Source organism: Mycetocola sp. Y791, assembly GCF_059445325.1.
This window is the reverse complement of record NZ_JCAIUC010000002.1, coordinates 509,252-564,549: the sequence shown is the minus strand read 5'-3', so window position 1 is coordinate 564,549 and position 55,298 is coordinate 509,252. Positions and strand designations below refer to the sequence as shown.

At 65.5% G+C, this 55,298-nt stretch carries 55 protein-coding genes (1 of these 55 cut by a window edge); 18 read left to right on the top strand and 37 right to left on the bottom strand.

Annotation, left to right across the window (positions count from 1 at the left end; genetic code table 11):
- Positions 1–525, top strand: the 3' portion of a protein-coding gene (locus AC1C2N_RS07570; RefSeq protein ID WP_495433517.1) for a hypothetical protein. It extends 108 nt beyond the left edge of the window; the window shows 525 of its 633 coding nt (coding positions 109–633); its start codon lies beyond the left edge, outside the window; its stop codon occupies positions 523–525.
- A 70-nt stretch (positions 526–595) separates the two neighbouring features.
- Here the strand turns inward: AC1C2N_RS07570 and AC1C2N_RS07565 are convergent, their stop codons facing one another.
- From AC1C2N_RS07565 to AC1C2N_RS07550, 4 genes are read right to left on the bottom strand one after another with little or no spacing between them, the layout of a single operon-like run.
- Entirely contained in the window at positions 596–1,912 is a 1,317-nt protein-coding gene (locus tag AC1C2N_RS07565) for a dihydrolipoamide acetyltransferase family protein (protein ID WP_483406189.1), read from the bottom strand.
- A 25-nt stretch (positions 1,913–1,937) separates the two neighbouring features.
- Positions 1,938–2,936 (bottom strand): alpha-ketoacid dehydrogenase subunit beta, encoded by a 999-nt coding sequence (locus AC1C2N_RS07560; RefSeq protein WP_483406190.1) that lies wholly within the window; start codon positions 2,934–2,936, stop codon positions 1,938–1,940.
- Positions 2,933–4,072: a thiamine pyrophosphate-dependent dehydrogenase E1 component subunit alpha gene (locus tag AC1C2N_RS07555; RefSeq protein ID WP_495433516.1), complete on the bottom strand. Its 1,140-nt coding sequence runs from the start codon at positions 4,070–4,072 to the stop codon at positions 2,933–2,935. The genes AC1C2N_RS07560 and AC1C2N_RS07555 overlap by 4 nt, the downstream gene beginning before the upstream one ends.
- A 4-nt stretch (positions 4,073–4,076) precedes the next feature.
- A complete protein-coding gene (locus AC1C2N_RS07550; protein ID WP_495433515.1) occupies positions 4,077–5,207 on the bottom strand; it encodes a histidinol-phosphate transaminase in 1,131 nt (376 codons plus the stop codon).
- Positions 5,208–5,370: 163 nt separating this feature from the next.
- On the opposite strand from AC1C2N_RS07550, the gene AC1C2N_RS07545 reads away from it, so the two are divergent.
- Positions 5,371–5,772 carry a phage holin family protein gene (locus AC1C2N_RS07545; RefSeq protein ID WP_495433514.1) on the top strand — a complete coding sequence of 134 codons (402 nt, stop codon included), beginning with the start codon at positions 5,371–5,373 and terminating at the stop codon, positions 5,770–5,772.
- A 14-nt stretch (positions 5,773–5,786) separates the two neighbouring features.
- On the opposite strand, the gene AC1C2N_RS07540 is transcribed toward AC1C2N_RS07545, so the two are convergent.
- A complete protein-coding gene (locus AC1C2N_RS07540; protein ID WP_495433513.1) occupies positions 5,787–7,205 on the bottom strand; it encodes an alpha/beta hydrolase in 1,419 nt (472 codons plus the stop codon).
- A complete protein-coding gene (locus AC1C2N_RS07535; protein ID WP_495433512.1) occupies positions 7,205–7,642 on the bottom strand; it encodes a hypothetical protein in 438 nt (145 codons plus the stop codon). The genes AC1C2N_RS07540 and AC1C2N_RS07535 overlap by 1 nt, the downstream gene beginning before the upstream one ends.
- Before the next feature lie 203 nt (positions 7,643–7,845).
- Between AC1C2N_RS07535 and AC1C2N_RS07530 the strand changes: the two genes are divergently transcribed.
- The 3 genes from AC1C2N_RS07530 to AC1C2N_RS07520 all read left to right on the top strand — a co-directional run bounded on the left by AC1C2N_RS07530 (position 7,846) and on the right by AC1C2N_RS07520 (position 10,095).
- Positions 7,846–8,373 (top strand): low molecular weight protein-tyrosine-phosphatase, encoded by a 528-nt coding sequence (locus AC1C2N_RS07530; protein WP_483406195.1) that lies wholly within the window; start codon positions 7,846–7,848, stop codon positions 8,371–8,373.
- Positions 8,370–9,752, top strand: coding sequence for an adenylosuccinate lyase (gene purB, locus AC1C2N_RS07525; protein WP_495433511.1), 1,383 nt, complete (start codon positions 8,370–8,372; stop codon positions 9,750–9,752). Before AC1C2N_RS07530 ends, purB begins: the two co-directional genes overlap by 4 nt.
- A 160-nt stretch (positions 9,753–9,912) precedes the next feature.
- Positions 9,913–10,095 (top strand): DUF1918 domain-containing protein, encoded by a 183-nt coding sequence (locus AC1C2N_RS07520; RefSeq protein ID WP_483406197.1) that lies wholly within the window; start codon positions 9,913–9,915, stop codon positions 10,093–10,095.
- A gap of 126 nt (positions 10,096–10,221) precedes the next feature.
- Here the strand turns inward: AC1C2N_RS07520 and AC1C2N_RS07515 are convergent, their stop codons facing one another.
- The 7 genes from AC1C2N_RS07515 to rpsF all read right to left on the bottom strand — a co-directional run bounded on the left by AC1C2N_RS07515 (position 10,222) and on the right by rpsF (position 14,876).
- Positions 10,222–10,470, bottom strand: coding sequence for a hypothetical protein (locus tag AC1C2N_RS07515; RefSeq protein WP_483406198.1), 249 nt, complete (start codon positions 10,468–10,470; stop codon positions 10,222–10,224).
- Entirely contained in the window at positions 10,467–11,141 is a 675-nt protein-coding gene (locus AC1C2N_RS07510; RefSeq protein WP_495433510.1) for a DUF308 domain-containing protein, read from the bottom strand. The genes AC1C2N_RS07515 and AC1C2N_RS07510 overlap by 4 nt, the downstream gene beginning before the upstream one ends.
- A gap of 83 nt (positions 11,142–11,224) precedes the next feature.
- Entirely contained in the window at positions 11,225–12,604 is a 1,380-nt protein-coding gene (dnaB, locus tag AC1C2N_RS07505; protein ID WP_483406200.1) for a replicative DNA helicase, read from the bottom strand.
- A gap of 531 nt (positions 12,605–13,135) precedes the next feature.
- On the bottom strand, positions 13,136–13,588 hold the full coding sequence (gene rplI / locus AC1C2N_RS07500) for a 50S ribosomal protein L9 (protein WP_108392324.1): 453 nt from the start codon (positions 13,586–13,588) through the stop codon (positions 13,136–13,138).
- Positions 13,589–13,599: 11 nt separating this feature from the next.
- On the bottom strand, positions 13,600–13,863 hold the full coding sequence (gene rpsR / locus AC1C2N_RS07495; RefSeq protein WP_108392326.1) for a 30S ribosomal protein S18: 264 nt from the start codon (positions 13,861–13,863) through the stop codon (positions 13,600–13,602).
- A gap of 57 nt (positions 13,864–13,920) precedes the next feature.
- Positions 13,921–14,460, bottom strand: a complete 540-nt coding sequence (locus tag AC1C2N_RS07490; RefSeq protein WP_483406202.1) for a single-stranded DNA-binding protein — start codon at positions 14,458–14,460, stop codon at positions 13,921–13,923.
- A 5-nt stretch (positions 14,461–14,465) separates the two neighbouring features.
- Positions 14,466–14,876 (bottom strand): 30S ribosomal protein S6, encoded by a 411-nt coding sequence (gene rpsF, locus AC1C2N_RS07485; RefSeq protein WP_121659358.1) that lies wholly within the window; start codon positions 14,874–14,876, stop codon positions 14,466–14,468.
- A gap of 377 nt (positions 14,877–15,253) precedes the next feature.
- Here rpsF and AC1C2N_RS07480 point away from each other — a divergent pair, with 377 nt between their 5' ends.
- Positions 15,254–16,216, top strand: a complete 963-nt coding sequence (locus tag AC1C2N_RS07480; RefSeq protein WP_495433509.1) for a hypothetical protein — start codon at positions 15,254–15,256, stop codon at positions 16,214–16,216.
- Between the two features lie 117 nt (positions 16,217–16,333).
- Here the strand turns inward: AC1C2N_RS07480 and AC1C2N_RS07475 are convergent, their stop codons facing one another.
- From AC1C2N_RS07475 to AC1C2N_RS07435, 9 genes are all read right to left on the bottom strand, one after another.
- The gene (locus tag AC1C2N_RS07475; protein WP_495433508.1) at positions 16,334–17,653 is read right to left on the bottom strand and encodes an ABC transporter substrate-binding protein; all 1,320 of its coding nucleotides are present in this window, start codon (positions 17,651–17,653) and stop codon (positions 16,334–16,336) included.
- Between the two features lie 17 nt (positions 17,654–17,670).
- Positions 17,671–18,504: a carbohydrate ABC transporter permease gene (locus tag AC1C2N_RS07470; protein ID WP_483406205.1), complete on the bottom strand. Its 834-nt coding sequence runs from the start codon at positions 18,502–18,504 to the stop codon at positions 17,671–17,673.
- Complete coding sequence (locus AC1C2N_RS07465; RefSeq protein WP_495433507.1) at positions 18,491–19,462, bottom strand: carbohydrate ABC transporter permease; 972 nt, start codon at positions 19,460–19,462, stop codon at positions 18,491–18,493. The genes AC1C2N_RS07470 and AC1C2N_RS07465 overlap by 14 nt, the downstream gene beginning before the upstream one ends.
- Positions 19,463–19,522: 60 nt before the next feature.
- Positions 19,523–19,858: a hypothetical protein gene (locus tag AC1C2N_RS07460; protein ID WP_495433506.1), complete on the bottom strand. Its 336-nt coding sequence runs from the start codon at positions 19,856–19,858 to the stop codon at positions 19,523–19,525.
- 51 nt (positions 19,859–19,909) lie between these two features.
- A complete protein-coding gene (locus AC1C2N_RS07455) occupies positions 19,910–20,239 on the bottom strand; it encodes a hypothetical protein (protein ID WP_483406208.1) in 330 nt (109 codons plus the stop codon).
- 132 nt (positions 20,240–20,371) lie between these two features.
- Positions 20,372–21,463, bottom strand: a complete 1,092-nt coding sequence (locus AC1C2N_RS07450) for a hypothetical protein (protein WP_495433505.1) — start codon at positions 21,461–21,463, stop codon at positions 20,372–20,374.
- A complete protein-coding gene (locus tag AC1C2N_RS07445; protein WP_495433504.1) occupies positions 21,433–22,881 on the bottom strand; it encodes a CCA tRNA nucleotidyltransferase in 1,449 nt (482 codons plus the stop codon). Before AC1C2N_RS07445 ends, AC1C2N_RS07450 begins: the two co-directional genes overlap by 31 nt.
- A gap of 200 nt (positions 22,882–23,081) precedes the next feature.
- Positions 23,082–25,613, bottom strand: coding sequence for a LuxR C-terminal-related transcriptional regulator (locus AC1C2N_RS07440; protein ID WP_495433503.1), 2,532 nt, complete (start codon positions 25,611–25,613; stop codon positions 23,082–23,084).
- A gap of 96 nt (positions 25,614–25,709) precedes the next feature.
- Positions 25,710–26,000, bottom strand: coding sequence for a hypothetical protein (locus AC1C2N_RS07435; RefSeq protein WP_495433502.1), 291 nt, complete (start codon positions 25,998–26,000; stop codon positions 25,710–25,712).
- A 119-nt stretch (positions 26,001–26,119) separates the two neighbouring features.
- On the opposite strand from AC1C2N_RS07435, the gene AC1C2N_RS07430 reads away from it, so the two are divergent.
- Both AC1C2N_RS07430 and AC1C2N_RS07425 read left to right on the top strand, forming a co-directional pair.
- Positions 26,120–27,553, top strand: coding sequence for a SulP family inorganic anion transporter (locus tag AC1C2N_RS07430; RefSeq protein WP_495433738.1), 1,434 nt, complete (start codon positions 26,120–26,122; stop codon positions 27,551–27,553).
- A 121-nt stretch (positions 27,554–27,674) separates the two neighbouring features.
- Complete coding sequence (locus AC1C2N_RS07425; protein ID WP_495433500.1) at positions 27,675–27,971, top strand: hypothetical protein; 297 nt, start codon at positions 27,675–27,677, stop codon at positions 27,969–27,971.
- A 50-nt stretch (positions 27,972–28,021) separates the two neighbouring features.
- Here the strand turns inward: AC1C2N_RS07425 and AC1C2N_RS07420 are convergent, their stop codons facing one another.
- From AC1C2N_RS07420 to AC1C2N_RS07390, 7 genes are all read right to left on the bottom strand, one after another.
- Positions 28,022–28,513: a hypothetical protein gene (locus tag AC1C2N_RS07420; protein ID WP_495433499.1), complete on the bottom strand. Its 492-nt coding sequence runs from the start codon at positions 28,511–28,513 to the stop codon at positions 28,022–28,024.
- A 209-nt stretch (positions 28,514–28,722) separates the two neighbouring features.
- Positions 28,723–29,466: a response regulator gene (locus tag AC1C2N_RS07415; RefSeq protein WP_495433498.1), complete on the bottom strand. Its 744-nt coding sequence runs from the start codon at positions 29,464–29,466 to the stop codon at positions 28,723–28,725.
- Positions 29,467–29,471: 5 nt separating this feature from the next.
- Positions 29,472–32,006: a sensor histidine kinase gene (locus AC1C2N_RS07410; protein ID WP_495433497.1), complete on the bottom strand. Its 2,535-nt coding sequence runs from the start codon at positions 32,004–32,006 to the stop codon at positions 29,472–29,474.
- A gap of 2 nt (positions 32,007–32,008) precedes the next feature.
- Positions 32,009–32,617 carry a potassium-transporting ATPase subunit KdpC gene (gene kdpC / locus AC1C2N_RS07405; protein ID WP_495433496.1) on the bottom strand — a complete coding sequence of 203 codons (609 nt, stop codon included), beginning with the start codon at positions 32,615–32,617 and terminating at the stop codon, positions 32,009–32,011.
- A 28-nt stretch (positions 32,618–32,645) separates the two neighbouring features.
- Positions 32,646–34,805 carry a potassium-transporting ATPase subunit KdpB gene (kdpB, locus tag AC1C2N_RS07400; RefSeq protein WP_495433495.1) on the bottom strand — a complete coding sequence of 720 codons (2,160 nt, stop codon included), beginning with the start codon at positions 34,803–34,805 and terminating at the stop codon, positions 32,646–32,648.
- 3 nt (positions 34,806–34,808) lie between these two features.
- Positions 34,809–36,482 (bottom strand): potassium-transporting ATPase subunit KdpA, encoded by a 1,674-nt coding sequence (kdpA, locus tag AC1C2N_RS07395; protein WP_495433494.1) that lies wholly within the window; start codon positions 36,480–36,482, stop codon positions 34,809–34,811.
- 1 nt (position 36,483) lies between these two features.
- Positions 36,484–36,570, bottom strand: a complete 87-nt coding sequence (locus AC1C2N_RS07390) for a potassium-transporting ATPase subunit F (protein WP_033373121.1) — start codon at positions 36,568–36,570, stop codon at positions 36,484–36,486.
- Between the two features lie 357 nt (positions 36,571–36,927).
- Between AC1C2N_RS07390 and AC1C2N_RS07385 the strand changes: the two genes are divergently transcribed.
- Together AC1C2N_RS07385 and AC1C2N_RS07380 are read left to right on the top strand one after the other, a co-directional pair.
- Complete coding sequence (locus AC1C2N_RS07385) at positions 36,928–37,194, top strand: acylphosphatase (RefSeq protein ID WP_483406221.1); 267 nt, start codon at positions 36,928–36,930, stop codon at positions 37,192–37,194.
- Positions 37,195–37,225: 31 nt separating this feature from the next.
- Positions 37,226–37,711 (top strand): 2'-5' RNA ligase family protein, encoded by a 486-nt coding sequence (locus AC1C2N_RS07380; protein ID WP_495433493.1) that lies wholly within the window; start codon positions 37,226–37,228, stop codon positions 37,709–37,711.
- Positions 37,712–37,778: 67 nt separating this feature from the next.
- Here the strand turns inward: AC1C2N_RS07380 and AC1C2N_RS07375 are convergent, their stop codons facing one another.
- Positions 37,779–38,288, bottom strand: a complete 510-nt coding sequence (locus tag AC1C2N_RS07375) for a hypothetical protein (RefSeq protein WP_483406223.1) — start codon at positions 38,286–38,288, stop codon at positions 37,779–37,781.
- Between the two features lie 123 nt (positions 38,289–38,411).
- Between AC1C2N_RS07375 and AC1C2N_RS07370 the strand changes: the two genes are divergently transcribed.
- Both AC1C2N_RS07370 and AC1C2N_RS07365 read left to right on the top strand, forming a co-directional pair.
- Positions 38,412–38,624, top strand: coding sequence for a hypothetical protein (locus tag AC1C2N_RS07370; protein ID WP_483406224.1), 213 nt, complete (start codon positions 38,412–38,414; stop codon positions 38,622–38,624).
- A gap of 57 nt (positions 38,625–38,681) precedes the next feature.
- Positions 38,682–39,458 (top strand): hypothetical protein, encoded by a 777-nt coding sequence (locus AC1C2N_RS07365; RefSeq protein ID WP_483406225.1) that lies wholly within the window; start codon positions 38,682–38,684, stop codon positions 39,456–39,458.
- A 71-nt stretch (positions 39,459–39,529) separates the two neighbouring features.
- Here the strand turns inward: AC1C2N_RS07365 and AC1C2N_RS07360 are convergent, their stop codons facing one another.
- From AC1C2N_RS07360 to AC1C2N_RS07345, 4 genes are all read right to left on the bottom strand, one after another.
- Entirely contained in the window at positions 39,530–40,372 is an 843-nt protein-coding gene (locus tag AC1C2N_RS07360) for an SMP-30/gluconolactonase/LRE family protein (RefSeq protein ID WP_495433492.1), read from the bottom strand.
- Positions 40,373–40,376: 4 nt separating this feature from the next.
- Positions 40,377–40,556, bottom strand: a complete 180-nt coding sequence (locus AC1C2N_RS07355) for a PspC domain-containing protein (protein ID WP_483406227.1) — start codon at positions 40,554–40,556, stop codon at positions 40,377–40,379.
- Positions 40,557–40,661: 105 nt separating this feature from the next.
- Complete coding sequence (locus tag AC1C2N_RS07350) at positions 40,662–43,673, bottom strand: AAA family ATPase (protein ID WP_495433491.1); 3,012 nt, start codon at positions 43,671–43,673, stop codon at positions 40,662–40,664.
- Positions 43,670–44,917, bottom strand: coding sequence for an exonuclease SbcCD subunit D (locus AC1C2N_RS07345; protein WP_483406229.1), 1,248 nt, complete (start codon positions 44,915–44,917; stop codon positions 43,670–43,672). The genes AC1C2N_RS07350 and AC1C2N_RS07345 overlap by 4 nt, the downstream gene beginning before the upstream one ends.
- 148 nt (positions 44,918–45,065) lie before the next feature.
- Here AC1C2N_RS07345 and AC1C2N_RS07340 point away from each other — a divergent pair, with 148 nt between their 5' ends.
- The 3 genes from AC1C2N_RS07340 to AC1C2N_RS07330 all read left to right on the top strand — a co-directional run bounded on the left by AC1C2N_RS07340 (position 45,066) and on the right by AC1C2N_RS07330 (position 48,364).
- Positions 45,066–45,800 (top strand): histidine phosphatase family protein, encoded by a 735-nt coding sequence (locus AC1C2N_RS07340; RefSeq protein WP_483406230.1) that lies wholly within the window; start codon positions 45,066–45,068, stop codon positions 45,798–45,800.
- On the top strand, positions 45,784–46,683 hold the full coding sequence (locus AC1C2N_RS07335; RefSeq protein WP_495433489.1) for an NAD(P)H-hydrate dehydratase: 900 nt from the start codon (positions 45,784–45,786) through the stop codon (positions 46,681–46,683). Before AC1C2N_RS07340 ends, AC1C2N_RS07335 begins: the two co-directional genes overlap by 17 nt.
- A gap of 169 nt (positions 46,684–46,852) precedes the next feature.
- Positions 46,853–48,364, top strand: coding sequence for a DHA2 family efflux MFS transporter permease subunit (locus AC1C2N_RS07330; RefSeq protein ID WP_495433488.1), 1,512 nt, complete (start codon positions 46,853–46,855; stop codon positions 48,362–48,364).
- Positions 48,365–48,479: 115 nt separating this feature from the next.
- On the opposite strand, the gene AC1C2N_RS07325 is transcribed toward AC1C2N_RS07330, so the two are convergent.
- A complete protein-coding gene (locus tag AC1C2N_RS07325; RefSeq protein ID WP_495433487.1) occupies positions 48,480–49,046 on the bottom strand; it encodes a dihydrofolate reductase family protein in 567 nt (188 codons plus the stop codon).
- 84 nt (positions 49,047–49,130) lie between these two features.
- Between AC1C2N_RS07325 and AC1C2N_RS07320 the strand changes: the two genes are divergently transcribed.
- Complete coding sequence (locus AC1C2N_RS07320; protein ID WP_495433486.1) at positions 49,131–49,415, top strand: GNAT family N-acetyltransferase; 285 nt, start codon at positions 49,131–49,133, stop codon at positions 49,413–49,415.
- A gap of 182 nt (positions 49,416–49,597) precedes the next feature.
- Here AC1C2N_RS07320 and AC1C2N_RS07315 read toward each other — a convergent pair whose 3' ends face one another.
- Positions 49,598–53,179 (bottom strand): TM0106 family RecB-like putative nuclease, encoded by a 3,582-nt coding sequence (locus AC1C2N_RS07315; protein ID WP_495433485.1) that lies wholly within the window; start codon positions 53,177–53,179, stop codon positions 49,598–49,600.
- A 24-nt stretch (positions 53,180–53,203) separates the two neighbouring features.
- Positions 53,204–54,151, bottom strand: coding sequence for a Ppx/GppA phosphatase family protein (locus AC1C2N_RS07310; RefSeq protein WP_495433484.1), 948 nt, complete (start codon positions 54,149–54,151; stop codon positions 53,204–53,206).
- Positions 54,152–54,412: 261 nt separating this feature from the next.
- On the opposite strand from AC1C2N_RS07310, the gene AC1C2N_RS07305 reads away from it, so the two are divergent.
- Together AC1C2N_RS07305 and AC1C2N_RS07300 are read left to right on the top strand one after the other, a co-directional pair.
- Positions 54,413–55,033, top strand: a complete 621-nt coding sequence (locus tag AC1C2N_RS07305; protein WP_495433483.1) for a class I SAM-dependent methyltransferase — start codon at positions 54,413–54,415, stop codon at positions 55,031–55,033.
- Between the two features lie 62 nt (positions 55,034–55,095).
- On the top strand, positions 55,096–55,257 hold the full coding sequence (locus AC1C2N_RS07300; protein ID WP_483406238.1) for a hypothetical protein: 162 nt from the start codon (positions 55,096–55,098) through the stop codon (positions 55,255–55,257).
- Positions 55,258–55,298 lie beyond the last annotated feature (41 nt).

Below are 55,298 nucleotides of genomic sequence, written 5' to 3'. Positions count from 1 at the left end.
ATCGCCGTGGAGCGTTACCGCTACCTGCTGCGCACGGCTCCCCCCGAGGCAATTGAGCAGGCTCACGAAGAGGCGTTCGCAAAGCTGACGCCCGAGCAGAGGCAGCTCCTGTTCACGCAGCTCAGCGCTGACGCTGCACCGGGTGATGCGCCACGCGGCGACGACCCCCGGTCGCTCGCGCAATCGGCGACGCGTTCCGAGTTGCGCCAGCCCGGCACGATGGAGCGCACCATGAACGGCCCTGGCTTCGGCAGCATGGTCGGCGCGTCACTCCTCGGCACCGTCGCCGGGTATGTCATCGCTTCGGCTGTCGTCGGAACGTTCATGCCTGACCCGTCAACCGAGGCCGGCGCAGAGGGGGCCGGCGCGGATGAGTCAGGTTCAGATGGCGGATCGGATGCCGGTTCAGACGCTGGCGCGGATGCCGGCGGCGGAGACGGCGGCGGTTGGGGCGACTTCGGAGGCGGCGGGGGCTTCGGTGGCGGAGACTTCGGCGGCGGCGGAGACTTCGGCGGCGGCTTTTAGGCCCGCTGCCGAACCGGCAGCCACCGCTCCTCGGGTCGCGCGCTGAGCGCCACCCGAGGAGCGTGCACTTCTACTCGAGCAGCAGCGCCGGTTCCTCGATGATCGAGGCGACATCGGCGAGGAATCGCGACGCGACATCACCATCGACGACCCTGTGGTCGAACGACGCACCGAGGGTCGTGACGAAGCGAGGTCGCACCTCACCGTCGACAACCCACGGCTTCTGCTTGATCGTGCCGAGCGCAACGATCCCGACCTCACCCGGGTTGAGGATCGGTGTTCCGGTGTCCATCCCGAACACACCGATGTTCGTGATGGTGATGGTGCCGTTCTGCTGGTCGGCGGGGGGCGTCTTTCCCTCACGCGCGGTGAGGGTGAGCTGCTCAAGCGACTGAGCCAGCTCGAGCAGCGTCATCGACTGCGCTTCCTTGACGTTCGGAACAATGAGCCCGCGCGGGGTGGCGGCGGCGACACCGAGGTTGACGTAGTGCCGGACGATGATCTCCTCATCGGTCCAGGTTGCGTTCACCGTCGGGTTCCGGCGCACGGCCCAGATCATCGCCTTTGCCATGATCAGCAGCGGCGAAACCTTGACCCCGGCAAAGTCGGTCGAATTCTTGAGCCGTTTGATGAACTCCATGGTGCGGGTCGCATCGACGTCGACGAACAGCGACACGTGCGGGGCCTTGAACGCAGCCTCGACCATCGCTTTCGCGATCTGCTTACGAACACCCTTGACCGGAATCCGTTCCTCGCGGGTGTCGCCCCACTCGGGTGTTTCGATGTTGCGGAACACACTCGCCTGGCCGGCCTCGCGCACCACGTCGTCCCGGGTGACCTCTCCCCCGACACCGGTGCCGGTGACCTGGGCGAGGTCGACGCCGAGGTCCTTCGCGAGCTTGCGGATCGGCGGTTTCGCGATCACCGGGCCCTTCGCGGGTGGGACGGATGCCGGTCGAGCGGCGGGCGGGACGGGCCGCGTCCGCGCGCGGCGGCGAGAAGACACATGCCCGGCATCGCCGTAGCCCACGAGAACCGCGCCGGGCTTCTCGTCGTCAACGGTGCCCCTGGTGTCGGCAACCGCTTCTGCGAACTCCGTTGAGACGGCGGGCGGGGCGACTTCTGCAGCTGCCTGGCCACCGGCATCCGCTGCACTGATCGTGATGATCGGGGTGCCGACATCGACGGTTGTGCCCTCGGTGACGAGGATGGATGCGACGGTGCCCGCGAAGGGCGATGGCAGCTCGACGAGGGACTTGGCGGTCTCGATCTCGACGATCACCTGGTTGAGCTCGACGGCGTCGCCTGGCGCGACCTTCCACGAGACCACTTCGGCCTCGGTGAGCCCTTCACCGGCATCCGGCATCAAAAACTGGAACTCACTCATGGTTCTCCATTCGGTCGACGGGCGACTAGTAGGCGAGCGCGCGATCGACGGCCTCGAGGATGCGGTCGGCGTCGGGCAGGTACAGCGCCTCGAGCTTGGCCGGCGGGAAGGGGACATCGAAGCCGGAAACCCGCAGTACCGGGGCTTCGAGCGAATAGAAGGCGCGCTCGGCAACCGTCGCCGCAATCTCAGAACCGACGGAGACGTTGCCCGGTGCTTCCTGGGCGACGACGAGGCGGCCGGTCTTGCGCACGCTCTCGAGGATCGGGCCATAGTCGATCGGCGAGATCGACCTGAGGTCGATCACTTCGAGGCTGATGCCCTCCGCAGCCGCCAGCTCTGCGGCCTGGATCAGCATGCTGACCATCGCGCCGTGTGCAACGACCGTGACGTCAGTTCCCGTCCGCACGATCCGGCTCGCGTGCAGCGGTGCTGCTGATCCGGAGAGGTCGACCTCGCCCTTGGGCCAGTACCGGCTCTTGGGCTCGAAGAACATGACGGGGTCGTTCGACGCGATCGCTTCCTGGATCATCCAGTACGCGTCGTTCGGTGTCGATGGGCTGACCGAGCGAAGGCCAGCGGTGTGGGCGAAATACGCCTCGGGGCTTTCCTGGTGGTGCTCGATCGCACCGATATGTCCGCCGTACGGCACCCGGATGACAACGGGCATCTCGAGGGCGCCCTCGTTGCGATTGGTCAGTTTGGCGAGCTGCGACGTGATCTGGTTGAAGCCGGGGTAGATGAAGCCGTCGAACTGGATCTCGCACACCGGGCGGTAGCCGCGCATGGCGAGGCCGATCGCTGTCCCGATAATGCCCGACTCCGCGAGCGGGGTGTCGAGCACCCGGCTCTCTCCGAACTCGGCCTGCAATCCCTCGGTGATGCGGAAGACGCCACCGAGCTTGCCGATGTCCTCGCCCATCAGGAGGACCTTGTCGTTCTCGACCATCGCCTGCCGGAGTCCGGCGTTGATGGCCTTCGCCATGGGCATGGTCGCGACCTGCGCGTCGATGCTCAGCGTCATGCTGCACCTCCGGCCATGGTGCGCTCGTAGGCCGACAGCCACTCCCGCTCCTCGGTGACGAGCGGGTGGTCTTCGCTGTAGACGTTGTCGAACATGCTGGTCAGGTCCGGGTCCTTAATGGCGTGTGTGCGCGCACGGATGTCTGCGGTGTAATCGCGTGCCTGCTCGGCGACACCGGCGAAGAACTCGTCCGAGGCGCCCTGACCGCGGAGGAACGCCTCGAACCGCACGATCGGATCCTTGAGGATCCACGAGTCGGTCATTTCCTGGGTGCGGTACTTCGTCGGGTCGTCACTCGTGGTGTGTGCGCCGACGCGATAGGTGAGCGCTTCGATGAGCTGCGGGCCACCGCCTGACCTGGCATCCGACAGGTGTTTGGCCGAGACCGCGTAGCTCGCGAGCACGTCGTTGCCGTCAACCTGCACGGCGGGAAGGCCGAAGCCTTTGGCCCGTTCGAAGAGCGGTGTCCGCGACTGGGTGGTCACAGGAACGCTGATCGCCCAGTGATTGTTCTGCAGGAAGAACACCTGCGGGGTCTGGTAGCTGGCAGCGAAGATCATGGCCTCGTTGACGTCGCCCTGGCTGGTCGCTCCGTCGCCGAAGTAGACCATCACTGCCTCGTCGGTTTCGGGATTTCCCGTTGCCGTCGCGCCGTCGAACTTCACGCCCATCGCATAGCCCGTCGCGTGCAGCGCCTGCGCTCCGATGACGAGTGTGTACGGGCGGAAATTGCCGTTGGCCGGGTCGGAGATGTCCCAGCCCGAGTGGGTGGTTCCGCGCATGACCTCGATGATGCCGAGGAGGTCGACCCCGCGAATCAAGCCGACGGCGTGCTCCCGATACGACGGGAAGATGTGGTCCTGGGCGCGCGCGGCGCGACCGGATCCAACCTGGGCACCCTCCTGGCCGTGGCACGGCGGCCACAGGGCGAGCTGGCCCTGACGCTGCAGGTTCGCCGCCTCGGTGTCGAACGCCCGAGCGATGACCATGTCCCGGTAGAACTGTTCGTGGTCCTGATCGGTCAGCGCGTCGAGATACGGCAGATACGGCTCGGCCGACGCGGTCGGTGAATAGCTTCCGTCAGTGGCCAGAACCTGGACCGGGGGCGTGAGAGACGTCGTTTCGGTTTCCGCCATTGTCCTAACCTAACTGCCGGGCCGGATGCCCAGCTGGTAGAGATCCCACAACGTCCGCGCTCGCCTGTAGGAGCTTCTCCATAGCTTCTTCCTCGCCAATCGTGATTCTGATGCCCGATCCGGGGAAGGCCCGCGCCACGATCCCGTGGCTGAGGAACACCTCATTCACGTGGAGCGTCTCGTCACCCGTTGCGAGCCAGATGAAGTTGCCCTGGGCATCCGGCACTCTCCAGCCCTGGTCGAGAAGCGCCGAACGGATGCTGTCGCGCAGCACGCTGAGACGGTCCACCCGTTCGAGCAACTCGTCTTCGAGCCCGAGCGAGGCGATGGCCGCTGACTGGGCGGGCTGGGTGACCGAAAGCGGGATGGCAGACGCGCGCGCTGCGTCGAGAATGCCTGCGGGCCCGAGAGCCCAGCCGACGCGGAGGCCGGCGAGCCCGTATGCCTTGGAGAAGGTGCGCAGGACGACGAGGTTCGGGTAGCGGCCGGTCAGGGTGAGTCCATTGACGGCATCCGGGTTCGTGACGAACTCGGCGTACGCCTCATCGAGGAGGACGAGGACGTCGGCGGGAACCCGCTCCATGAATGCCTCGAACTCAGCGGCGGTGACAATCGCGGAGGTGGGGTTGTTCGGCGTGCACACGATGACGACGCGGGTTCGCTCGTCGATCGCCGCGGCAATAGCGTCGAGGTCGTGAGTCCCGTCGTCCCGGTTGGGGACCTGCACGCTCTCGGCGCCCGCGACGGTGACGAGCCCCGGGTAGGCCTCGAAGGAACGCCACGCGTAGACGACGGTGTCGCCTGGGCCCGCGGCAGCGGTGATGAACTGGCTGAGCAACGCAACGGAACCCGATCCGATGTGGATCTCCTCGGGGCTGACGCCGTGTTTCTCAGCGAGCACCTCCCGCAGCGCGGCAGCGCTCGCGTCCGGGTATCGATTGAACGCCCCCGCAGCGACGACAGCCTCGACGACCCCGGGCAGTGGGGGGAAAGGGTTCTCGTTGCTGGACAACTTGAACGCATCATCCGTCGCCGCTTTGCCCTGCCGGTAGGGGGGCGTTGCGAGTATCTCCGGCCGAAGCTTCACCGCGGGCCGGGAAAGCGGGTGATCTGCGTTTGCCGGGGTGAAAGTCACACGTCGAGTCTAGACAGGGGCCATTCCGCTGATCGCATACGTACGGGCGCGGATACGTACGTTCCGCTCGGCGTTGGCCGCCCCGGCCGGGGGTTCGAGACGGGTGTCGCCGCACGGGCTCACAGGGGAATGCACTGATTCCGACGCGGTGCCATAGTAGAGCATGGCCAAATTCCTCCTGAACATCGTCATCAACGCTGTGGCGATCTGGTTGACCACGCTCGTTGTCGCCGGCGTGCAGGTCACCCCGTACGCACCGAACAACGGTGTGGCAACGGCGCTGACCTACCTGTTCGTCGCCCTCATTTTCGCGATCGTGAACAGCATCATCGGCACGGTGATCAAAATCGTGGCCTTCCCGCTCTATATTCTGACGCTCGGCCTGATCTCGTTCATCATCAACGGCCTGCTCCTTCTCATGGCTGGCTGGGTCAGCGGATGGTTCGGCTTCGGTCTCACGGTCGACGGTTTCTGGTGGGCGGTTCTCGGTGCTCTCGTGATCAGCGTCATCAACTGGATCTTCCAGATCATCCTGCGGCCGCAGCGCCGATCCTCGGCCCGCTGACTCCAAGCGGGGCGTCACCCCGGTCGAACCCGCTCCGAACGAAACGCCTGGGCGACCCCGGCGCCTGAGCCGATTCCGGCCAGCGCCTCGGTGAGGTCAGTGAGTCGCGGGTCGGTGGACTCATCGATGAGCGCTGCCGTCGTCTCATACCCGTTCATGGAGTGGGACGCCCCACCGTCGTCGGCGCCCGGCGGGGTTTCATCGAAGAGGGAGCGGGAAACGACGAGACGGTCGCGTCCTTCGGCCCCGTCGACCGGTTCGCCTCCGAGCGCTGGCACGAGGTCCTCCGCGTGCTCGACCGCAACCTGGGTGACCGAGTCCGGCACGGCGACCTGCCCGCTCGGCGCACCAAAGGTGACGAGAGACTGGGTATCGAAGCTCCCTGACTCGGCGATGCGGGCGGCGACAAGCCCGCCCTGGGAATGGCCGAAGAGGTTGACCCGGTCGCCGGGCTGGATCCCGGCCTGCTCCATGGCATCGAGCGTGGCCCTGTACGCCCCCGCGTCGCTGTCAGCGACCGCGGCCAGGTTGCTCGCCATGTCGAACGGCTCGGCGCTGTTGCCGCCGAAGTCCGTCGTGCCCGCGATGTACACCGCGTAGGAGGCGGTGCCAGAGGGGTGCGTGTACTTCTCGACAGTAATCTGGGGTCTTCCCACGCCGGTCGGAGGAATCCGTCGCGCGGCATCCGCGAGGGAGGCCGGGGGCCGTACATCCCGCGCGACCCCGTAGCTGACGGTCCGCACCGGCGTCTCGGTGAATACGTGTCGTCCGCCGAGGACGATTGCGGCGCTGGCGACAGTGTCGAGTCCGACGAGGCCGGTCCCTTCATCGCCGAGGATCCGCGCCGCGGGCAGACTCGTTCCGCTGAATCCCATCAGGATGTCGTCTGCCGCTGACACCACATCGCGCACCATCCCCACGAACGCCGGATTCGCGGTGAGGCCCGGGTTTTGCGCCAGTCCACCGGCGAGGCCGACCCCGAGAAGCGCGGCAGCGCGGCGCAGCGCCGGCTGCTTCATGACCGTCGCGGTGAGAATCAGGCCTGGCAGAAGAGGGAGTGCTCCGATGACGAGGTTGCGCAGATACGTGCCGACCAGGAACCCGGCGAACGCCTGCATGGCACCGAGAGCCTCCCGGCTTCGTGCCTCTCCGTCCGCGTAGGCATTCGCGGCATCCTGAACCACTTTGCCGAGCCGCTCGGCGCAGTCCGACGCGTCGGTGAACAACCGGCTGGCCTTCATCAGCGGGGGTTCCGCGAATCCGTATGGTGCGGCATCCGTCGACCACTCCGTCAGGCACCGCGCGATCGATGCCCCGTGTGCCCAGTCGGTTGCGTCGACGGCGAGAACATCGAGAGCGCTCGAGAATGCGAAAAGCTCCTCGGTTGAGACGCTCGTCAGCCCGCCCGTCGACAGGGTGAGCGAGTCGGACATCAGAGAGCGCCTGTCGCGCCAGGGCCGCCGCTCGCTGCTGGGTAGTCGGGGTAGCCACGGGAACCGGGCGCCGCTCCGCCCCCGGAATAGCTGGCGAGGGCCGCCCTTCTCGCGTGCTCACACTGCTCGAGCGCCTCGGTGAGATGAATCGCAGCGAGGGTGAGCCGGTCTGCGAGTTCGGAAACCCTCGCCTCGAACTCGGCCCGGCTGGAGGACCGCCAGGTCAGGTCGCCCGCTGCATCGAGAATGCGCCGTCGGCCGGGCGTGACATTCTGCTGGAGCGCATCGATCCGACGGCGCTGTTCGGAGATGACGTCCAGAGCCCGCAATTGCGCCGCGCGAAATTCCGCGTCCCCCGCTGCGCCGACCCCGCCAATCATCGCCGTATCCAGTGCCGCGGTGATCGCTGTCGTGATGGGCGTATTGACCCTCGTCATCGTGATTCTCTCCTTCACTTTTCACTGCACTCGCGGGGTGAGCTGTGCTCCAGAGAAGCGCTCGGCCGTCGGATCCAGTGTGGCCGGGCGACCCCGAGAGATCCGCGATGCGCACAGGCCGTGGACAGCCCACCCCGATTCGGGGGTTTGTGAAGGGGTTTGGGGGACTCCCGCCTGAGCCTCGAGCGGTACAGAATAGGGGAATGATTTCCGACCCGGACCCGACCGAGGTGCAACCTTTCCGGGTGTGCTTCGTGTGCGCAGGCAATATCTGCCGATCGCCGATGGCCGAAATCGTCTTCCAGCACCTCGTGCGCCAGGCCGGGCTGAGCCGATACGTGGAGACGGTGTCCGCCGGAACCGGAGACTGGCATGTCGGCGAACAGGCAGATGCCCGCACCATCGCCGCGCTCCGTAAGTACGGCTACGACGGCGCACGGCACCGGGCGAAGCAGTTCAACCCGGACTGGTTCGAGAAGCTCGACCTGGTCGTTGCCCTCGACCGCACCCACGATCGGGTCCTTCGGGCGTGGGCGCCGACCGAGACGGACCGCGGAAAGATCGCGCTTTTGCTCAGTTTCGACGCAGAACGCAGCGAATTGACCGACGTTCCCGACCCCTACTACGCGGATGACGAAATGTTCGATCGGGTATTGGGCATGATTGAGGGGGCGATCCGTCAACTTTTTCGCCAGATCGAACCCGCAATCCGACAGGGAGCCACCCGATGACCTCACTACCCGCCCAGCCACTCAGCCCGCTCGATGGCCGTTATTCCTCTGTGGTGAGCCCGCTGGGTGAGTACCTGTCCGAGGCCGGCCTCAACCGGGCGCGGGTGCAGGTCGAGGTCGAATGGCTCATTTACCTGACCGGTGCAGGAATGTTCGGATCCGCACCGCTCAGCGAAGAGCAGATCTTTTCGCTCCGTTCGCTGTACCTCTACTTCGGCCAGGCCGAGATCGACTGGCTCGCCGAGAAAGAAGCGGTCACACGCCACGATGTGAAGGCCGTCGAGTACCTCGTGCGCGACCGGCTCGCGTCCCTCGGCCTCGACTCCATCGCCGAGCTGACGCACTTCGCCTGCACGAGCGAAGACATCAACAACCTCGCGTACGCGCTCACCGTATCGAACGCCGTTCAGGCGGTGTGGCTCCCGAAGCTGCGGGTCACCATCGACACGCTGCAGGCGCTGGCCGTGAAGCACAGGGCGGATGCCATGCTGGCGCGCACACACGGACAGCCGGCGACGCCAACCACCATGGGGCACGAGCTCGCGGTCTTCGTCTTCAGGCTCGAACGCATCGCCAAGCAGATCGACGGCACCGAATACCTCGGCAAGTTCTCGGGCGCGACAGGCAACTTCGCCGCTCACACCGTCGCTGATCCGACAGCGGACTGGCCGGCTCTGTCCCGGGCTTTCGTCGAATCGCTCGGACTGGTCTGGAACCCGCTGACCACCCAGATCGAATCGCACGACTGGCAGGCGGAGCTCTACGGTCGCGTCTCGCACGCCAACCGGGTGTTGCACAACCTCGCAACCGACACCTGGACCTACATTTCGATGGGCTACTTCCGGCAGATCCCGCAGGCCGGTGCCACGGGTTCGTCGACGATGCCACACAAGATCAACCCAATCCGGTTCGAGAACGCCGAAGCCAACCTTGAACTCTCCAGCGCCCTGCTCGACTCGCTCGCCGCAACCCTCGTCACCTCCAGGCTGCAGCGCGACCTCACCGACTCGACGACCCAGCGCAACATCGGTGTCGGGCTCGGGCACTCGCTGCTCGCCCTCGACAACCTCGCCCGCGGTCTCGGTGAGATCGACCTCGACCGCGAGGTGCTGGCTGCGGACCTCAACGCCAACTGGGAGGTTCTCGGCGAGGCGATCCAGACGGTCATCCGCGCCGAGGTTGTCGCCGGTCGCTCGACGATCACCGACCCGTACGCCCTGCTCAAGGACCTCACCAGGGGCAAGCGCATCGGCCGTGACGACCTGATCGAGTTCGTATCGACGCTCGACATCGGCGTCGACGCGAAGGAGCGCCTGCTCGCTCTCACCCCCGCGCACTACACGGGCCTCGCCGACGAGCTCGTCGACTACCTGGCGTAGCGCCCGCGTAACCGCGAGAAAATCAGAAGCGGTCGAGAACATCACGCGCAACCGATGTTCTCGACCGGAACTGATGTTCTCGGCGCGTGCTCGACAAGTGCCACGCGTCGACCCTTCCGCGTTTCGCACACCGCGCGTACCCTGAAATCGGGAGGCGATCATGCAGACAACAGCCGGACAGCGGATTGTCATTCGGGGCCAGAGCGTCGGAGCGCCGGAACGGCACGGACAGATCCTCGAGGTGCGTGGCCCGGACGGCGCACCGCCCTATTACATCCGGTTTGACGATGGCCACGAGAGCCTCGTCTATCCGGGGCCGGACTGCGTCCTGGAACACGCCTGACCTGGCATCCGCGGACCGTGCCAGCAAGCTAGCGGGCGCGGGTCAGGAGCCGACCGGCAGAACCCGGCTGCCAGAGCCCTGGCATCAGTTCCCGAGAGTCAGAGCCCGGGCATTACCGCCCGAGAGTCAGTGCCCGGTGTCCTGGTCGTGAATGTCTTTCTTCTCCATGTCGTCGGGCTTGACCGTGAGGGCGAACATGGCGATGAAGACGAGCGTCACGATGAACGCGATACCGAACCCGATCAGCGCAAAGGAGATGTCGCGGGTCACCATGAGGGTCACGAGGCCGGTGAAGATTCCAGCGACCGCAGCGAAGACAAGCAACTCGACCGGTTTGAGAATCTCGCGACGGCTTGGTGGCTGTGGTGTGCTCATGATTGTGACTCCGTAGTGCCTGTTGTGGACGAACGCCCCGCGCCGTCCGTTCCCCATTTGAGCGACAAACCGCCAATGATGAGGAGTACGGCGACGATCGCGGCGTAAGCGCCGAAGACCCCCACCGTAACGATGGATGCTGTGAGGCTGCGGTCGACGCCGTCAGGCCCGGTGTAGTGCTGGTCGAGTCCCGGCGGCACGAGCAGGTAGACGATGCCGAGGAGCACTGTGGCCCCGCCGACGGTCATCCAGTCTCGCGCGAACGGCGATCGCCCGCGCAGGCGGAAGCCGCTGTAGAGCTCGAGAACGCCGGTGAGCAGCGCCCAGATGATCACCGTGAGGAAGAGACCGGGCAGCGCGGATGTGCCGGTTCCGGCGAGGAACAGAGCGGCCGCGCCGGCGAAGAGGCTGACAACTCCGCTCAGGAGGAAGTTGAGGCGCGAGCCCCGATCGTCAGCGAGGACCCGTGGCACGAACACCACGGCCATCAGGCCGGTGACCACGGCGAATGCGCCAAAGACCGTCAGACCGAGGGGAGCCGAGTGGTCGACGCTGAACGTGATGACTGCGGCCGCGACCGCCGCTGGTACCGCCCTCAGCACCTGGAAGATCCAGTACCGCGACGTCGAGTCGACGGAGCCGCGTGGTGCAGCAGCGGCGGAACTGGCCAAGGAGAACGCCTCTTTCGTGGTGGAGCGTGAGGGGGATACCTCTAGTCTACGCGGCGTAGAAGAACGCGGGACTCGGCCGGGGCTTAGGCCGGCGCGAGGTCGGCGAACCGCGAGAAGTGGCCGTGGAAGGCGACGGTTACCGTGCGCGTCGGTCCGTTACGGTGCTTGGCGACGATGAGGTCCGCTTCACCGGCTCGCGGGTTGTCTTTCTCGTAGGCGCTCTCTCGGTGCAACAGGATGACCATATCGGCATCCTGCTCGAGCGAACCGGACTCACGGAGGTCGGAGATCGCCGGCATCTTGTCAGCACGCTGCTCGGGTCCACGGTTCAGCTGCGAAAGCGCGATGACGGGAACCTTGAGCTCCTTCGCGAGAAGCTTCAGTGCACGCGAGAACTCCGAAACCTCCTGCTGGCGGCTTTCGACACGCTTTCCGGACGTCATGAGCTGCAGGTAGTCGATCACCACGAGCTTGAGTCCGACGCGCTGCTTGAGCCTGCGGCACTTGGCGCGAATCTCGACGAGCGTCATATTGGGGCTGTCGTCGATGTAGAGCGGGGCGTCGTTGATCCGCCCACGCACAGCCGCGAGTTTGTTCCAGTCGCGCTGGTCGACGTTTCCTTTACGCATGCTCTGAAGTGGCACGGATGCCTCGGCTGAGAGGAGTCGCATGGCGATTTCGCTCCGCCCCATTTCCAGCGAGAAGAAGATCGACGGCTGGTCGTTTCCGATCGATGCAGCGCGCGCGAAGTCGAGCGCGAGGGTCGACTTACCGAGCGCAGGTCGGGCCGCCACGATGATGAGTTGGCCACCGTGGAAGCCGTTGGTGAGGTCGTCGAGTTCGGCGAACCCGGTCGGCGTGCCGACCATCTTGCCATCTGAGCCGTTGTTCGCTTCGATCTCTTCGAACGCGGTTCCGACGGCTTCGTTGAGCGGCACGTAGTCTTCGGCCGTCGTCGACCCGGTCACGCCGTAGATCTCGGCCTGGGCGGTGTTGACGAGGTCGAGGACCTCACCCTCGCCCGCGTAACCCATCTGCACGATGCGGGTTCCCGCCTCGACGAGGCGACGGAGCAGCGCCCGTTCTGCGACGATCGAGGCATAGAAGCCTGCGTTGGCTGCCGTCGGCACGAGGCTCGTCAGCGTGTGCAGGTAATCAGCGCCGCCCGCACGGGACAGCTCACCGGTCTTGATCAGTTCATCGGTGACGGCGATGACATCCGTCGGTTCGCCGTGGGAATACAGCGACAGAATCGCGTCGAAGATGATTTCGTGCTTGGGGATGTAGAAGTCAACACCGCGCACCGACTCGACGACGTCAGCCACTGCGTCTTTCGAGAGGAGCATTCCACCGAGAGCGGACTGCTCAGCGAGCAGGTCGTGAGGTGGGGTCCGCTCAGCGCGCTGCTCCGGTCGTTCGCCCGACGACTGATGGTCGTTGAGCCCGAGATGAGCGATCGACACTCGTTCCTCCTCTGGCTTTTCAGCCCGTCCGGCGGGGACAGCTCATGACTTTCATGCTCAGTTACAGCAGATCATCGACCACCGACATTGGTGGGATGAACCGCCTGGCGCGCCCCGATAAAAACCTGCGCTGCTACACACTAGGAGCGCCACTCCCCCGGCACAAATGCGCCTGTGGATAACTCTGTGAATAAAGTGGGCGAAACGCCGGGCGGTGTGTGCACAAGGTGTGGATAGATCTGTGGAAAGGGAAATACTTTTTCCCGATAAATAGCTCCTGACCGGGCAAATCCTGTTTCCACATGTGTGCACTTCGGCCTGTTTAGAGTTTGTGTTGAACGTTGGCGCGCCGCCGAACACCTGTGCACAAATAACTTGACATTTCGGCTAACAGGGCTAGAGGCATCCATACAGAAGTCGAATAGATCCTCATGTTTACGGCGCGAAAAAGCGGCTAAGCCCGTGAGGGCTCAGCCGCTTATTCGAGAGGGGATGACGGGCTTTTGACCCGTCACCCCGCATCGCGTTGTACTACTTGGCAGCAACCACCTGGAGGGTGATGACGGCGCTGAGGTCTTCGCGCAGGCGGACCCGAGCTTCGTGCGTACCGACGGACTTGATCGGAGACGGGATCTCGATCTTGCGCTTGTCGATCTGGCCGAGGCCAGCTGCGGCGACAGCGTCAGCGACAGTGCCTGTCTTGACGGAACCGAAGAGACGGCCTTCAGCGCCAGCCTTGACGGCGAGCTTGACCTTGGTGCCTTCGAGGGCAGCCTTGAGGGACTGAGCGTCTTCGAGGGTGGCAAGTTCGCGCGCTGCGCGTGCGGCCTTGATCTGCTCGACCTGCTTCTCAGCACCGCGGCTCCACGCAATGCCGAAGCCCTGCGGGATCAGGTAGTTACGTGCGTAACCGTTCTTGACCTCGATGATGTCACCAGGAGTGCCGAGACCGGTCACTTCGTGCGTGAGGATGAGTTTTGACATGTGAGTGTTCCTTACCTGCCTGAGCCGGCGTAGGGAAGAAGAGCCATCTCGCGTGCGTTCTTGACTGCACGGGCGATGAGGCGCTGCTCCTGGACGGAAACACCGGTGATGCGGCGGGCGCGGATCTTTCCACGCTCGGAGATGAACTTGCGAAGGGTCGGGACATCCTTGTAGTCGATGACCCCAACGCGGATTGCCTTCGCGGGAGCGAGCGGCTTGCCGCCCTTGCCACCGCGGGCAGGCTTGCGGCTTGCGCCGCTAGACTTTCCAGCCATTTGGTTTCCTTAGTGTGAATGTGTCCGCCGGGACCTGGGCCCCAGCGGACGAAGTGTTTAGAAAGGGGTGTCGTCGCCGTAGGATCCGGGCGTGTTCCAGCTGTCGCCGGAATTGCCCGCATTGCCTGCGTTCGAGTTGCCGCCACCGAACGCCTGTGGGGCGGCCGGTGCACTTGCTGCCCACGGCTCGTCCTGGACTGCAGCGGGGCCGCGGCCACCACCACCGCCGGAGGACTGTGCGCGGCTGACCTGTGCGGTTGCGTACCGAAGCGAAGGGCCGATCTCGTCAACCTCGAGTTCCATCGAGGTGCGCTTTTCGCCTTCCTTCGTTTCGTACGAACGCTGCTTCAGACGCCCGGTAGCGATGACACGGCTACCCTTGGTGAGCGATCCGGCGACGTGCTCGGCGAATTCACGCCAAACGCTCGCTCGCAGGAACAGTGCTTCGCCGTCTTTCCACTCGTTAGCCGCGCGATCGAAATTGCGCGGAGTGGATGCGATGGTGAAGTTGGCAACCGCCAGCCCGTTCTGCGTGTAACGCAGCTCAGGGTCAGACGTGAGGTTGCCCACCACGGTGATTACGGTCTCGCCAGCCATCGGGACTAAGCGCCTTCGACCGTTGCCGGCTCGGCAGGCTTGGCGTCAACCTTGGCCTTGGTGGCAGCAGCCTTGCGGGCAGCCTTCTCCTCGGCGCGCTTGCCTTCGGACTCAACGAGAGCGATTGCTTCTTCGGCACGCAGCACCTTGGTGCGCATGACTGCCTCGGAGAGCTTCAGCTGACGGTCGAGCTCGACCGTTGCTTCGCTCGTCGCGGTGAAGTCGACGACGGCGTAGATGCCTTCGGTCTTCTTGTTGATTTCGTAAGCCAGGCGACGACGGCCCCAGATGTCAACCTTGTCGATGGTTCCACCATCGTTGCGGATGACATTAAGGAACTTATCGAGACTGGGAGCAACTGTGCGCTCGTCAATCTCGGGGTCGAGGATAACCATGAGTTCATACTGATGCGTCACTAACCCACCTCCTTCGGACTCGAACGGCTGCAGACGATCTGCAGCAGGAGGGTTCTAGCATCGTTGGACCGCACGGGAACAGAGTGTTCACATACGGGCAACCTGAGTAGCTTACCGGATCTCGCCGGGTTTTACCTATTGGGGCCGGCATCCGCTGACCCTGTCCGTGGCTGCTTCGAGTGCAGGACATCGCGAGAGCATCACTTCCGGTCGAGAACATCCGGCGCAACTGATGTTCTCGACCGCAGCTGATGTTCTCGCTCCGGGCTCGGTCGCGCCGAGAGAGGTCCCCCACAGCGCCGCCACCCCCGCCACCTTTCCCACCGCTTACCCGGGAACCTCGCTACACGCCGCCGAGCCGCGCCATCCTCGAGACCATGGCGACCGATCTGATTCGCGACGACGACCCCCTGCAACTCACCCGCTCCCTCGAACTGATCGGGGGCGACGGGAGGGCGCTTCGGCGCGGCCTCGCGTCCGGCACTGTCGTCGGCCTCCGCCGCGGCGCCTATGTCGCGAGTGATACCTGGGCAGCACTCACCGACCGGGACAGGTACCTGCTCCGCATGCGGGCGGCCACAGCCACCCGTGCGGGCGACGCGGTGTTTGGCTACGAGTCGGCGGCTGCCCTGTGGGGGCTTCCGGTGATCGGCAGCTGGCCCGACACCGTTCACCTCTATTCGGCCGACGGCAGTCGGCGCGCGTCCCGCAACGGTGTTCTGTGGCATCAGGCGCCGCTCGGCGACACTGATGTCGTGGAGCTCAACGGCACTCTCGTGACGAGTCTGGCTCGGACGATGCTCGACCTCGCTCGATCGGCGACCTTCCTCTCAGCCGTTGCCACGCTCGACGCCGCACTCGCTCGCGCTGCGCGCGGCCGCGACGACACGACAGCGGCCGAGCTCGTGCGGAGCGATCTTCTGGAGCGACTCGCCGCGCTGGGGCCGGCCAGAGGCACCCGCCGGGCCCTGCGGGCAATCACCTTCGCGTCGCCGAACGCGGAGTCACCCGGCGAGTCGGCGAGCAGGGTGACCATGCACCGGTGCGGATTTCCGGCACCTGTTCTCCAGTTCCCGGTGACCGACAGGAACGGCACCACCTGGTTCGCTGACTTCGGCTGGCCAGCGTTTCGACTGCTCGGCGAGTTCGACGGTTACGTCAAGTACTCGCGGGCATCCATGACCGGCGGCACCAGCATCGAAGAGATCGTGTGGGCTGAGAAACGGCGCGAGGATCTGATGCGCGGCACCGGCAACGGGATGGTCAGGTGGTTGTGGGATGCCGCGCTGAGCCCGCGGCTTCTCACCGCGGCGCTGCGCGAGGCTGGCCTGCCCCAGTAGGCACGCCGGTAAGCACGAGAACATCAGTTCCGGTCGAGAACACCCCGCGGAACTGATGGCCTCGGCCGGAAGTGATGTTCTCGGGGTGGGGCAACGCGCGGGGCGGGCTCGGGAGAGCTAGCCCGCGATCGCCGCGTTCGCCGCGTCCTCGGCCCGCTTCAGACCGGCCTTCACGTCGAGCGTTCCCTTGAAGATCTCCTGGAAGATCGGGTCGAACGCCTCGAATCCCTTGCCGTAGTTGGGTCCGGTCGGAGCGGGAATCGGACCGGCCTCGTCGATCACGTCGAAGAACGGGTCCACCGAGACGTTCTCGCCGTCCCAGAAGTCGAAGTAACCAGCCTGCGCGCTCTTCACAGCGGGCACGGCTGCACCCGAGGTACCGAGATACCCGTTACCTTCCTCCGAGCCAAGCCAGGCGAGGACCTCCGCGATGGCATCCTGTTTCTCGGATGCCGCGTTGCCAGCGACGACGACGCCGTTCGTCACCGAGACACGGCCAGCAGGCCCGGCGGGAATCGGCGCGACGCCCCACTCGAATTCCGCGCCGTCGGCGATGTTCTTGAGGTTGTAGAGGCCCGACTGGAACATGGCGACCTTGCCCTGCAGGAACGCGTCACGGCTGAAGTCGCTGTTGGTGTTGGTGTCAGCGGCTGACGGCGCGACCTTCGCAACGTTGATGGCGTTCACGAGGTAACTGACAGCTTCGACCGTCCTGGGATCCGTGAAGGCGAACTCGTCGCCCTCCTGGTAGACACCGCCGTTCGATCCGATGAACGGGAGCGTGATCGCCTGGGTGTCGTAACCGACGTTTGTGCCGTACTGCGCGATCGCCCCGTTGAACGCGGGGTCAGCGGCCGAGACTCCGGCTGTGTCGAGGGTCAGCGCCTTCGCGACAGGCAGGTAGGTGTCCGCGGCCGGGTCCGGGGACCAGGTGAGGTCGGCGAGGGACTCAGGGGTCACTCCCGCAGCGTCAAGAAGCGCCTTGTTGTAGTAGACACCCACTCCGGCGTCGTACAGCTGCGGAACTCCCCACAGCTTGCCGTCGCGGGTGAACTGGTTGACAACACTTTGTTCCCACTCGGCGCTGGCGTCGTCGCCGAGGACGTCGTCGACGTTCACGAGCTTTCCCGAATCGGCGTATGCGCCGAAGTAGGAGTTGTTGACCCAGAAGATGTCATCCATCGTCTTGCCGGCGATGTCGGTGCGGAGCTTGGTCCAGTAGTCGCCCCAGCCGACGATGTTGATCTCGACGTCGATCTCGGGATTCTGCTTCTCGAACGCCGCGAAGGATTCCTCATAGGCCTCGGCCACGGTGTCGTCCCAGAGCCGGAACGACACTGTCGTCTTTTCGTCGTCAGGGCTGCCTGCCGCACAACCGGTGAGTGCGAGGGCGGACGCGGCGACGACTGCCGCAAACTGAAGAAAACGCTGAGCCATTTCGGGTGGTCTTTCTTTTACTTGAATCCGGAGATCGTGATGGAGCGGACGACCTGCTTCTGGAAGGCCAAAAACAGCACGACCAGCGGGACCAGGGCGAGCGTCGTCGCGGCCATCACGAGGGTCCAATTGCCGTTGTACTGAGACTGGAGGCTAGCAGTTGCGACTGTGATGACCCTCCAGTCCGGTCCCGTCGTGATGACGAGGGGCCAGAGGAAACTGTTCCACTGGCTGACGATGGTGATGAGGGTAAGTGTCGCGAGAATCGGTTTCGAGAGGGGAACGATGATGCTGCGGAGGATGCGCCAGTGCCCGGCCCCGTCGATCCTCGCGGCATCGACGAGGTCATTGGGAATGCCGCGGAAATACTCGCGGAGCAGGAAGATCGCATACGGGCTACCGAACATGAACGGCAGAACCAGTCCCCAGAACGTGTTGCGAAGTCCCAGTTCGACCATCATCAGGTACAGCGGAATGACGAGCACAATATTTGGGACCATCAGGCCGGAGAGATAGACCCAGAACAGCACACGGCGGCCAACGAAGTCGATGCGGGCGAAGGCATATGCAGCGAGCACCGAGAACCCCAGCTGGAATATGACGATGACGGATGTCACGGCGACCGTCACGAGGATCGCATTCCCGAATTCGGCTGGCCCGGTGAGCAGCGTCACAAAGTTCTCGAACGCGAACGGAGCCGGCACGGTGAGTGAATCCTCACTCGCGAACTGGCGCGGCGATTTGAATGCGGTCATCACGCTGAGCACAAATGGCCCGAGCGTGACGATGGCGGCCGCGATGAGGATCAGGTAGGCGCCGATGGTGGTGATGATGCGGCTAGGAGAGGTCATAGGTCGTCCTCTTGCCGAAGTAGAGCTGCTGGCCAAGCGTGATGACGACGAGCACGGACAGAAGCACAACGGCCATGACGGCGGCGTGCCCGAGATCAAAGGTCGAGAAAGCCTCGCTGTAGATGCGGGACGCGACGACGTCGGTCCTGCCGTACGTACCGGCATCCGTCACGACGAACGGACCACCGCCGGTGAGCGCGTAGATCTGGTCGAACAACTGGAAGACGCTGATCACGCTCGTGACGAGCACGAAGAAGGTGGTCGGCCTGAGTAGCGGCAGCTTGATTCGGAAGAACGTGGCGATCGGACCCGCCCCGTCCATGCGCGCAGCGTCGAGGATCTGAGTGGGGATATTGAGCAGTCCCGCCATGAAGAACAGGGTGATGTAGCCGACGTTTGACCAGATCACCACGGCGGCAACGGATGGGAGCGCAAGCGCGGGATCGCTGAGCCACTCGATGCGTGTGCCGATCAGGTCATTGAGCAGGCCATCGGTGGGCGCCAGGATCCAGCGCCAGACGATGCCGAGAGCGAGCGGGGCACATACCCACGGGAGAATGTAAATGGTTCGGAAGAACAGTGACCCGGGGAGCCCGCGGGTGAGCAGCGAAGCGGCGACGACGCCGAGCACCGTCTGCACCGGAATCACGATCACGACGAAGAACAGCGTCACGGCGAGCGAGTTGTAAAACGTGGGGTCACTGAACACGTCACCGTAGTTCGCAAAACCGACCGGCGTTATCGGGGAGAGCAGATCCCAGCTCTGGAAGCTCAACCAGAACACCACGAGGATCGGCAGCACAAGGAACGCGGCGAGGCCGAAGAGGCTCGGTGCGAGCATCGAGTACGCGGCGACGTTGCTCCTGCCGCGATGAGTCCTGCGGCTGGGCATGGGAGGCCTGCCGTGGTCTGTCCTGCGGCTGGGCGCGGACACGCCTTGCTGCAGTATTTCGGGCATCCGTCAATCGTAAATGCTGCATCGGGGTCACCCCGACCGCGCACGACGGATGCTGCGGCGTCAGTCCTCGGGGATCACCGGGTTATTACCCGGCGTCGCGTGAGGCAGATCTTCCTCGACGTCGTGTTCCACCGACGAGATCGGATTTCCCGGCGTCGTCCGGTCAACGTCGTCGTCGACCTCATCAGTGCCCGAAAGCGGATTTCCCACCGTGGCGTGAAGTTGGTTTTCTTCGGCGAGGTGTTCCGGATCCTCGATGGGGTCACCGGTCGTTGTGTAATCCGCACCGTTCGCTGCCTGAGATTTGTCGGCGGTCCTGAATTTCTCGTCCGAGCCGTATTCCTCCGTTGGAATAGCTGGCTTCACCCGGTCGTCCGGGTCGTGTGAGTGAGTCATTCTGCAGACACTACGCGCGCGATGAGGCCAGCAACAGGGGCTTTCTGCGGGTCAGTGCGCGCCGAGCTTCTCCGGTGACACTGTGTTGAGGAGCGAACGGATGCTCCCGTCGAGAGTGAGCTTTTGGGAAACCTCGACGGCCCGCGCGAGGTCGGGACCCGTCAGCGCGACGTACACCGGTTCGACATGGTGGACGAATCCGATAGTCATGCCGTTAAGGAGCACTTTCTCAACGTCCTGCCCGGCGTGCTTGAGGTGAAGTTCAACATCCCGCTCCACCTTGTCGCTCTCGAGCTGGATATGAACAAGCCAGGTTGCCGTCTTCGGTTTGCGACCGAATGTGGTCGCTGTGTCGATTCGCTCGGCGGTGGTGATGCGCATGAGATCCTCCTGACATGCGTACGCTGCGTTGAGTACGCTCTCGACACTCAAAATAGGCGCGGAACACCCGAGTAAAAAGGGCTTGACAGCCGGACGCTGTGCGCTGCATGGAGCCTGAGCGCTGCAGGGCCCTCAGCCGCCGAGAATACCCGCGACGACAGCGGCGATGACACAGACCGCGTACGTGACGAGGACAATCGCCGTGAGGTTCGGCGTCGGCAGCCGTCTCCCGCCATCGGCGACGATGTCCGTCCTGACGTCCCCGACGCGCTCGTCCCGATAATTCACGGTTCGCTTGTACGCGCCCTCGGCAATAGTGCCGATGATCCGCTGGATGCGCTCCCACTCCGCGGGCTCAGCGAGGGCGAACGGCCGTGGCCGGTAGAGGAAAAGCCTGTCGTCAACGACTTCGATGTCGAAGTCCCGGCCTTCATCGATGAGGACGGCCATCAGGTCCGGGGTGAGCAGGTAGAGCGCGTCACGCTCGTATCCGGGCGGACAGGTCATCCGGAAGTGACGGCTGAAGTCACCCTCGAGTGCGATGGCGCCCTGTCCCGAGTACGGGTTCTCGAGTTCGCGTCCGCGCAGACCGTGGTTGGACAGCGAGTCAAGGACGATATGGGGGAACCGTCGGGGCAGGTCGACCTCGACGTAACCCCACACGTGCTGTTCAGCACCACCCTTCGGAAGGCTCCTCAGATAGGAGAGATTACCGACGCTCCACCGTGACTGCTCACCAAAGTCGACGACGTCGGACGCGCGCCTCCGGTCGCCGCGCGAAAAGAGCATCCCGGCCAGCTGCGGCGCTGGCATGACCACTGTGTACCTGGCGCCGTTCTGCTCGGCGAAGCGGGCGATCCGGACCCGGTCCCGCCACAACCGTGATCCCCATCGCGGCCAGCGAAATCGCCCGACGATGAGCGTTGAACCGAAGACCATCAGCGCTGAGACGAGGGCGACCACGACACTTTCGACGCTCACGCCCTCGACGAGGACCAGCAGGCCGACAAGGGCACTGGCAACGCCGAACACGGCCATGCCGATGACGGTCACCCATCCCCGGAGGCTCGGCGCTGTGGGGTCCAGCCTCGGCACCCCGGCAGCGATGGACGTGTGACGAAATGAGCGCAGGTCGGGGCCGGTCACCGGCTCAGCGAGGGCTCTCAGGTCGAGTGCCGTCGCCGCCCCGCCGCTCACGAACTCGCGTCCCGCTGAGCCCACCACTCACGAAGACGACGTTCGGCTTCTTCCGCGCCAAGCGGTCCCTCATCGAGGCGCAGCTCGAGCAACCACTTGTAGGCCTCGCCCACCTCGCGGCCCGGCTTGATTCCCAGAACCCGCTGGATATCGTTGCCGTCGAGATCCGGACGAACGGATTCCATCTCCTCGCGTTCGCGCAGGTCGGCGATGCGGGCTTCGAGGTCGTCGTAAGCGAATCCGAGGCGGTCTGCCTTGCGGCGGTTTCGGGTGGTGACATCGGCCCTGGTGAGGATGTGCAGTCGTTCGAGCAAGTGGCCGGCATCCCGCACGTAACGGCGCACCGCCGAGTCGGTCCAGGCCCCGTCGGTGTAGCCGAAGAACCGGAGGTGAAGCTCGATGAGCCGGGAAACGTCCTTCACCGTGTCGTTGTCGTACCGGAGCGCGGTCAATCGCTTCTTCGCCAGTTTCGAGCCCACCATGTCGTGGTGGTAGAAGCTCACGGCTCCGCCGGGCTCGAGCCGACGGGTTGCGGGCTTCCCGATGTCGTGCAGGATGGCCGCGAGTCGCAACGTGAGGTCCGGCGCCTCGCCCGGATGCCGCGCCTTTTCGTAATCGATGGCCTGTTCGAGCACAGTCAGCGAGTGCTGGTAGACATCTTTGTGGTGGTGGTGCTCGTCGATCTCCAGCCGCAGCGCGGGAATCTCCGGGATCACGATCTCCGCGATGCCGGTGTCGACGAGGAGCTCGATCCCCGCCCTCGGCTTGTCGGTGAGCAACAGCTTCGACAGTTCCCCCTGCACCCGTTCGGGAGACACGATCCGGATGCTGTCAGCCATATCGCTCATCGCCGCGGCTGCCGCCGGTTCAACGGAGAACCCCAGCTGTGCGGCGAAACGTGCGGCACGGAGCATCCGCAGTGGGTCGTCTCCGAAGCTGACCTCTGGGGCACTCGGGGTCCGCAGGGTTTCAGCGAGCAGATCCTCAACACCGCCGTGCGGGTCGACGAGGATCTTCTCGGGCACCCGGAACGCCATGGCGTTGACCGTGAAGTCGCGCCGGTGAAGATCGTCTTCGAGATTGGTGCCGAACGCGACGACCGGCTTGCGGGTTACACCGTCGTAGGCGTCAGCGCGATAGGTGGTGATCTCCACGGTCTCGGTCACACCGTTCGCCGTCACTCGCGCGCCGATGGTGCCGAAGTCGCGGCCGATGTCCCACTGCGCGTCTGCAACGGGTTTGGTAACCGCGAGGATCTCATCCGGCGACGCGTTCGTGGTGAAGTCGAGGTCGGTGACCGGGCGGCTCAGCATGGCATCCCGCACCGGACCGCCGACGAGCGCGAGTTCGAATCCCGCTGCGGAGAACGCGGATGCCACCTTCATCACGACCGGCGACGCGGCAAGTTCCGACAGGCGTTCCAACGATTCAGCCATGCTCACCATGGGTTCAATGGTAAGGGGGCCGCTGGTGCCCGGGCGACGGCGTCTTCTCGACAACCGACCTCAACAACCAACCGTGATCGACCAAAACTCGATCGACCAAAAGTTTGAGCCACGCGCCATCGGTGTTCAAGCTGCCCCACGAGAACACCGACGGACGCGAAGCTACAGAGATAGTGTGTCCGAGCTGACTACGCCGCACACTAGGGGGCATCCCTAGTCAGGGATCTCTCAGGTTGGGCGGACGGAGGTAACTCCTCCCCGTCGATCAGGTGCCGGATGCCGCGCCGCGAGGTGAGATGGAGCTTCGCGAGAACATTGCCCATGTGGTACTCGACACCCTTGACGGTGACGAAGAGGCGCTGGGCCACCTCTCGGTTCGTGAGTCCCTGGGCAGCAAGGCGTGCGACTTCGCGCTCCCGCCCGCTGAGCACGCTCAGGGGGTCCTTCGTCGCCGCCGATGGACGCGAGGGAAGCGCCGATTCGTCGCGGAGCTCGAGCCACCAGCCACGCTCAACCTGAGCGCGGGGGTGCTCGGTCGCGAGCGCCTGCCTGGCGATGCGCACGACAGCGGCGCGGTCACCCTTTGCCCGCGCGGCGACAGCCCTAACCAGCATGGTGAGGGACGTGTCGACCGCGGATCGCGACAGGTCGGCGTCGGGGAGGAGGATCTCCGCTGCTTCGAGTTCACCGCGCGCCGCTGGCACGAGCGCGGCAACGACCTGGCAACTCCCGTATGTCCAGGAACCACCGAAGTCGTCGGCAAGTGACACAGCGACAGCGGCGGCGGTCGACGCGTCGTCCCAGTTCCCGCGTCTGAACTGGGCAAGGGCGAGCTCGATGCGCCCGAAGGGAGCGAGTGCGGGGTTTATCGCGTCCGTCAGTTCGATCCCCAGCTCGAGGTCGCGGATCGCGTCATCGAGGCGACCCTGCTGGCGGCGAACTCCGCCGCGAACGACCAGCATCAGCGCGTGGCGCGGCTCAAAACCCGATTGCTCCCCCCGGCTGATGTGCTCGGAGATCTCCTCATCGACGGGTTCCGCGGCACCCGACCGCCACCTCGCGAGCGTCCGCCAGGTGAGCGCGATGCCTTCCAGCTCGTCAAGGTCGACGCCGCCGATTGACTCCGGAGTGTTCAGCAGGGCAGAACGGGTTCTCCCGACCTCGGAGAGGACAGCGTCGCACGCCTGGCAGACGGCCTCGAACCTGCGGGCTTCGATCTCCAGGTATGCCATCGAGCCATTGGCGAGAGCCACGATGGCTCTCTCTCGCAGGGTTGCCGGGCGACACAGCGCTGCACGGGAGAGCATCGTCCTCGCGGGCGCGATGTCTCCCATCGCGTAGAGAGCGCTGCCGAGGAGAAGATCCCGTTCCGGCCCTGCGGGGAGGTTACTGAACTCAGGCATGGCCGGCACCAGGAGGCTGTAATGCTGTGTCGTGACGGCGTAAATACCTGCCCTGATGAGCCGTTCGTGCCGGTCGGCCAAAGAGCTGGACACGGATGAACCCCAGCGAAGGTAACGTACGGCCCTCGCCGCCTCATGGTTCCGCAGGGCTTCTTCCGCCGCCTCATCGAGTGTTCTCGCGAGTGAATCGTCGGGGCCAGGCGCAGACCTGACCCGGTGACGGAGACCTCGATCGCCTCCGACAACCTCGGCAGCCGCTCTGTGCAGTTCCTGCCGCGACCTCTCCGGGAGCTCTGCAAGCACAGCGTCACCGACCCGCTGGTGATGCATCCGCAACTCGAGCGACCCGCTCCCCTCCCCGGCATCGATCATGCCGGAGAGGATTGCGTCGTCAATTGCATCCATCGTGACGGTCGGCGATCCCAGACGGCCGGCTGCAGCCATCAGCAGGCTGGCGCTGACCGGGCCCTCCAGCGTTGCGACGAGGTGTATGACCCTGCGCGCGGCCTCCGGCATCCGGTCCATTGCCTCCCTGGTGATGGTGTCGAAGCCCGGTGCGGGCGCGAGCGCTCCGTCACCGAGCCGGCGTTCGATTTCGACGGCCACGTCGGGGGCGGATGCCACCCGGTCCAGAATCGCCCGGATGTGGAGCGGATTGCCATCGGTGGCAGCGACCAGCCGCTTGGCGGTCCGGCGCGGCACAGACACACCGAGCACCGTCCGGACGAAGTCCACCACGTGATCCGGCGACAGCCCGTCGACCTCGACGCGGATACCGGATTCGCCATCGAGAGCGAACCTCCTCACCTGGTTGAGGAGGTCAGTGGCAACGGGGCGGGCGACGACGATAAAGAGCAGTCGGTCATACAGTGATCGCCGCGCGGCGAACCAGAGCGCCCTCGCCGATTGTTCGTCGACCCACTGCGTATCGTCGATGGTGATGATGGATGCTCCCTCGCTCGCATCCACCACCGCGAGAAGCGCGGCCCCCGCGACCAGGGCCGAGACGTCCTGCTCGACCCCGCCGGCCAGGACAGGCGGAAGCAGGGACTGGTCGAAGGGTGCGAGGAGCTGATTCAGGACACCGTACGGCAGAGCCCGTTCATAGGCGTCCGCCACGGCGTGGTACCGCGGCCAGTCAGGAAGGACAGCCAGAGCCGCCCGAAGAAGCGCCGTCTTTCCGAATCCCGACTCCCCCTCGATGAGGACGAACTTCGCTCCGCCCTCCACCGTCGAGGCTGTTCGCACTATCGCATCCAGCTGGCGGGCGCGCCCAAAAAGCACCGGTGGGGGCGGTGATTTTGCTCGCTCGGGGCGCACATCTGACATGGGACTCCAACGGTAAACGGGAATGGATTATGTCACCACCCCTCATACCGGTGTAGTGCGCCGAACTTTCTGGTCCGAACTCTGGCGGGTTACCGGTCAGCGCACAAGGTACCAACGTCCCTGGTCACGAGCGGTCACCGTCCAGTTCAGAACCTCAGCGATGAGCCCGGTCTGCTCCGCCACGTGACTGCCCACCCTCAGCGCCTCACTGGCATCCTCGGCGGTAAACCGAACGACGATCCGAGGAGAGCCGGCGACGACGGAGAGATCGGATGCTTCAACAACGACGAGCTCAGCCGCAGCGGCAGCAGCTCCGGGGAGCACTGAGTCAGGCATAACCCCTGGCGCCAGCCTGCCAACGCTGATGGTCACTCGGTAGGAGGGCATTCTCAGAGCCTACGGGCCGCCGGGCGAGAGAATACAGTTGACCGGTGCCTTCACCACGATCAGCCGCTACCCCGGCGCGCTCCGGCGCTCCCCTGGCCCCGACGGTTCTCGCCACACTCATGAACCCCAAAGCCCTGAGTGTGGAAGTACTCGCCGGCATTGTCACGACGCTGGCGCTCATTCCCGAGGTGATCTCGTTCTCCGTGATCGCGGGCGTGGATCCGAAGGTCAGCCTCGTGGCATCCGTCGTTCTCGCGATCTCGATGTCGTTCCTCGGCGGACGGCCCGCGATGATCACCGCGGCAGCGGGAGCCGTCGCACTTGTCGTCGCTCCGCTGGTCAAGGAGCACGGCGTCGAGTATCTGCTGCCCGCCGTCATTCTCGCCGGACTGATCCAGGTGCTGTTCGGCGTTACCGGGCTGGCCCGCTTGATGCGATTCATTCCCCGCTCCGTGATGATCGGTTTCGTGAACGCCCTCGGCATCCTGATCTTCACCGCGCAGGTGCCCCACCTCCTCGGACAGCCGTGGCTGGTGTATCCACTGTTCGTCCTGACCGTCGTCATAGTTCTGGTCCTGCCGAAAATCACGACAGTGATTCCGGCACCGCTCGTTGCGATCGTCGTCGTGACGGCGATCACCATGGTGGCCCACCTCACAGTGCCCACTGTCGGCGACGAGGGCGACATTGCCGGTGGCCTTCCCGGGATCACGCCTCTTCTCGTGCCGCTCAACCTCGAGACCCTCTCGATCATCGGCCCGACGGCTCTCAGCGTTGCCTTCGTCGGTCTCATGGAGACGCTGCTCACGGCCAAGCTCGTCGACGACATCACCGAGACCCGGTCAGCGAAGAACCGCGAGTCCTGGGCACTCGGCATTGCGAACATCCTGGCTGGCTTCTACGGCGGCATTGCCGGCTGCGCCATGATCGGCCAGACCGTGGTCAATGTGAAGCTGGGCAGGGCACGCACGCGGATCTCGACCTTCGTTGCCGGCGTTGTGCTTCTTCTGCTCGTGACGGTGCTCAGCGACGTGATGGAGCAGATCCCGATGGTGGCCCTCGCCGCGGTGATGATGATCGTTGCCATCACCACGGTGAACTGGCACAGCGTCTCGCCGTCGACGCTCAGGCGGATGCCGGTTCCCGAGACTGTCGTGATGCTCACGACGGTTCTCGTCGTTGTCGTCACGCACAACCTGGCCGTCGGCGTTGCCGCGGGCGCTGTCCTCGCCATCGTGCTGTTCGCGCGCCGGGTGGCGCACGTCGTTCGCGTCTCGAGGACCGTCTCAGAGGACGGCTCGAGTGTGCGTTATGCCGTGAACGGTCCGCTCTTCTTCGGATCGAGCAATGACCTCGTCGAGCAGTTCTCGTACGGCCAGGACCCGGCCGAGGTGATCGTCGATTTCAGCGCGTCGCAGATCTGGGACGCGTCGACAGTCGCGGTCCTCGACTCGATCGAATCCAAGTACAGGGCGCACGGCGCGACCGTGCAGTTCGTCGGGCTCGACGACCGATCGACGAGCTTCCGCAACAACCTGACAGGACGACTCTGACCCGCGAGGGCGAGCCGCAGAGCGCGGGAATGTACACCCAATGAGGCGACAGTGGAAGAGCTGTGCGCTTTGTGCCGCCGGTGGGTAGCCTCGGGGCATCCGTCAATGAAAGGACCCCCGCATGACCGACCAGCACCCCACCGAAAGCGGAAACGACACGCTCCCTGAGCTCCCCGACCAGGGGCAGCGCGACGGCAACTACGAAGAAGCCAAGAACGCTGACGCGGCTGACCACTCGTCGCTCGAAACCCCGCCGGCTGACGGGACGGGCTCCGACGGCGCAGCCTCTGCCGACGGCGCCAGCTCCGACGACTCAGTGGACGGAGCAAACGACCACGGCGGTTCGAAGCCGTCCGGCCAGTCCGGCACCTACGCCGGAACCGATGCCGTCGACGAGACCGTGCCCGTTCAGGATTGACCTGACGAGGAGAGCGCGACGCCGCTCCCGCGCTCAGAGGATCATCAATCCTAGGTGCGACCGAACTCTGTGATGTCCTTGTGGTGCCGGGCGAACGGGAGCGGCACGGCGCCAGCGTCGTCCGGGTCGCGATGCCGCAGGGGGAGGGCGACGAGCCCGACAATCAGGAGAATGATCCCGGTACTCGCCATCGTCGGCGGGAGGCCAGCCAGGAATGCGGCCACCGGTCCGTCGAAGATGGCGAGTACCGATCCACTCAGATCGGTTACGGATGCCGTCCACGCGGCCGGACTGACGATGTCGCGGAGCGCGACAGTGCCGTCGTCCACCTCAGCCACGCGCCCGACGGCCACCGAGAGCGGTGTCGTCGACGTGCGAACGACCACCGTCTCCCCCACGGCCGGCGCGCCGGCGGCCGGACCGACGATGGCGATGCTGCTGGCGGCGTCGCTCAGGGCTCCCTCAATCCTGAGGGTGCGTTGACCGGTCACCGCCGTCCACAGGGTTGGCCCGATGAGCAGCAGCATGAGAGTGATGATCATTACGCGACGAAGCACAATTCCGAGGCGGAGTATGGGCTCGACGGCTGGTACGGCGCCTGCAGCTGCCTGGCGCCCTGACTCTGATACCGCCGAGGAAAGTCGGTCATTCACTGGTCGTCCCCTCGATGCCCGAATCCGTCGGGTACGGAGGTACGCCGGGCATCCGTAATTCTGGCGGTCCTGCGCGTTCAACCCACTGGGGTTGCCCCCTAGGTTTCAGCTGTTGGCGCTGTCATCGTTGACGCCGGAGCAGGCCCGGATGCCGCGTCATCCGTCTGGAACCTGTAGCCCATGCCGGGTTCAGTGAGCAAAAATCGCGGCCTGGACGGATCCGGCTCGATCTTCTTGCGCAACTGGGCGATATACAACCGCAGGTACCCGGTGTCGGTGATGTGCTCAGATCCCCAGATGTCGCTGAGGAGACTCTGACGAGTGACCAGTTTTCCCGGATTCCGGACGAGAAGCTCAAGTACCTGCCATTCGGTGGGCGTGAGTCGTACCGACTCGGTCCCGGAGGCGAGGGAGCGGGTGACACTGCGCGCTGCGAGGTCGATGGTGATATCGGCGATCCGCGTCACCGGAACGGATTCCTGTGACGGCACCCGCCGGGTGAGGGCCCGGATCCGGGCGAGGAGTTCATCGATGGAGAAGGGCTTGGTGACGTAGTCATCGGCACCGGCATCCAATGCCTCGACCTTGTCGGTTGCGCCCGTGCGACCTGAGACAACAAGGATCGGCGCCTGGGTCCACCCGCGCAGCGCCTGGATCACCTCGATGCCGTCGAGCTCCGGCATCCCGAGATCGAGCATGAAAATGTCGGGGCGGTGCTCGATCGCCGCGTTGATCGCTTCCACTCCGGTCGCGGCGGTGACGATGTCATACCCCCGTGCCCGCAGGGTGACCCGAAGCGCGCGGAGGATCTGCGGGTCGTCGTCCGCGATGAGAATCTTCATGTCGGTCATTCCTGGTCGTTCGGAGCGGGCGGGGTGCTAACGAATCCGGTCTCGGCCGGAACGTGCTCGGCAATGGGGAGAGCGATCACCATGGTCAGTCCACCGCCGGGGGTGTCCTCCACCTCGAGAGTTCCGCCCATCCCCTCGGTGAATCCCTTGGACAGCGCGAGCCCGAGGCCGAGTCCCGTGAGGTTGTCGGTGTCACCAAGACGCTGAAACGCCATAAAGACGTCGTCGCGACGTTCGGGGGCGATGCCGGGGCCGTGATCGATGATGCGGATCTCGACGGTGCCGCCGAAGCTGCTCCCCGCGACCCGCACCCGGGTTCCTGGCGGGGCGAAGCGGGTCGCGTTCGCGAGGATGTTGACGACCACCCTCTGCAGCAGCCCGGGGTCGGCGATGATGTCTGGCAGCCCGTGTTCCAGGGCGATTTCGACGTCGCGCGGTCCCAGGTGAAGCTCGTCAAGCGCGGGAAGGATGACGTCGTCTGCGGCGACTCGACTCAGTGACACCCCGAGCACGCCGGCTTGCACCCGGCTCACATCGAGGAGAGTAGTGACGAGCGATGAGAGGGTGCCGAGGCTTTCCTCCGCGGTAGCGAGGAGCTCCTCTCGATCGTCGGGCGACCAGGAAACATCGGTCGCCCGCAATCCGCTCACCGCAGCTGTTGCCGCGGCGAGCGGGCGCCGAAGATCGTGACTGACCGCGGACAGCAGCGCGCTCCGTACCCGGTCGGTCTCGGCAAGCGGACCGACCTCGCGAGCCGTTGCCGTGAGGTCGGAGTGTTCGAGTGCCGCGTTGACCTGAGCGGCGATCACGGCGAGAAGACGACGTTCGGATGCCTGCAGGTCGCCTCCGTGGAGCTCAAGCGTTGCCCGATCGCCAACGGGCACCGCGGTGAATTTCTCGTCAGGGGTCGGCTCGCCATCACGAACCAGTACCTGCCCGTCGACCACGAGGCGCACTCCGGTCAGGGAGAACGCCTCCCTCGTCCGGCTGATCAACGCCTGGAGCGCGCTCTGCCCGCGGAGCACACTCCCCGCGACAGTTGCGAGAAGTTCCGCTTCTGCTGCGGCGCGCCTGGCGGCTCGTGTCCGACGCGCGGCCTGGTCGACGACGTAGCTGACAAGCGTCGCATTGAGAACGTAGAGCGCGAGCGTCACGAGCTGGATGGGTTCGTTGACCGTGATCGTGCGCACCGGCTCGACGAAGAAGAAATTGAGGGTGAGTCCCGAGAGGAAGGCGGCGAACAGTGCGGGCCAGATTCCACCCACGAGCGCAACGATGACGACGAGCAGCTGGTAGGCAAGCACGTCGCTCGAGAACGAGTCAGGGTTGCGGAGCGAGACGAGCAGCCAGGTGAGGAGTGGACCGGCGCCGAGAGCGAGGAGGAACCCGGCGATGCGCCGCTTCATGGTGAGCGCCCCGCCCAGCCGCGGGAGCGAGAATTTCCCTCCTCCCGCTGCGGAGTGCGTGACGATGTGCACGTCGATGTCACCGGACTCGCGAATCACCGTTGCGCCGATTCCGGGGCCGCTGATGGCCGCCGCGACGCGGTTCCTGCGGCTCACCCCGATGACGAGTTGAGTCGCGTTCGCTCCTCGCGCGAACTCAACGAGCGCACGGGGAATGTCGTCACCGACGACCTGGTGGTAACTGCCGCCGAGCTTCTCGACGAGGGCTCGTTGCTCGGCGAGGGCTTCGGGGTGTGCGCTCCGAAGCCCGTCCTGGCCCGTGACGTGCACGGCGAGGAGCTCTCCTCCAGAGGATCTGGCGGCGATCCGGGCACCGCGGCGGATGAGGGTCTCTCCCTCAAGGCCACCGGTCAGCGCGATGACGACCCGCTCCCTCGCCTCCCATTTCGCGTCGATCCCGTGCTCAGCGCGGTAATTGCGGAGCGCACTGTCGACCTCATCAGCCAGCCAGAGCAGCGCCAGTTCGCGGAGAGCCGTGAGGTTTCCGAGCCTGAAGTAATTCGACAACGCGGCGTCGATCCGCTCTGCCGGATACACCCGGCCCGCCGACAGCCGATCCCTGAGCGCCTGCGGGGCCAGGTCGACGACCTCGATCTGCTCGGCCGCTCGCAACACCTTGTCGGGAACCGTTTCGCGTTGGGGCACACCGGTGATCTGGTGAACCACGTCGTTGAGCGACTCGATGTGCTGGATATTGACCGTCGAAATGACGTCGATCCCGGCGTCGAGCAGGGCGTCGACGTCCTGCCATCTCTTCTCGTTCGCGGATCCGGGAGCATTGGTGTGGGCTAGTTCGTCCACGAGGGCGACATCCGGATGCCGGGAAATCACGGCGTCGAGGTCAAGCTCGGTCAGTTCCACACCGCGGTGCGAGACGGCCATGCGCGGGATGACCTCGAGGCCTTCGACCATCGCTGCTGTGGCCGCGCGACCGTGGGTTTCCACGATCGCGACGACCACATCGCTGCCTTCATCGCGAAGGCGTTTGCCTTCTTCGAGCATGGTGAAGGTCTTTCCGACACCGGGAGCGGCGCCGAGCAGCACCCTCAGCCGCCCTCGCTTCATCCTCAGCCCTTCAGGCCCTGGAGGGCGATATTCAACTCGAGCACGTTCACGGTCGGCTCGCCCAGAAAACCGACATCCCTATTCTGGACGCTATCCTCAACCAGAGCTGCGACATCATCCTCTGACAAACGTCGTTCAGCCGCTACCCGTGCCACCTGGAGACGGGCGTATTCGGGGCTGATGTGGGGATCGAGACCGGAGGCCGACGTGGTGAGGGCATCGACAGGGACCTCTCCGGGATCGACCCCGTTGAACGCGGCGACCTGGTCCCTGCGCTCTTCGATTGCCGCAATCAGGTCGGGGTTCTCCGGGCCCAGATTGGAGCCGCTCGAGGCGCCAGCGTCGTAGCCGTCACCGGCTGCTGACGGCCGCGGCTGGAACCACTCGGGCAGAGGGTCGCCTTCGGCGTCGCTGAAGGACTGGCCGATGAGGGCCGAGCCGACGGTTGTCCCGTTCGCTTCAAGAGTGGAGCCGTTCGCCTGGCCGGGGAAGGCGATCTGCCCGATACCGGTGATCGCGAGCGGATAGGCGAGGCCGAGGGCGACGGTGAGGACCGCCATCGCCCGGAGCGCTACCCCTGCTGTTCGCAGGGTGCTGCGTGAGGTACTCATTGTTTTTTCTTCTCTCTCAGGAGGTAAATCAGAATCCGGGGATCAGGCTGACGACGAGGTCGATGAGCTTGATTCCGATAAAGGGAGCGATGACGCCGCCGACGCCGTAGATCAGCAGGTTCCTCGACAGCACCCGTGAGGCGCTCAAGGGGCGGTACTTCACTCCGCGGAGGGCGAGCGGAATCAGCACGATGATGACGACAGCGTTGAAGATGATCGCGGACAGCACAGCGGATGCCGGCGAGTGCAACCCCATGATGTTGAGCACGGCCAGACCGGGGAAGACCCCGGCGAACATCGCGGGGATAATCGCGAAGTACTTCGCCACGTCGTTGGCGATGGAGAACGTGGTGAGCGCTCCACGCGTGATCAGCAGTTGCTTGCCGATCGCCACGATGTCGATGAGCTTGGTCGGGTCGGAGTCGAGGTCAACCATGTTGCCCGCCTCCTTCGCCGCTGATGTGCCCGTGTTCATCGCGACTCCGACGTCGGCCTGTGCCAGCGCCGGGGCGTCATTGGTGCCGTCACCGGTCATGGCGACGAGGTTGCCGCCCGCCTGCTCCTTCTTGATGAGCTCCATCTTGTCTTCGGGTGTGGCTTCAGCCAGGAAGTCATCGACTCCGGCCTCCGCGGCGATCGCCTTCGCCGTCAGCGGGTTGTCGCCCGTGATCATCACCGTGCGGATACCCATGGCCCGCAGCTCAGCGAAACGCTCGGCCAGTCCGTCCTTGACGACGTCCTTCAGGTGAACCACACCCAGGATCCTGGCGCCTTCCTCCGGCGACTTCGCGGCAACGACGAGGGGGGTTCCGCCCGATGAGGAGATCCGCTCCACCTGCTCGTCCAGGTCCGCGAGTATGGAACTCGCGGCACGCTTGTCCTGCTCGATCCAGGCAATCACCGCAGAGCTCGCGCCCTTCCGGATCTGGGTGCCGTCCGGCTGGTCGATTCCGGACATCCTGGTCTGCGCGGTGAACGGCACGACGTCACCGACGGCAAAGTCACCGACGTGGACACCCTGCTCGTTGGCGAGGTCGACGATCGACTTGCCCTCCGGCGTCGGGTCGGCGAGCGACGACAGCGCGGCAGCCCGAACGAGCTCCTGCTCGTCGATTCCGGCAAGCCTCACGAACTCGGATGCCTGTCGGTTTCCGTACGTGATCGTTCCTGTCTTGTCGAGCAGCAGGGTCGTCACGTCTCCGGCGGCCTCAACGGCTCGGCCCGACATCGCCAGCACGTTGTGCTGCACGAGCCTGTCCATTCCGGCGATGCCGATCGCGGACAGCAGGGCGCCGATGGTTGTCGGGATGAGGCACACGAGAAGCGCGATGAGCACCGGAACGCTCACCTCGGCCGACACCGACGACGCAATCGGGTTGAGGGTGAGGGTGACGACAACGAAGATGATGGAGAGACTCGACAGCAGCACATTCAGCGCTATCTCGTTGGGCGTCTTCTGCCGTGCCGCACCCTCGACCAGCCCGATCATGCGATCGACGAAGGTCTCGCCCGGCTTGGACGTGATCCGGATTACGATGCGGTCGGACAGCACCCGGGTGCCGCCGGTGACGGCGCTTCGGTCGCCCCCCGATTCGCGGACCACCGGCGCTGATTCGCCGGTAATGGCTGACTCATCGATTGAGGCAATGCCCCAGATGATGTCACCGTCTCCCGGTACGAGTTCACCGGCGCTGACGACGACGACGTCCCCGAGGGTCAGATCGGCCGACGAGACCTCGTCGGGGACCGCCCCTGAGGCGGAGGGGTCCCCCGCCTCGTCATAGTCGACAACGCGGTGGGCGGTCGTACTTGTCCTGGTCTTTCGCAGGCTGTCGGCCTGAGCCTTACCGCGCCCCTCGGCAACCGACTCCGCGAGGTTCGCGAAGAGAACGGTCAGCCACAGCCAGACGGCGATACCCCAGGTGAACGTCGAGGGGATCGCGGATCCGCCCGACGCTTCCGGTCCGCCGAGGAACGGTTCAGCGATCGCGATCGCCGTGGTGAGAACGGCTCCGACCTCGACGATGAACATGACGGGGTTGCGCCACATGATTCGCGGGTCGAGCTTACGGAATGCGCCGGGAACGGCGTCGAGGAGGGCGGCGGGCCCGAACGCCGCCTTGGGTTCTTCCGCCGGTTTCTGCTCGGGAGCGTTCCGGGACGATGACGGTGCGGTGAGTGTGGACATGGTTTACAGCAGCCCTTCTGCGAGGGGTCCCAGTGTGAGCACGGGGAAGAAGGTGAGTGCGGTCACGATGACCGTCACACCGGTGAGAAGACCGACAAAGAGCGGCCGGTGGGTTGGCATGGTTCCCGCTGTTGCCGGAACCTTGTCCTGTGCCGCGAGCGAACCGGCGAGCGCGAGAACGAAGACCATCGGCAGGAACCGCCCGAGGAGGATCGTGACGCCGAGGGCTGTGTTGAACCACGGAGTGTTCGCTGTCAGTCCCGCGAATGCCGAACCGTTGTTATTCGCGGCAGAGGCGAACGCGTAGATCACCTCGGAGAGGCCGTGGTTGCCCGGGTTCCAGATCGACGTCGACTCAACGTCAGAACGGATGGCGGGGATCGCGAAGCTCAGGGCCGTGCCACCGAGAACGAGGGTAGGCATGACCAGGATGTAGAGGCTCGCGAGCTTGATCTCCTTCGGCCCGATCTTCTTGCCCAGGTACTCCGGAGTGCGGCCGACGAGCAGTCCGGCAACGAACACGGCGATGATCGCGAGAATCAGCATGCCGTAGAGCCCAGAGCCGACCCCACCTGGCGCAACTTCTCCGAGCATCATGTTGAGCATCGGCATCATGCCGCCGAGAGCCGTGTATGAGTCGTGCATCGAGTTCACGGCACCGGTCGAGGTGAGCGTGCTCGTCGAGCCGAAGAGGGTCGAGGCGAAGATTCCGAAGCGCTGCTCCTTGCCCTCCATCGCACCTCCGGCCAGCTGTGGCGCCGTACCGAGGCCGGCGCGCTCGACGAGCGAGAGGATGGTGAGTGATGCGATGTAGAACGTCGCCATGACCGCGAGGATCGCAGAGCCCTGACGGCGGTCTCCGACCATGCGGCCGAAGGTGCGTGGCAGCGCGAACGGGATGGCGAGCATCAACACGTTCTGGAAGAGGCTTGTCCACGCCGACGGGTTCTCGAACGGGTGCGCGGCGTTCGCGTTGAAGAAGCCACCACCGTTCGTGCCGAGGTTCTTGATGGCCTCCTGCGAGGCAACGGGGCCACCCGGCAGGCTCTGCACGCCACCGGACAGTGTGGAGATTTCAGTGAACCCGTTGAAGTTCTGGATGACTCCGCTCGCGATCAGCACTATTGCGCTGAGCACGGAGAGTGGCAGCAACAACCGGAGGGTTCCGCGTGTCATGTCGACCCAGAAGTTGCCGATGGTGCCGGAACGACTCCGCGCGAAACCGCGGACCAGCGCGATGGCAACCGCAATTCCGACGGCAGCTGAAACGAAGTTCTGCACGGCTAGACCAGCGATCTGCACTGTGTAGCCGACGGTCACCTCGGGCGAGTACGACTGCCAGTTGGTGTTACCGACGAACGATGCCGCGGTGTTGAACGACAGGCCCTCTGGCACAGCCGGGAGCCCGAGAGAGTACGGCAGCACGGTCTGGAAACGCTGCAGGAGATAGACCAGGAGAACACCGATGCCGGAGAACCAGAGCACGCCGCGCACGTAGGCCTGCCAGGTCTGTTCGACCGAGGCGTCCACTCCGATGAGCCGGTAGAAGCCGCGCTCGATCCTGAGGTTCTTCGTCGAGGTATAGAGGTGCGCCATGTAGTCGCCGAGCGGGCGATACAGGAGAGCGAGGATGAGGGCAAGGGAAGCGACCTGAAGGATCGCGAAGAGACCGGCCATCCTAGAACCGCTCCGGTTTTACGAGTGCGTACACGAGATAGACGATGGCGGCGATTCCCAGGCCAGCGGCCAGGAGGGAGAAGAACATCACAGCTTCTCAACCCCCTTGGCGGCAAGGCCGACCAGCACGAACACGGCAATGCTGCCGAGCACGTAGACGATGTCAAGCAATTTCGGTTCCTTCAGGGGATTTCTCGCGCGATGCCGACGGGCATGCGGTCACCCGGGCTCGGGTGCGACATCTGATTAGACACCCGGGGTTCAGGGCCTTTGCGGCGTCCTAACGGAATCCAAACGGCGCTTACGCGAAACCTAACGACACTCGAGCAGCGGGTCCGAACGACCCTCGCTGCTCGCGCACACCGAGATGGATTCCGGGGAGGGCCCGTCGTCACAAACCCGTGGGGCCTCTGGTAATCGACACACCCGGCGTGAGAATGGGAGGGTGATTCGCAAACATGTCATCGTGCACGGCAGTGTGCAGGGGGTCGGCTTTCGCTACTGGACGAGAGCCGAAGCTGCGCGCCTCGGTGTCACCGGTTGGGTGCGCAACAGGCTCGACGGCAGCGTAGAGGCCGAGGTCGAAGGAACTGAGTCCGCCGTTGCCGCCATGATGGCCTGGCTTCAGCACGGCCCGAGTTCAGCGGTCGTCTCCGATGTGGACAGCGCAGACATCCACGTGAGGAACGACACCGAGTTTTCGGTGCTCTAAAGCCCCGTTCCCCTGGCCGTAGACTCGGCACATGTCGCGCGTGGTGGTGGTCGTTCCCTTGGAACCGCTCCGGGCCGGCGACAGTTTCCTCGTCAGTTCGTGGCCATTGCACATCACAGTGGTTCCCCCGTTTGCAACGGAGGCGGAGACGGCCGTGATCGCGACCGCTCTCGCCGACGCGGTCGGTGACCTCACACCGTTCAGCGTTCGCGCCACCGGGGACGCCCTTTTCGGGCGCCGCCACGACATCCCCGTCACCCTCATTGCCGACGACGAACGCCTGTTCGCCCTCCGCGACCGGCTGGTTGCGGCTGTGCGGCCGCTCGCGACGACACCGGACGAACCTGCTTTCTCGAGGCCGGACTTTCGCCCGCACGTCACCGTGAAGGGTGAGAAGCGGGTTGTCGACGGCCAGGAACTCCACCTGGCGCAGGTCGCTCTCGTCGACATGGCTCCGCGCCAGTCGCCCGGCGGACGAACGGTTCTCGCGACAGTGCCGCTGAACTTGTGCGGCTGAACTCGTGCCGCTGAACTCGTGCAGCTGAAACCTGCTCCATTGGAGCCAGGCGTACTGGGCCAGGCCGCTACGCCTGGTCCTCGGCTCCGTCGACCTGCTGCTCGTCCTGGTCGTTATCGAGGAACACACGTTTGTATTTGCGTCCGTCTGGCAGCTCAACAGTCTCAGCCCGAAGAGAACCACGGCTTACCCGAAGGTAGATGGCCTGCGCGGTGACTCCCAGGCGGGCGGCCGCCTCCGACACGGACAATCCGGGAAGGTCCGTCGGCACGCTGCTCGGTCGTGCTGCCCGCTTGCGTCCCGCCTCGTGACGCTCGGTGATCTCCTCGTCAGTGCCGAGCCAGCGCCATTTCGCTGCCGACGGTTTCAGGCCGGACGCATCGGCGACGCTTTCCCACGACGCGCCGCCGTCGATGGCCTCGCGCACCGCCGTGAGGGTTGCCGGGTCTTTCTCCAGCTCTCTGAGAAGTGAACGGATGTCGCGAAGCCGGCTGAGGGCATCCGGCGGCGTTTCGGCACTGTCGCCATCAACGACGCGGGAGAGGGCTGCACGTGAGGCAGGCGACAGGTAAGGCACGGCCCCTATGGTAACTGCAGGCCGCTGCATGACGCGGATCTGTCTCGAGCGCAACCCCTTGAACCGTGGAGCATTAGGCAACAGGGTTGACGCTGTCCCCACCATGACTGTCAGGAGCTAGACATGAGTCCCAGGTTCATCTTCATTCTCGCCATAGCGTTCAGCGCCTATGTGCTCGGTGCCAGGGCTGGCCGGCCGCGTTATGAGCAGATTCGCAAGAGCGTGACCTCGTTCTGGGACGACCCGCAGGTCAAGGCAGCCCGCAAAACCGTCGGCAAGAAGGCCAAGAGGTCCGAAAAGGCGCTCGTGAAGAAGATCAAGCAGCGCAAGCGGTAACCAGCACGACCAGACACGACCAGAATTGACCGACCACACACTTTCCCGGAGGTAACAATGAGTGAGCCCACAAAAGACGAAATTCCCACCCCGGCGGAGGTCTTCGCCAACTCCGACCTGGCCGATGCCCCCGACACCAGCCACACAGACGACGACGCTTCGGCGGACGACTCAAGCAGCAACGAGCCGAACGACAGCGACTCGAACAGCAACGACTCGAACGACAGCGACTCGAGCGACAATGACTCGAACGACAATGACTCGAACGACAATGGCGGGTCGGATGACGCAGACAGCGCTGCCGACGCTGACGCCCCGATCGCTTTCGAAGAGCCCCACGCCGACCAGTCCGGTGACGAGCAGTCGGATGAGTCCGACGGGCAGTCCGATGGCGAGCCGTCCTCGATCGGCGAACCAGACGTGGAGGCCGCAGCGGACCACGCGCACACGGCAGTCGACGAGGCGCCAATCGACGCACCGGGGCTGAAGGACGCCGCCCACGATGCTGTCGAGCGGGGCGCCGAGGCGGTGAAGCCTCTCGCCGAAAAGGCCGATGATGTTGGCGAAGCTGCCGAGAAGGCGGCGCAGGCGGCCCAGGCGGTCGCCGCCCAGGTCTCCGAGAGGCTCGCGAAAGCGGCGGCGATGGCCTCTGACAAGGCGTCACAGGCTGCGGACGCCTCACGCGAGGCGATCGATGCCGCCCGTGATGCAACGCAGGCCGCTGTCGCAGACTTGCGGACGAACTACGAAAAGCGTCCGGGCAGGCTAATCGCTATCGCGGCCGTCGGCGTACTCGCGACCGTCGGACTTCTCGTCAAGGCGTTCCGCCGCTAGACGTTCCCAACACCGACGAAGGCCCCCGACGATCCGTCAGGGGCCTTCGTTCTGTGGCGGGTCAGGTCGGGTCAGCCGGCGTACGGCAGCACGGGCTTGCCAGCCACGTCCACCCTGACGGTGAATACCGCGCCAGCCTCCGGCTCGGGGTCGTCGAGGTTCTCCCTGGAGGTGGTGATGAACAGATCGCGACCGTCCTCTCCGCCAAGGGTGCACGCTGTGACAAGGCGAACCGGCAACGCGATCTCGGTGAGGATCGTGGCATCCGGTGAATACAACCGCACCCGGCCGACGGAGTTCATCGCGACCCAGATATTGCCCTCGGAGTCGACGCAGAGCCCGTCGGGGCTGCCGTCGCCTCCGTCGGCGAACGGCCGGCGGTTCACCAGGACGTTGTCGACGACGTCGAAGACATCGGTTCGGCCGGTGGCCGTGTCGTTGTAGTACGCGAGGCTGCCGTCCGGGGAGAAGTCGATACCGTTCGACACCGTCACGTGCGGCAGAAACGTCGACACCGAGCCGGCTGGATCGATGCGGTAAAGCGCCGCGGCACCCGGTGTCTGGTCGTAACCCATCGATCCGGCGTAGAGACTGCCGTCTGGTGCGCACCCGCCCTCGTTCATGCGCACTCCCTGGTCGGTCCACAGCTCGATCTCCGACGTCGGCGGCGCGTCGACATCGTCGGCGAGTCCGATGCCGCGCTCGAGGCCGACGACATAGCCGCCGCGCGTGCGAGGGCGCACGAACGCCGCCACGGTGCCGACGTGCATCCGTGTGACGCCGCCGGAGGCATCGACGGAGAGGATGTCGCCCGCGAGCATGTCGACGAAGCGGAGGCCACCCCAGGTGGTCGACCAGACGGGGCCTTCACCGTGGTACGCGACCGGGTCTGTCAGTTGGTGCAGGGGAGCCATACCGTCAGATCTCGTTCGGGATGAGTATCCACAGGATGACGTAGGCGAGGATCTGTGGGCCGGGAAGCAGGAAGCTCAGCACGGTCAGCACCCGCACCAGGGTGGCCGATACTCCGAAACGATTGGCGACCGCCGCGCACACACCGGCGATGACACGGCCGCGACGAGGACGAATGAGGTTCATGCCTCACAGCCTGTCACCGCGGGCGGCCTCGCACAATCGGGGTTGTACCTGATCCTGAGTCAGGGTGAGCGACCGGCTCAGGAAAGCCGGCTCAGGTAAGCCGGCTCAGGCCAGTTCGAGGTGAGTGGGTGCGGTGCTCATCGCCACGCGGCTCGCGCCCGAGTCGGTGACCTCGATGCGAAGTTTCGCGTGGATCTGTTCCTTCATCGCGTCGACATGACTGATGAGACCGATGGTGCGGCCCCCTGATCGCAGGCTGTCGAGCGTTGACATGGCGATCTCAAGAGTGTCGCCGTCGAGGGAGCCGAATCCTTCGTCGATGAACAGGGTATCGAGGGTGATCCCGCCCGCCTGGTTCGTGACCACCTCGGCGAGGCCGAGCGCGAGCGCGAGCGACGCGAGGAAGGTTTCGCCTCCCGACAGCGAATGTGTGGGGCGGGCGCGCCCCGTGTGCTCGTCGAGGATGGCAAGCCCGAGTCCGGACCGCGTATTGCGGTATTGCACTGAATCGTCGTGCTGGAGCGTGTACCTGCCGCTGGTCATGGTGGCGAGGCGGGCGTTCGCCGCGGTCACGATCTCCTCGAGCTGGGCTGCGAGAACGTAGGTCTCGAGGCGCATGCGCTTCGTGTTGGGTTCATTACCCTGTACGGCACTCGCGAGTGCCCGCACGCGGTCGTATTCCTCCCTCAGCTGGGCGGATGCTTCCTGCTCGGCACGCACCCGGCGCACGATCACGGAGAGCTGGTCGAGGCGCTCCGCCAGAGAGCTTGCGGTCTGGAGTGCTGAGTCACGGATGGCCCTGGTCTCGGCGACGAGAGTTGCTGCTGGCGCGAGATCGACGAGATCGACCGGCAGGTCGGCCAGTTCCGGGTCGGCGAGGGTGGACCTTGCGGACGCCACGGCGTTGTCGAACTCACGGATGCGGACGTCGAGCGCGGCAATTTCGGCTGCGCCTCTGCGCGCAGAATCGACGGCGGACTCGTCGGCGAAGTCGTTCTCGGCGAGTTGGCCGACAAGCGTTTCGGCGGCGGCAGCGAGGGCGTCCTGTCGCGTTCGGGTGACCGAGGTGGCTTCGAGCAGGTCACGCGCGGCATCGAGTCGCTGCTCGAGGTCCAGGGCGCGTTCGGCGACGGAGTCGAACCCCGCGCGGTTCTCGGTAACCAGTGACGTTGCGTCATTCAACCGGGTGGTGGCTTCGACCACATCACGAGCGGCGTTGTCGAGGTCAGCGCGCAGCGCCGTCAGGGTTTCTCTGGCGGTGTCGAGCCGGGTTCGGAGTGCCTCCTGCCTGGCCTCCAGCTCGGCGACGTGTTCATCGGCCGTTTCGAGGTCGACCAGCAGGACCGTCGCGTCGGCCAGCTCGGCGTCGATCTCGTCGAGTGGCTTTGACTCGGCGCGCGCCTGCTCACTCGCCAGGCGCGTGGCGAGGTCCTGAGCGGCAAGCGTCGCCGTCTCGAGGTCGGCGCGGCGGGCCTGGACGAGAGCTCGCGCTTGAGTGATGTCAGCCTCGGTCACCTCGGCACCGTCCCACGACGCGGGCTTCGGGTGCTCCGTCGAACCGCAGACCGCACACGCGTCTCCAGCCACGAGTGCACCGGCGAGCTCGGCCGCGTGGCCGTTCAGTCGAGCACTGAAGAGTTCGTCGAGGTGAGTGGCGGCGGCGAGGTGCGCCGCACTGGCGTCTTTCTCGGTGAACCGTGCCTCGGTGAGTTTGCGGTCGAGCGTTGCCGCGCGCTGGGCCGCAGCCCTGGCCACCTCGAGCCGCGCGACCCTGGCCCTCGCCTCAGTGAGACCGGCGGCGGTAACCCGAACCGTCTTGAGTTCATCAGCGACGGCGTCGAGTTGCGTTGGGAGCTCTGCGACCCGGGTGGTGGCGTCGGTGACGTCGGCCGCACGGGCAGCATGGACCTGTGTGCACCGCTCGACCTCGGCCGAGAGCCGCGGGAGGGCACGCTCTTCGCCGAGCACGCTCTGCAGCGTGCCGAGCGAACGCGCGAGTTCGTCGATGACCGAACCCAGAGTGTCCGGATCGATGTCGGCGGCACTGTCGGCGTCGATGTCGGCGTCGATGTCGGCGTCATTGTCGAGCAGACCGAGGTACACCCCGGTCTTCTCCTTCTCGGCATCGATCGCACGCTGGTACGCCGCCTCGGCACCACGGCGGGCGGCGACATGAGCCCAGACCGATGACGCCCGTCGCGCTCGCTCGAGTGCCTCGCGATCGACCTCAATCGCGCCTGTCTGCGCTTCGAACGTCTCGAGCGTGGACAGGGCACTGTCGCGTCGGAGCTGGCGACGGCGGAGGTCTTGCAACCCCCGGTGCTCGGCGTCGGCCGTGGAGAACTCGGCGTCAGCGACGGTCGCGGCCTCAGCAGCACTCGCGTGTGCGTCGGCGAGACCGGCGAGGATCTCATCGAACCAGGCGAGGGCCGGCTCGCTCGGTGCGTCGTCCTGGACGAGTCCGGCGGCGAGGGCCGCCTGGGTCCTCAGGCTGCCCGCCGAGGAATCGAGCATGGCAGCGAGGTTTTTGCTCCGGCTGACGAGAGCGAGCTCCATTTGTTCGAATCGCTCGGTTCCGAAGAGCGTTCGGAGCACGGCCTGGCGCTCGTCGTTCTTCGCGAGCAGGAACTGCTGGAACCGGTTCTGAGCGAGCAGGATGACCTGGAGGAACTGGTCCTTGGTGAGGCCGAGGATGGCGTCGAGTTCGTGTGCGACGTCGACCGGACGGGCGGCGATACCCTCCCACACACCGCCGGTCAGCCGAAACAGCTCTGCCGTCGCCTTCTGCGGGGTCGTGCCTGTGCCGCGGGCCTTCGGCCGGTCATATTCCGGTGCTCGGCGCACACGATAGCTCGTACCGTTCACCGTGAATTCCAGCTCGACGAAAGTTGGGTCGCCGGTCTCGCAGTAGTCGCTGCGCAGCCTGGACTGGGTACCGTCGTACCGGGGAACACTGCTGTACAGCGCGAAGCAGATGGCGTCGAGGAGGCTGGACTTGCCCGCGCCGGTCTTGCCGGTGATGAGGAAGATGCCGTCGTCGTCGAACCGCTCGAAATCGATGTGCTGCTCGTCTTTATATGGACCGAAACCGGCGATCCTCAGCTGCTGGATCTTCATGCGTCGACCTCGGCGAGGGCGTCAACCGGGCCACGGGCATCCGTCGGGGAGACGCTCGTCTTCATGGGCTTCGCGGCCGCTTCATCGGTCTCGCCAACCGCCACCTCGCCGATCGCCACCTCATTAAGCACCGAGCTGAGGATGTCGGTTTCGAGTTCGGTCGGGCCGATGCCGTTGCGCACGAACTCGAGGAACCCCGAGACGATCTCGGCGTCGGTGCGGGCTCGCACGCGATCGGCGTACGTGGTTTCAGTTGCCGCGGTGGTCACCGCCGGGCGGTGCTCGAGCGTCACGCAGTGCCCGAACCTCCGCTGCAACTTGCGCATGCCGTCGAGCGGTCGCACCTGGTCGGTGAGAATGACAGAGAGCCAGTGGTCTTCGACCGCTGTGTGAGCGGCATCGGCGAGTATCTCGTCGAGGGAACCGGTGATCACCGAGAGCGAGCGCGGAACCGGAAGACCGACCCACTCCACGGTGGACAAGCCATCAGCATCGAGGTCGACGAGCCAGCCGCCCCGCGGCTTCGATGCCTCGGAGAAGGAATAGTGCAGCGGCGCACCCGAGTAACGGACACGCGCACTGAGCGTCGACCTGCCGTGAATGTGCCCGAGCGCGACGTAGTCGGGACCGTCGAAGACGCTCAGCGGGACGTAGTCGATGCCGCCAGAGGTGATGTCGCGCTCGACGTCGCTCGGCTCGACCCCCACAGCGAAGCAGTGGGACAACACGACGCTGCGGCCCCCACGCTCGGCGAGATCGTCGCGGATGCGGTCCATGACGAAACCGAGGACCTGCTCGTGGTTCTTCAGCGGAACATCGGGGTAATGGTGCCGCAGCAGCGCCGGCTCGAGGTAGGGAATGCCGTAGAAGTGAACAGGACCAAACCCGTCGTCGATCGTGATCGGCTGGCTGTGCTGTTCCTGCCGTGTCACGACGTGCACCCCGGCGAGACCCGAGAACCGGGACATGAAGCCGAGGCGGGTCGCGGAGTCATGGTTGCCGCTGGTGAGAACGACGGATGCCCCGGCCTCACGCAGCGCGACAACGGCGGCTTCAAGCACGGTGTATGCCTCGGCTGACGGGGTCGCCGAATCGAAGATGTCGCCCGCAACAACCACCACGTCGACCGAGCGTTCGCGCACCTCTGCGGCGAGCGCCGCAAGCACGGTGCGCAGGTTCTCGATGGTCGAGTGACCATGGAACGTGCGACCGATGTGCCAGTCGGAGGTGTGCAGGATTCTCATACCGACACGGTAACCCGGGCCACTGACATCGCTCGCGTGCGACGCCGGTGGCGCGGATTCCCACCGACGTACTGGCGGCATCCGTTGATGAAATCAAGCCCCCCGCGCTACTTGTGCCTGTGGGTGGTGGCTGTCCTAGTCTTGCGGCATGACTGCAACCCAACTGTGGCTCGTGCGGCACGGCGAGAGCACGGCGAACGTGATCGCGACCGAGGCTCAGCGGGCGGGACTCGAGGCGATAGCGGTTGAACACCGGGATGCCGATGTTCCCCTGTCGGATGCCGGTATCCAGCAGGCAGAGGCGCTCGGTTCGTGGCTCCGAGCGGCGGAGGGCACACCTCAGTCCGTGTGGAGTTCGCCATACCTTCGCGCGCAGCAGACCATCGCCATCGCGATCGAGGAGTCGGGGCGGCCGCTGCCCATCCTCGTCGACGAGCGGCTGCGGGACCGTGAACTCGGGATCCTCGACGCGCTCACTGCGCACGGCGTCGACGTCCGGCTGCCGGACGAGGCCGCGCGGCGACGCTGGCTCGGCAAGTTCTACTACCGCCCACCCGGAGGCGAGTCGTGGACGGATGTCGTGCTTCGGGTACGTTCCTTCCTGCGCGACCTCGATTCGTCGAGCGACGGCGGCCCGGTGCTCATCGCCGCCCATGACGCCGTCGTGATGGTGTTTCTCTACGTCTGCCTCGGCTGGTCCGAGCGGGAACTCCTCGACTTCGCCTCGACCCACACCGTGCTCAACGCCTCGGTCACCCTGCTGTCGAGAGAAGCGGGCGACGCGCGATGGACACTCGATGTGTTTTCACACGACGACCACCTGGAGGCGCTCGGCGCCCCGGTAACCCGACACGGAGGAGACAGCAATGTCCAGCCCATCTGAATCGACGGATGCCGCCACGCCGGCTGGTGAGGTCGTGGTCACTCCGAACCTTCTCCGTGACTGGGCATTGCCCGACGCCGGGGAGTCCAAGTACGGCCGCGGCACAGTGCTCGTTGTCGGGGGCGCCAGGCGCTCCCCCGGTGCGACGATGCTCTCCGGGATGGCGGCGCTCCGGGTCGGCGCGGGGCGACTAACCCTCGCGATCGCCGACTCGGTGGCCTCGGCCGTCGCGGTTGCCGTGCCCGAGTGCGGAATCGTCCCGCTCCCCGAAACCGACGGCACCGTCTCCGGTGAGGGCATCGCGACAGCGGAGCACGATCTCGAAACCTCTGACGCTGTGCTCGTCGGACCCGGCCTCGACGATCCTGACCAGCTCGAGGTGATGCTCAACGCGCTTCCACCCCTGGTGGGCGACGAGACCGTCGTCGTGCTCGACGCGTTCGCGCTCGGCGTCCTCCCCCGCGTTCCCGACGCCGTCAGTGCGCTCGCCGGTCGGCTCGTGTTGACGCCGAACAAGGAGGAAGCCGCGCGCTTGCTCGAACGGGACCTCAGCGACGACCTCGCCGCCGACATCGCGGAGATCTCCCAACGGTACGGCGCGGTTGTCACCTGCTACGACGCGATTGCGCACCCGGACGGCCGGATCTGGCGCACGGGAAGCGGAGGCGGCGGTCTCGCCACCTCGGGAAGCGGCGATGTCCTCGCCGGCGCGATCGTCGGGCTGTGCGCCCGGGGCGCTTCGCTCGAGCAAGCTGCGGTGTGGGCGACCCACGCCCATGCCGCCGCCGGTGACCGGCTCGCCGTGCAGGTGGGTCCGCTCGGATTCCTCGCGCGGGAGCTGCTCGACGAGTTGCCCCGGGTGCTCGTCGAGATCAACGGGTAGTCGCGGAGTTTTCGGTCGACGGAAAATTATTCCCGCGAGTCGGGAATAGCTTGGCGTTCCCTGTCGTTGCGGCTACGGCGACGTCGATCAGGCGTTCGCATCGCACTCTGGCCCCCACGGTCCTGAAAGCTCGTCGAGCCTCGCGCCCGACCCCCAAGATTGGACCCTCGTGAACGAACGTGCCCCTCTCCTCGATGGCTCGGTAGCGTCATCCGCTGCCCCCATCACTCCTGACCACACCGCCCGTAACCGGCGCGTGATCTGGTTGCTGCTCGCCGCGACCTTCGTCGTGATCCTCAACGAGACGATCATGGGCGTCGCGATCAACGAGCTGATGCTCGATCTCGACATCGACGCCCGCGCTGCCCAGTGGCTCACGACGGCGTTCCTGCTCACCATGGCGATCGTCATCCCGATCACCGGGTTCCTGCTGCAGCGCTTTCACACGCGACCGATCTTCATCACAGCGATGAGCCTCTTCTCGGTCGGCACACTCCTCGCCGCTCTCTCCCCCAACTTCGAGGTACTGCTCGGCGCACGCGTCGTGCAGGCGTCGGGTACCGCGATCATGATTCCGCTCCTCATGACGACGATCATGACGCTCATCCCGGTTGCACAGCGCGGCCGCATGATGGGAAGCGTCTCCATCGTCATTTCGGTGGCACCCGCCATCGGCCCGACGGTGTCCGGCATGATCCTCAACGCCCTGAGCTGGCGCTGGATGTTCTGGATCGTCCTGCCCATCGCTCTCGTCATGCTCGTCATCGGCATCAAGCGGGTTGAGAACGTGTCGGAGCCCGAGCGCGTTCCGCTCGACGTGTTGTCGGTGCTCCTCTCGGCCTTCGGTTTCGGCGGCCTCATTTACGGCCTCAGCCGGATTGGCGAAAGCGCCCCCGCAGACGCCACAGCGGCGGAGCAGGCCACGGCGACAATGCCGATGTGGATCGCCCTCGGTATCGGCGTTCTCGGCCTCGCCTCGTTCGTCTGGCGACAGCTGCGCCTGCAGCGCACCGACAACGCGCTGCTCGACCTGCGCACCTTCCGCTCAGCGAACTTCAGCGTCTCGCTCCTCGTGATGGTCGTCAGCATGGCCGCGCTGTTCGGCACGATCATCCTGCTGCCCATCTACATGCAGCAGGTCCTCGGACTCGAACCGGTCGAGACCGGCCTGATGCTCCTGCCCGGCGGGCTCCTGATGGGACTCCTCGCACCGTTCGTCGGCCGCCTCTACGACAGGGTCGGTCCGAGGCCGCTCCTCATCCCCGGCACGATCGTCGTGAGCGTCGCACTGTGGGCACTCGCCATGGTCGGTGAATCGACATCCCCCATGTACCTGCTCGGCGCTCACCTCGTGCTGAGCCTCGGGCTCGCGTTCCTGTTCACGCCGCTGTTCACCTCAGCGCTCGGTTCGGTGAACCCGCACCTCTACTCACACGCCTCCGCGACAGTCAGCACCGTGCAGCAGGTCGCCGGCGCCGCCGGGACCGCCCTGTTCATCACCCTGATGTCGACAACGACGGCAGCTCTCGCGAGCGACGGAGCATCGGATGTCGCGGCTGCGGCGGGCGGTGTGCAGTCGGCTTTCATGGTCGGCGCGATCATCTCGCTGCTCGCCATCGTCGGAGCGATCTTCGTGAAGAAGCCGGCTGACGTGCCCGAGGGTATGCCGGTCGGGCACTGATCCTCCAGCGATCAACAGCACTCAACAACAGCACTCAACGGCGAAGGGCCGGTCAGGATTCTGACCGGCCCTTCGCCGTGTCATTACCGACGTGTCACCGCGGTGTCGATCCAGGTCACGCCCCCGCTCGCAGCACCCGATAAGTTGCCTGGGTGAAGCCAGCGCCGAGCTCGCGCGTCGCGGTCAGTTCGAGCGCCACATCGCTCTCGAGCGGACCGAACAGCGGGATCCCGCTTCCGATGAGTACCGGCGCAACGCTGATCGTGATCTCATCCAGCAGCCCCGCACGCAGGAACGTCGACACGGTCTTACCCCCATCGACGTAGATTCTCGTAATTCCCTCCCGCGCGAGCGTCTCGAGCACATCGTCGAGCGACCGGTGCACCGTGGCGTCCGGCCACTCGGTGCTCTCAAGTGACGTGCTCAGGATGAGGAGCCGCTTGCCCGCGTACGGGTACTCCTCAAACTCCTTGACCACGTCGTGCGTACCTCGGCCCATCACCAGCGCACCGACCGAGGCAAAGAAGTCGTCGTACCCGGTATCCCCGAGCGTTTCACCACGACCGACCAGCCAGTCAAGACCGCCGTCCTCACGCGCGATGAAACCGTCAACGCTCGTTGCAAGAAAAGCGGATGCCGTCAGGCCGTTGTCGCTGTGGTTGCCGTTGTTCGTTGCGTTCATGCCGACACGCTACTCGCAGCATCCGACTCCCGAAAGTGGCTTCACCCCGCCCTCGCGGTCAGGCTCCGGGATTACTCTTAACGGATGCCATCCACCCTCGCCCACGAACCCGACGCGAACCGGTACACACTGCGGATCGGCGACGAGCTCGTGTGCATCGCCGACTACTCGACGCGTCCCGGCGCCATCTATTTCACCCACACGTACACAACCCCGGCACGCCGCGGCAATGGCTACGCGGCCGAACTCATCGATTTCGCGATGAAGGACATCGAGTCGCGGTCAGACGACCGTGTGGTTCCGGTCTGCTCGTTCGTTGTTGACTGGTTCTCCGATCACCCGGAGCGCCGCGGGCTTCTGTCGCGCTGACGCCGAGCCCCGGACTTTAACCGCGCGTCGGCACCGGTTCCCGCTCGGCCGCCGACCGTGCTTCCGATTCGGCATCCGATTCTGGTAGCGGGTTCGGCCCTGACTGCGACTCAGACCGTGACTGCGCCTTAGAGCGTGACTGGGCCTTAGAGCGTGACTGGGCCTTAGAGCCTGACTGCGGCTCAGACCGTGACTGCGATCTCGGACTCCACCCGCGGCTCCAATCCTGATTGCGAACCGAGCTCGTGCTCCGACTCCGCCAGGGTGATGAACGCGCTGAGTTCCGCGACCTCCTTCGCGGTGACGGGGAGGTAGTCGGTGAGGGCGGGCGAGTACACGAGCCAGGCCGCCCACTTCGCCCGCGAGATGGCGACATTGAGCCGGTTCTTGAGGATGAGAAAGCCCATCCCCCGCGGCACATCCGCGGCACTGGACGCGGCCAGCGTCATGATCGCGACGGCGGCTTCCTGGCCCTGGAATTTGTCGACGGTGCCGACTCGAACGTCGCCGAACCCCGCCTCAGCGAGCGCCTCTCGGACCTCGGCCACCTGTGCGTTGTACGGCGAGACCACGATGACGTCCGCCTGCTCGAGCGGACCGGCAGGGCGCGCCTCGGTGGGGTCCGTCCATGCCCGGCCGATGACGGAGCGGACAATCTCGACCACACGGTTCGCTTCCTCTCGTGAGTATGTGGCGTTTCCGGTGTGTTCGCCCCGCTCCACGTGGAGTCCGGGTTCGACGCCCTCGAGCCGTCGCGTCGAGGCGACCTCGTGAGCCCGTAGTTCTCCCTCGTAGGACAGCCTCGACACCGGTGCCGTGACGGCGGGGTGCATGCGCCTCGACTCCGCGAGGAAGTACCCGAGTTCGGGCGGCAGCACGTCGTGTCCGTCGCTCACCCAGCCGAGTGCGGAGGTGTCGATGGGTTCGGGGTGGAGCCCCTGACTCACCTGCGGCAGTTGCTGCGGGTCACCGAGGAGAAGGAGATTGCGTGCCGCGACACTCGCGGCGATGGTGAACGCGAGCGAATACTGACCGGCTTCATCGATGACCAGGAGGTCGAGCGAGTGCCGGGGGAACCGCGCCTTGTTGCTGAAGTCCCAGGCCGTCCCGCCGAGGACGAATCCACTCTCCTCGCGCTCGGCGGCAAACATCAGCTGTCCGTTCGACTCCAGCTGGGTGTACGCAACGTCGGTGGCATCCGCACCGCTCTTCTGCACCTTGCCGACGAGACCGCCGCCGAGCCCAGCTTTGACGACCGCGGTGAGCAGGTTCTCCACAACCGCGTGTGACTGCGCGACGACGCCAATCTTCCAGCCGTGGTCGTTCACGAGCGCGGTGATCACGTGCGCGCCGAGGTAGGTCTTACCGGTGCCAGGCGGACCCTGGACAGCAAGGTACGAGGCATCAAGATCGAGCAGGGACGCCGTCACGGCGTCGATACGCTCACCCGTGACCGGCGCCAGGCGGCCGCTTCGTGTGCGGGGAGCTGTGCGGCGCAGAATGTCGACGACCGGGTCTTTCGGCCACTGGGGCTGGGCGTCGACGATGGCCTGCGCCCACTCTTCGATCGCCGGCTTCTGCTGCCCCGCTGGTGGCGGAGCACCCGGGGTCAGAGCGATGGGAACGGCGTCGTACGGTTCGACGCCCGCGGGCGTCGTCTCTTCGACGAGCGCGCCGCGGTCGTCGACCTCGAGCACGCGAACAGCCCTGGGCACACGCGCCCCGGGATCGCCGACCTTGGCGTCGAACGGGCGACCCTCGTACTCGTAAACGATGTACGGACCCGCCGATTCGCCGGGTTTGACGCTGCTGCCGGGGCCCCACTGCCCGGTGAGCCTCAACCAGCGGCGATCGTTCTTCTGCCTGCCCTCACGGAACCAGGGTTTCTCAACGCTGACACCGCCGGGCGCAACGATGAGGACATCGCGGGTGTCTGCCCAATCGCCGACATCCTGAACCAGCCGCGCAAAGTGCCCCCACCAGAAGCTCTTTTGTTCGCGCTGGTGGTAGTCGAGCGCGGCAGCGGCGAACGCGGCAGCGGTCTCGTCTGCGCTGCGCCCCGCGGCAAGCCGGTCGCCGGCGAGGCCGAGCAGCGCGTACCGCAGGGGCGACGGCTCAACATCAGGAACCGAGTCTTTTGCTTCGTGCAGGGTTCCGGGAAGGACGCCGTTCTCGCGGGCACGCTCAATGAGCCAGTTACGCAGTCGCACCGTCGAGACACAGTCGTACCGGTTGTAGTCGGCGATCTCGTCGAGCTTCTTCTGACCCGCTACGGCGTCGCCGGTCGCGATCAGGTGTTGTGCGTCGGCGTACTCCGTGATCGAATCAGCGGCGTTGGTGACGCCATCCTGGTTGCGGATCTCGTCGCCCATGTAGAGCGGCTCGAGCTTTTTGATCGAGTATGACCTCGACCCGACGCGGATGCTCTTCTTGACCATGGGGTACAGGTCGACGAGCACATTCTCCCGCAACAGCGCGTCAACCTCTTCTTCGCCGACGCCGTGCCGAGCCGCGATCGACGAAAGATGCGTCCGCTCGTATGAGGCGTAGTGGTAGATATGCAGATTCGGGAATGTCCGACGGCGCTCGGCGACAAAGTCGAGGAACTGCCTCAACGCGACGCGTTCCTCGGCGAAGCTGTGGGCCCAGAATGCCGTGAAGTTCTCGTCGTTGTCGACGAGGCCGAACAGGTAGTCGAGCCCCCAGGAGTGACCGTCGCCCTCGGTGTACAGCGGGTCGCCCTCGAAGTCGAAGTAAATGTCACCGGCATCCGGTTGCGGCAGCGCCGCGAGCGCCTCGGGGTGGAACACGCGAACGGGTGGCGGGCTGTGATCCTCGGGGCTCGACGGCCCGTGCAGCTGAAGGTCGGCCTGCAGTTTGAGGCCGGCGAGGGTGGAGTCGCCAATCCCGTCGATGCTCGCCCCGGAATACGCGGCAAGCTGTTCGATCGTCGTGATGCCGGCATTCGCGAGTCGCGCACGCTGGGTGACGCGCATGCCGGCGACGAGGAGCACGTCGCGGCTGGCCTGGATCTCGAGCTCGCAGGTTTCACACCGGCCACAAATGGAGTACCGCGCGTCGCCCCAGGCAATGGCATCCGTCTCGGCGATGCGCTCGGCGATGATGCGGGCGAGCCGCTGCTTGCGCTTGCGGTACACCGGCAGGATGTCGCTGACCCTGTGCTCGCTCGTGGTGCCGTTGCCCAGCAGGAGCTCGACGGTGTCTGCCGCCGCCACCCCGCGATTCTCGAGCTGTTCGACGTACGCGGCCAGCTGCAGCAGCGCCGTGACCTTCGCGGACCTGGCCAGCTTGGTGTCTTGCACGAGATACCTGCCGTCTGGCCTGCGCACGATGAAGTCGGCAAACCCCACGAAGGTACCGTCGAAGAAGGTGGCCTGGAAGACGACGTCAGCCTCGCTGGCGAATGCCCGGTCTGTGGCGGCGACAGCGGCCTCGAGGGCGTCTCGGGTCATCTTGTCTGGCCGCTTGATCTCCGCGACTCCGTCGCCGAACTCGGCGCGATAGGTATCGAGCACCCTTGCCTCGTGTTCGTCTCCGAGCCGGCCGGTGCGGGCCAGCATGGCGTCGGCTTTCTCATCGACCTTCTCGGCGCGGCCGAGCTTCGCATCGAGCTTGCGGAGGAACGCGAATTCGCACTTCGACGCCGCTGTGAGGTCGCTGGCGCTGGTGACTAGTGAGTCGTCGAGGAAGAACACGTACCCTCCGATGGTCGGTGCTTTGAGGCTAGCGGCAGCGACCGACATCGGGCTGGGCGACTTCCACTCCGGCTACTCCAGTGCGAGGGCCACTCCGTCGAGGATGTCGTGCTCGCTCGTGAGCACATCGGTCAGCGGATGCCCGCTGGCTTCCGTGAGATCCCGAACTCTGCGAAGCACCTCCGCCCAGATCACCGCGCCAGCCGGAAGAACATCCACCCGACCCTCGACCAGGTACGGCAGGGCAGCGCGTTGTTCCCGCGGCATCCGCACCAGCTCGTCACACGCGGCGAGCACGGCATCGAGGGGCAGCCGCGTCCCGTTGATCGCCACCGGGTCATAGCCGGGCAGGCGAAGCGCGTGCGCCGTGATCGTCGTGACGGTTCCCGCAACACCGAGAACCACGGATGCCGCCGCCAGGTCGACGACGCGACCCGCCTGCTCGAGAGCGGAGCGCACGTCGCCGGCGAGCGCGTCCCTCTCCGCATCAGACATGGGGTCGCCGGGCGAATGCCGCTCGGTGAGCCGCACGGACCCGACCTCCATCGACACCGCGGACACCGGGTGCGAATCGCCGAGGACCAGTTCGGTCGAGCCGCCACCGAGGTCGACGACGAGACGCATGCCCTCGTCGCGGTCGGCCGGTGCGAGTGCACTGAGGGCGCCGGTGAACGACAGTTCGGCCTCCTCGCGACCGTCGATGACCTCGGGTTCCACCCCGAGGATCTCGCGAACCGGGCCCAGGAAATCGTCGCGATTGGCGGCATCCCGGGTCGCACTCGTCGCAACGAATCGCAGCCGCTCAACCCCGTGCTCGCGGCACAGTTCGGCGTAGCGCCGGGTCACGGCGAGGGTGCGGTCGAGGGCGTCGGTGGCGAACCGGCCGGTCCGGTCGACGCCCTGGCCGAGCCGCACGATTTCCAGGGTCCTGACCACGTCGGTCAGGTGCCCCCGCTCAACATCGGCGATGAGCAGGCGGATCGAGTTGGTTCCGCAGTCGATGGCGGCGACTCGGGTCATGGGCGGCTCCCTGGGTGGATCGGGTTGGGCTGGGTTTACGGAGTTGGGTGGGCGGCGGGACGGGTTCGGGTGGGCGGCGGACGGGTGGATCGGGCAGCGACGCGGGCGCCCGATCGCCGAGCGCTGCAGTTCCATGCCCGCGCTACAGAAGTATCTGCAGCCCACGCATGGAACTGTAGCCGTCGACGAGACGTCGGGCACCGGGCACCCGGCCCGCACTCCAGCGCGCACCCAGCACCGCGCGATTAGGCTGAGCGGGCCATGACCACAGCACACGACCAGGACGCACTCGACGAGCAGACCCGCCGTCTCGTCGGCGCGCTTCACGGCCGCGTGCTGGAAATCGGCGCCGGCAACGGCGAGAACTTCGACATTCTCGCGAGCGGGATCGACTGGGTCGGCCTCGAACCGAACCCCAAACGGCTCGACGAACTCGCCTACGAAGCCGACCGCAACGGCCACAGTGCCCCGCCCCTGAACGCGAAGGCCGAGAACATCCCCCTCCCGGATGCCAGCGTCGACGCCGTTCTCGGAACCCTCGTCCTGTGCTCGGTCGCCGACACCGATCGCGTGCTCGCCGAGGTCGAGCGGGTGCTCAAGCCCGGCGGCTCCTTCGTTTTCGTCGAGCACGTTGGAGCGCCGCCCCGCACTTTCCGCCGCGCCGCCCAGCGGATCGCCGCCCCGTTCATGAAGCTCGCCGCCGGCGGGTGCGACCCTGTCCGCGACACCGAATCCCGGATCCGCGCCTCCCGCCTCGCCCTGACGGAGATCGAGCACTACGACCTGCCTGGCACGCTCGGCGTCAGCGTGCCGTTCATCGCCGGCCGCGCCGTCAAACCGGTCGAGTCGGTCACGCCGTCAGAGTCCGCGCAACCCGTATAGCACTCGAACCCCGCCGGAGTCTCGCCCTTCCACTGGAGCTTTCGGGCGGTTAGCGTTGGGTCATGACTGATCACGAGAACGCCAAGTCCGACGACCTCTCCACCGCGAACTCGGAGGAGTCCCCCAGCCAGCCAGCCGAGAACCTGCCTGACGGCTCGGGTTCGGACAACCCGAACAAGGGCGACACCGACCGCGACACGGTTTCGGGTGGCCCCGCAGACTAACTGCGCTCGCGCCCTCACGCGCAACCACCGACGAACGGATG

Excerpts from the sequence above, each read along its gene's own strand:
- AC1C2N_RS07565 (WP_483406189.1), bottom strand. The coding sequence starts at position 1,912 with ATGAGTGAGTTCCAGTTTTTGATGCCGGATGCCGGTGAAGGGCTCACC.
- AC1C2N_RS07560 (WP_483406190.1), bottom strand. The coding sequence starts at position 2,936 with ATGACGCTGAGCATCGACGCGCAGGTCGCGACCATGCCCATGGCGAAG.
- AC1C2N_RS07555 (WP_495433516.1), bottom strand. The coding sequence starts at position 4,072 with ATGGCGGAAACCGAAACGACGTCTCTCACGCCCCCGGTCCAGGTTCTG.
- AC1C2N_RS07545 (WP_495433514.1), top strand. The coding sequence starts at position 5,371 with ATGGCCAAATTCCTCCTGAACATCGTCATCAACGCTGTGGCGATCTGG.
- AC1C2N_RS07540 (WP_495433513.1), bottom strand. The coding sequence starts at position 7,205 with ATGTCCGACTCGCTCACCCTGTCGACGGGCGGGCTGACGAGCGTCTCA.
- AC1C2N_RS07535 (WP_495433512.1), bottom strand. The coding sequence starts at position 7,642 with ATGACGAGGGTCAATACGCCCATCACGACAGCGATCACCGCGGCACTG.
- AC1C2N_RS07530 (WP_483406195.1), top strand. The coding sequence starts at position 7,846 with ATGATTTCCGACCCGGACCCGACCGAGGTGCAACCTTTCCGGGTGTGC.
- purB (WP_495433511.1), top strand. The coding sequence starts at position 8,370 with ATGACCTCACTACCCGCCCAGCCACTCAGCCCGCTCGATGGCCGTTAT.
- AC1C2N_RS07520 (WP_483406197.1), top strand. The coding sequence starts at position 9,913 with ATGCAGACAACAGCCGGACAGCGGATTGTCATTCGGGGCCAGAGCGTC.
- AC1C2N_RS07515 (WP_483406198.1), bottom strand. The coding sequence starts at position 10,470 with ATGAGCACACCACAGCCACCAAGCCGTCGCGAGATTCTCAAACCGGTC.
- rplI (WP_108392324.1), bottom strand. The coding sequence starts at position 13,588 with ATGTCAAAACTCATCCTCACGCACGAAGTGACCGGTCTCGGCACTCCT.
- rpsR (WP_108392326.1), bottom strand. The coding sequence starts at position 13,863 with ATGGCTGGAAAGTCTAGCGGCGCAAGCCGCAAGCCTGCCCGCGGTGGC.
- AC1C2N_RS07490 (WP_483406202.1), bottom strand. The coding sequence starts at position 14,460 with ATGGCTGGCGAGACCGTAATCACCGTGGTGGGCAACCTCACGTCTGAC.
- AC1C2N_RS07480 (WP_495433509.1), top strand. The coding sequence starts at position 15,254 with ATGGCGACCGATCTGATTCGCGACGACGACCCCCTGCAACTCACCCGC.
- AC1C2N_RS07475 (WP_495433508.1), bottom strand. The coding sequence starts at position 17,653 with ATGGCTCAGCGTTTTCTTCAGTTTGCGGCAGTCGTCGCCGCGTCCGCC.
- AC1C2N_RS07470 (WP_483406205.1), bottom strand. The coding sequence starts at position 18,504 with ATGACCTCTCCTAGCCGCATCATCACCACCATCGGCGCCTACCTGATC.
- AC1C2N_RS07465 (WP_495433507.1), bottom strand. The coding sequence starts at position 19,462 with ATGCCCGAAATACTGCAGCAAGGCGTGTCCGCGCCCAGCCGCAGGACA.
- AC1C2N_RS07460 (WP_495433506.1), bottom strand. The coding sequence starts at position 19,858 with ATGACTCACTCACACGACCCGGACGACCGGGTGAAGCCAGCTATTCCA.
- AC1C2N_RS07455 (WP_483406208.1), bottom strand. The coding sequence starts at position 20,239 with ATGCGCATCACCACCGCCGAGCGAATCGACACAGCGACCACATTCGGT.
- AC1C2N_RS07445 (WP_495433504.1), bottom strand. The coding sequence starts at position 22,881 with ATGGTGAGCATGGCTGAATCGTTGGAACGCCTGTCGGAACTTGCCGCG.
- AC1C2N_RS07440 (WP_495433503.1), bottom strand. The coding sequence starts at position 25,613 with ATGTCAGATGTGCGCCCCGAGCGAGCAAAATCACCGCCCCCACCGGTG.
- AC1C2N_RS07435 (WP_495433502.1), bottom strand. The coding sequence starts at position 26,000 with ATGCCCTCCTACCGAGTGACCATCAGCGTTGGCAGGCTGGCGCCAGGG.
- AC1C2N_RS07430 (WP_495433738.1), top strand. The coding sequence starts at position 26,120 with ATGAACCCCAAAGCCCTGAGTGTGGAAGTACTCGCCGGCATTGTCACG.
- AC1C2N_RS07425 (WP_495433500.1), top strand. The coding sequence starts at position 27,675 with ATGACCGACCAGCACCCCACCGAAAGCGGAAACGACACGCTCCCTGAG.
- AC1C2N_RS07420 (WP_495433499.1), bottom strand. The coding sequence starts at position 28,513 with ATGATCATCACTCTCATGCTGCTGCTCATCGGGCCAACCCTGTGGACG.
- AC1C2N_RS07415 (WP_495433498.1), bottom strand. The coding sequence starts at position 29,466 with ATGAAGATTCTCATCGCGGACGACGACCCGCAGATCCTCCGCGCGCTT.
- AC1C2N_RS07410 (WP_495433497.1), bottom strand. The coding sequence starts at position 32,006 with ATGAAGCGAGGGCGGCTGAGGGTGCTGCTCGGCGCCGCTCCCGGTGTC.
- kdpC (WP_495433496.1), bottom strand. The coding sequence starts at position 32,617 with ATGAGTACCTCACGCAGCACCCTGCGAACAGCAGGGGTAGCGCTCCGG.
- kdpB (WP_495433495.1), bottom strand. The coding sequence starts at position 34,805 with ATGTCCACACTCACCGCACCGTCATCGTCCCGGAACGCTCCCGAGCAG.
- kdpA (WP_495433494.1), bottom strand. The coding sequence starts at position 36,482 with ATGGCCGGTCTCTTCGCGATCCTTCAGGTCGCTTCCCTTGCCCTCATC.
- AC1C2N_RS07390 (WP_033373121.1), bottom strand. The coding sequence starts at position 36,570 with ATGTTCTTCTCCCTCCTGGCCGCTGGCCTGGGAATCGCCGCCATCGTC.
- AC1C2N_RS07380 (WP_495433493.1), top strand. The coding sequence starts at position 37,226 with ATGTCGCGCGTGGTGGTGGTCGTTCCCTTGGAACCGCTCCGGGCCGGC.
- AC1C2N_RS07370 (WP_483406224.1), top strand. The coding sequence starts at position 38,412 with ATGAGTCCCAGGTTCATCTTCATTCTCGCCATAGCGTTCAGCGCCTAT.
- AC1C2N_RS07365 (WP_483406225.1), top strand. The coding sequence starts at position 38,682 with ATGAGTGAGCCCACAAAAGACGAAATTCCCACCCCGGCGGAGGTCTTC.
- AC1C2N_RS07360 (WP_495433492.1), bottom strand. The coding sequence starts at position 40,372 with ATGGCTCCCCTGCACCAACTGACAGACCCGGTCGCGTACCACGGTGAA.
- AC1C2N_RS07355 (WP_483406227.1), bottom strand. The coding sequence starts at position 40,556 with ATGAACCTCATTCGTCCTCGTCGCGGCCGTGTCATCGCCGGTGTGTGC.
- AC1C2N_RS07350 (WP_495433491.1), bottom strand. The coding sequence starts at position 43,673 with ATGAAGATCCAGCAGCTGAGGATCGCCGGTTTCGGTCCATATAAAGAC.
- AC1C2N_RS07345 (WP_483406229.1), bottom strand. The coding sequence starts at position 44,917 with ATGAGAATCCTGCACACCTCCGACTGGCACATCGGTCGCACGTTCCAT.
- AC1C2N_RS07340 (WP_483406230.1), top strand. The coding sequence starts at position 45,066 with ATGACTGCAACCCAACTGTGGCTCGTGCGGCACGGCGAGAGCACGGCG.
- AC1C2N_RS07335 (WP_495433489.1), top strand. The coding sequence starts at position 45,784 with ATGTCCAGCCCATCTGAATCGACGGATGCCGCCACGCCGGCTGGTGAG.
- AC1C2N_RS07325 (WP_495433487.1), bottom strand. The coding sequence starts at position 49,046 with ATGAACGCAACGAACAACGGCAACCACAGCGACAACGGCCTGACGGCA.
- AC1C2N_RS07320 (WP_495433486.1), top strand. The coding sequence starts at position 49,131 with ATGCCATCCACCCTCGCCCACGAACCCGACGCGAACCGGTACACACTG.
- AC1C2N_RS07315 (WP_495433485.1), bottom strand. The coding sequence starts at position 53,179 with ATGTCGGTCGCTGCCGCTAGCCTCAAAGCACCGACCATCGGAGGGTAC.
- AC1C2N_RS07310 (WP_495433484.1), bottom strand. The coding sequence starts at position 54,151 with ATGACCCGAGTCGCCGCCATCGACTGCGGAACCAACTCGATCCGCCTG.
- AC1C2N_RS07305 (WP_495433483.1), top strand. The coding sequence starts at position 54,413 with ATGACCACAGCACACGACCAGGACGCACTCGACGAGCAGACCCGCCGT.
- AC1C2N_RS07300 (WP_483406238.1), top strand. The coding sequence starts at position 55,096 with ATGACTGATCACGAGAACGCCAAGTCCGACGACCTCTCCACCGCGAAC.